Here is a 57,671-nt window from a genome sequence, read left to right on the forward strand (position 1 = left end):
TTCTCTTTCTCTATGCTGATGTCATTATATCGGTTAATTCTGTGACAATCAATCAGATTTATTTGAAGCCAGAATAAATGGGCGGCAACACAACTAATGGGTAGCCTCCTACCCGCTCGGATTTGTAGATTATATTACAGGAATATGGTCTTGTTTACAAGAATTTTTTTATATTTATATAATAAAGTAGGAAGGAATGGGTGGGATTCCGCCGCAGTCGGCATTGGGCGTAATGTGCATAACAGGCTATGGAATCATGGGCAACCCTGTTCACAGCACATGGAAAAGCTAAAGTGCAGCTTTACCACGTCCTGTAAACAGAGTTACCCACAATTCCATAAGACAGCCAGTTATACACATTACCAGCAATGCCGACTACGGCGGAATCCCACTCCCTTCTTCATATTTCTTTTTTTATATTATTTGTTTCAATTTGTCGGATATAGTACTAAATTATTATTTTAGGCAGACTTTTGTTGCTGCTTATGGGAGAAAATAACCAATAGCAACTTAAAGTTGCGGAATTGCCAGAGTTGAATGATAGACATTTTGAGCCATTATGCTACTATGGGCGAGAACAAGGAGGAAAAAATATGACATTCGGAGAAAAGCTGTATAAGCTACGGAAGTCACAAGGACTTTCACAGGAAGCACTGGCAGAAAAATTAAACACAAGCAGACAGGCAGTAAGTAAATGGGAAAATAACAATGGTTATCCCGAAACAGAAAAGATAATCTTAATCAGCAAAATATTTCAAGTGAAATTAGATGACCTATTGCTTGATGACAGAGCGATTGGTTCAGATAATGAAAAAAAATTACAGGAAGAAACGAAAGAATTTTATGTAAGCAGGGAAACAGCAAATGGCTTTCTGTTCTATTACAAAAGAAAATTTTTGCTGTTGGCTACGGCGTGTGGAATTGCGTTAGGCTGTAATTCAGTATCTTATACTTCCACGGAACATTACTTTTTTGCTTCCAGTGTTGCGCCAATACTTACAACCATATCTATTATGCTCTTACTTGCTGTTGTGATCTACATTGCGTTGAAACAAAATCCGTATAGGGTTCTTCGGAAAAAGGAACTTGTATTTGCGGAGGAAGTGCGAAAGGAAATACAGGAAGAATTTCTTAAAATGAAGAAAATGTTGGTTGGAGGTATTGCGCTTGGTCTTTTGATATTTGTAGCTGTTGGCAGCGGCCTAGGGCTTCCTGTATTTGAGAGTATGAAATATATGGATATTCTGTTTTGCATTACTTTCTCCATGATTTTAAGCGGTATTGGCAGCTTTATCACATTTTTTTGTATAGGAATTTACTGGTCTTATTCCATACTGCTCCGAAATCAGAATGAAAAAAATATCTGATTTATTAGAATCCAATATTTAAGCAGAAGAAAGGAATGGTGGGATATTATGGCGAGAAACCATTTTATTGAGGTTAAAAACCTTGTAAAGAATTATGGCACGGGAAATATAAAAGTTACCGCTGTTGACAATGTAAGTTTCTATGTAGATAAGGGGGCTTTTATTGGAATCATGGGTGCTTCCGGTTCGGGAAAAACGACCATATTAAATATTTTGTCTACCATAGACAGAATGTCCGGCGGGCAGGTTCTTTATGACATGGCTGATATTTCCCAAATGACCGAGGAGGAATTATCAGATTTCCGGCAGGAAAACCTTGGATTTGTCTTTCAAGATTATAACCTGCTGGATACATTGAGTATTGAAGAAAATATCATGCTCCCTATGGCTCTTTGTAGGCATAAAACGAGCAAAGCTCGTTTGAAAGAAGAAATTGAAAGCAGAGTAAAGAGTATATCAGAAACTTTACATATCTGCGACATTTTAAGCAAATTCCCGTATGAAGTGTCCGGCGGACAAAAACAGCGGGCGGCTTGTGCGAGGGCACTTGTCAATAATCCCAAACTGATTCTTGCTGATGAACCAACGGGGGCACTGGATTCAAACTCGTCTGCTATGCTTCTTCATACTTTACAGATTATGAACAGGGAATTAGGCGCAACGATTTTAATGGTAACGCATGATGTGTTTTCAGCCTGTTATTGTGAAAAGATTTTGTTTTTAAATGACGGTAAGATATGCTCTGAATTGGAGCGGGAAAATATGGGTAAAAAAGAGTATTTAAACCGTATTCTTGATATGCAGTCCAAAATCGGGGGTGATGATATTTATGCTGAATAAACTTGCATTACGAAATGCCCGCAGGCTGTGGAAAGATTATCTGAATTACTTTCTAACCTTGTGTATGATAACAGCCCTCACTTTTTCCTTTCATTCTTTGCTGTTTTCAAAGGATATTTACGAAATGATTCATTTTGGAAACAACGGGGAGCTTTCTACGGCAGGAACAATGTTAGTTACATTTATGGCAGTTTCCACAGTGGCAATCCTTATTATTGTTGCATGGCTGATAAACTATATGACACGTTTTATTTTAGAAAAAAGAAGCCGGGAATTTGCGATTTACTTATTATCGGGAATGAAGAAAAAGCAGATTGCAGCCCTTTACATGAAAGAAAATTTCTATCTTGGAACATCTGCTCTTTTTGCCGGATTGCTTTTGGGGAGCGGGTTACAGCAGATATTATTTTATGTTTTTTATAAAAGTATCGGGAAAAATTACAGGGTAAATATAGAAATATCAGCAGGAAGCATCTTATTGACAATTATCCTATATGGGGCGTGTTTTATGATTGCCCTTTTTCGGAATAAGAAGAAATTCTCCAATATGGAAATCATAAGTCTACTTAACATGGACAGGCAGAATGAAACAGTAAACGAGAAAAGAAATGCTATATGGAAATGGTTATTCTATCTTTCCATAGGAAATGTATTGTTTTTGTATTTTCTCATTTTTACCGGAAGGATAACAAAATGGGCGGCAGTATTTGAAATGATTGGGCTTGCCTTTACATTTTACTTTTTCTATTTAGGGCTTTCGGCTTTTTTGATGAAATATATAAAAAGCAAAGGGAGCTTGATTTATAAAAAAGACTGTTTGTTTTTAATTCGTCAGTTTTCCTCTAAAATGCGGAATACGTGTTTTGTATTGGGAACACTAAGCCTGTTATTTATGTTTGCTTTAGTAGGAAGTTCACTTGCATTTATGCTAAGTGATTATCAAAACAAGCAATTAAATGTGGAGTATCCCTTTGATATTATTTTAATCAGTGACAATACAGAAAACGATTTTGCCAAAGAAGAAACACTGATAAATGAAAATACCGTTCCACGGGCGATGCTGAAATATTGTGTCTATCAAAACGGAACAAGTGAAATGGTTGATTATCTGTATCAGAATTTAAGGTTATTTTCCGATAAGGACAGCGATCCGGCTATGGCAGAGGGAAGAAAAGCCGCCGCTTATTACGATTATGATGTATATATGGGAATCACCGATTATAACAGTTTACGGAAAATGCTTGGGCTAACACCAGTTGCCTTGCAGGATAACCAATATTTAATCCATATGCCGAACCGTGTATATCAGGAGATTAAAGACAGGAACGAAAAGCCCCAGAACAGTTTACATATAGGGCTGGATTTTGCAGGATTTATGACTGAGGGTTTTGCACAGAACGGACATAATGGAACGGATTTTTTACTGGTTGTGCCGGATAAAAAACTTGCAGGAATGAAAAAATATTTTTCACTTATGGCAGTTATGGCAAGCGGAAATGTGCCGGAAAATTTATCAGAAAGTCTGTATGAATCAGCCGGAAAAATAAGAGGGTATGATGAATTGGCTGATTATATAAAAATCGGAAGTGAGGAACTTTTTTTAATGCCTGCCACAATACAGGTTAAGAGCCGGGAAGTCTTGGAACTAAAGTTTTTAATGAGTACCTTGTCATTTCCGCTATTTTATATAGGACTGGTATTTTTATGCGTTGCGTTTACTGTCCTTTCCGTCCAGCAGTTAAGTGATTCCAATAAATACAAATTCCGCTATCAGATTTTGAACAAACTGGGAATGGGAAAGAAAAAAATCAGAAATGTAGTGGCAAAACAACTGTTTTTATACTACTTATGCCCGGTTATCCTTTCGGTTATTATCAGTGCGGTATTTATATTGTATGTTGGACGGCAATTTGTGATATACACAGGAATCCACACAGAATGGATATTATATTTTGGTATTTCATTCGTTAGTTTTCTTGGGATATATGTCTTGTATTTTGCAGTAACGTATTTCCAATTTAATAAAAACATCGAGCCATAATCTAAGGGCATTGAAAATCAAAGAAATATATTTTTAATGGTGCTTAGAGGGGCTATGGTATTTCAAAATACAATCGCCCCTTTTCAGCATAAATGTAACCGTAAACCAAGCACCGCCCCATGTGGGAGAAAGGGGGAAATATTGACGGATTAAAAAATTTTACAACAATAACACATCTATAACGAAAAAATAACACAGCACCCGTTTAGGATAGTATCTATCCTGTCCGGGTGTTTTTGTATCATATTTTATGGACAGGAAATAGTTTGGAAAAAGGTAATGGGAGGAAAGCAAATATAGAATTGTGGAAGAAAATTCTTGATAGAAAAAGAGGAAAAGGGAAATGAGGAATAAGAAATTTTTTACAGCAATGGTGGTATGTGTAATGGTCATGGGTCTGGCGGTCTGTTTGGCGCTTTGGTATTTGCAAACTTTACGATGCTGTTGTCCTTATATTGTCAGTGAGGAGCAGCTATCAAGCGGTAAAGCGCTATGAATTGTGGGACAGGGATGGGTTTGTGGCAAGCGGATGAGGAAATCAATTCATTTTTTGAGAACCGCATAAGGACGATAAAACGGAGGCTGGATGAAAGCATCAATTTTAATTATACGGAAAGTGAAAAAGAGAGGTTTATGAAGAAAGCAGAAGAACTTACCGAATTAAGGGTAGGGTTCTCGGAAGGATGGAAGAATTTGAACCGTGATATGGGCAGCTTTATACCTCTTAGTTTAATCATGATATCCATTATGATTATGCCGCTCTTTGCTGATGATGCACAGAGTAAGATGAAGGAACTTGTCCAGTCCACAAAAAATGGAAAAAAGAGACTTGATCTAGCGAGAATCACCACGGCTTTTGGAGTGGGCAGCGTACTATATTTTGCAGCAGTTATGTTCTATTTTTTTGTGAAAATGATTCCCTTTGGATTTTCAGGAGGTGGTGAGTATATATAGAGCAGCGAAGATACTTTTTTTCTGTATTCCATATCACATATGCAAAGCAGTTTGTTTGGAATTGCAGCCGTGGCTATATCGCACTTATTTTTGTGGTTTCCATGACAATCCTGATTTCGATTCTGATGGAGAGGATTATGACAGGAGTTGTAATAGTCAGCTTTTACTGGATATTGCTTCTTATCATGGAGAAGATGATCAGTTTTGAAGTCAATCATGCATTTGCTAATTTTATGCCGCTTAGACTTTCCGGCAGCAAGGATTTTTATACCCATAATGAAATATACAGGCTTGCGGGAAAATCATTTGATGCCATGGTATGGTACCCGGCAGTTGCAGTAATTCTCTCGAAGCTCTGCTTTCTAAGCGATTATACCTCCTCTTGATCCAATTCTTATGAAAAATCTGAAACAGAAAAGGCGGCACATAAGGCCGCGGTGTGTCCGGAAAACCTGTTTCCATCCGGCTAAAGGACAAAAAGAACTGCATAAGCAGTTCTTTTTTGTAGAATAATAGTATTTAGTTTTATATACAAGATAAAGACTGTAACGCGGTATTTTTAACAATCGGTTCAAAATGTTCTTCCAGATAGGCCTCTGATGCAGGCACAGATTTGATGCAGGAACCATACTCAGAAAGAATATTGCATACCTTATTAAATTCAACAGGGGTATGTGTACTTTTAGAGAGTACAAGTATATAGGTGTTGTCCTTCTGCTTATATAAGGAATTTACGCCATTGTAAAAACCGGATAGAACATGTGCAAGGTCAGTAATTTCCCGAAGGGATCTAAAGGTATAGATTCTTGTAAGCTCCATGGAAACTGCCGTATCGGAGAGCTTCTTTTGGAGGGCATTTTTAAAGGAGCGTTTCGCGTTTTCCACTTCCTGATTTGCTTGATCCGCCTGAGGAGTATTTTCTGCCGAGGCATTGGGCGCTGTTTTGCTGTTTTGAATCTTCCTGAATAAATCAAGGACATCATCCGCGCCCTCAGCTATGGTGTCAAGAACATCGTCTAAGGTACTGTCTTCCTCATGGACAGACGGGGCAAACTTTGAAAAACGGGTGTCAAGCTCATCGGGATCTTCCACTTTCGTGATAATCAGGACGATACACTCGGAATTTAAAGGAATCGCTTCTATCATCAAGGGAATGTCTTCCGCTTCAAATCCAAATTCAAAGGATGCCTGCTGCATCATATCGCGGAACAAATCTTTGGCCTTTTCGGTACCGTAAGCAAGTTCGCTGAGTTTTAACTCTCTGTCCGCTAAGTCTTCTCTGGTAAGAGTACAGCGAATCTGATGATCGTTAACTTTTTCTATTTTCATTTTTATCACATCCTCACTATTAAGATACTGTTATCCTGCCGTTTGGTGACACTCACAGTCACTTAAAATTATATTATACTTTGTGCGAATTTAAGTCAATAGGGCAAAAAAACAGTTTAAAAAAATTTAATAAACAAGCTCCATTTTTATATTTTAAACCCAAATTGTTAAAAATAAATAAAATAATTATAAAACCACTTGTAAAAATTGGTAATTAGTACTATAATTTTTCTTGTAAGATGCTTCCGGATAAATATTGTATCGGGAGGAGGCATGAAAAGTACATTTTATTTATACGAATCTAAGCAAATTAAATCAAGAAAAGTCCGGCCCATGCAGATCCCTTATGTGAGAATGCGCAGGCTGGCGCTATCTATCCCCTTCTATATTAAACTGGCTTTTATTTCCAAAGCAATGCGTAAAGACAGGGAAGCCTGAACTTTGGAAAATGCCGGAATTTGAGCTTAAGGAAGGGATGTCTAGCAGGCTTTGTGCTTGTCGCGAATATTTCTATAGATTTTCATCTGTTATAATTCACCCCTATTGGAAATTCGCAGCGGTAACCAATTTTAGATACGTATCCGGCGTCTTACCTGTTTCTATTATCGTCATTAATAAAAAAACTATAACGGTTTCAAGATTAATTTATCCCTTTGACACGACATATCACGGAGTCCTTTTGGAAATTGTCAAAAATTGTATCTTGAAATCTGTGGGAGAAAAAATGACTTCGGAAAATAAAAGTAATTCCAGCTCTCTGAAAGAACGGCTTGAAGGCATGGAAAAGAACGGTGTCAAATTGTATTTAAATGGTGTTCCGTCCACTACGGATTATATTATAAAAAATTGTGTAAATGAGGATACGATTTACATGCCGGACTATGTGACGGATGAGCATGGAAAAGTGACGGAGATTAGATATGACAGGATTTCCACGAATGATGCCCCCTATCTAAAGCGCAGGCGGGGAAGAAAAGATTAGATAACAGAAAGCCCCTTATAAAATAATTTTAGTTTTACTACCCTCCTGCAGAAGTAAAATGTTGGAAAAAGTCAAAATTGATAATGACGGTGTGGGAATAGTCTGCTATAATATAGGGCGATTGGAGGTTACAGGATGAAGAAAAAAATAGTGCCTGTTTTAATAGCAATCGTCCTTATTATAGTAATAGCAGGGATAAGTATTGGGGCGATGCTGCTAGAAAAATATTCCTATACAAAAGAACGTGCAGATTTGAATGTTTATTTTGATATGGGGGGAGATACGGATGTGGCAATTGTGCTGCAGGACGAAATCATTGAGGAGCGGGCAGCCCTTTTTGATGGTGTCTATTATTTGGATTTAAATACGATCCACACTTATTTCAACGACCGTTTTTATGAGGATAAGGGGGAGGGAATTTTACTGTATACAGTTCCTGATGCTATTATTCGCACGGCCATAGGAAGTAATGAGGTGACAGATCAAAACGGGGCGGAAACACTTCCCTATGTACCGGCAAGGTATGAGGGTGAGACTCTTTATGTGGCGTTGGATTATGTGAAGCGTTATACGAATTTTTCCTATGAAGGATTTGCAGAGCCTAACCGCCTGCAGATTTACACGGTCTGGGAAGAAAAACAGGTGGCGGATGTCAAAAAAGACACTGCTGTGAGAGTGCTTGGCGGTGTAAAGAGTGAAATCCTTGCAGATGCCCAAAAAGGCGATACGCTTATTATTCTTGAACAGATGGAGACCTGGAGCAAGGTTAAGACACGGGATGCAATCATTGGATATGTGGAGAATAAGCGGCTGGAGGAGCCTAGAAGTGAAACGCCTTTAGCGGTTACCGATTACGTGGAACCGGAATATACCAGCATAACTAGGGATTACAAAATTAACCTGGGATGGCATGTGATAGGCGGCGTGGAGGGGAATGATACGCTCGATGAAATGACGGCTGACACGAAGGGACTGAATGTGATATCGCCTACCTGGTTTATGTTGAGTGATAGTGAGGGGAACTTTACCAGCTTTGCAAGTCAGGCATATGTGGACAAGGCTCACAATAAGGGGCTCGAGGTATGGGGACTGGTGGAAAATATTGCCTATAGAGACAGTATTGATATGTATGCGCTCCTTTCCTCCACAACAAAGCGGGCTAAGCTGATTGATGGCCTGATGGATATGGTATTTACCTATGGGCTGGATGGAATTAACGTGGACTTTGAGCAGATCAGCACGGATTGCGGAGAGCATTATATTCAATTTATAAGAGAGTTATCCATACCCTGCAGGGCGAATGGCATTGTGCTTTCGGTGGACAATTATGTACCGAGAGGATATAATGACCATTATGACAGGCAGGAGCAGGGGGTGGTTGCAGATTATGTGATTATCATGGGCTATGATGAGCATTATGCAGGAAGCCCGGAGGCTGGCAGTGTAGCCTCTATTGATTTTGTGGAGGAGGGTATTGCTAAGACCGTGGAACAGGTACCTTCTAACAAGGTCATCAATGCAATTCCCTTTTATACCAGGATTTGGGAGACAAAGGATGGATCGCTCAGCAGCCAGGCGGTAGGAATGGATATGGCGGAGGAATATGTGCGTGCACATAACATTCAGACGGAATGGAACGAGGAAACCTGTCAGAATTATGGAGAGTATACGGAGGGCGGAAGCCTGTATCAGGTATGGCTGGAGGATGAGCGCTCTATAGAGGTTAAGCTGAATATTATGGATAACTATAACATTGGCGGAGTGGCAAGCTGGCGCCTTGGGTATGAGAAAGCGGAAATATGGGATGTGATTGGAGCGTATCTGAGCCGTTAACTGCCAATTGTCAGATTGCAAACCATATGGAATGTCCGTCTGATAAATGCCGTAAAGAGTTTTGGGAGATTTTTTAAAGAGATAAGGATAAGCCGTAGGGTATACCTGCGGCTTATTTTTCATACATTTTAGAGAAATCTAAGATAAATGGTGGCGTAACATGACAGACAATCAAAATAGAATCTTAAAGCTTGTGATGGTAGGAATTTTGATGGTTTCCATGTTTGTGGTGGCAAGGGAAGGAGCCGCTTATGTGGATTCCATGCAGGTGAAAAATGAAAGGAATATTTGTGTGGTAATTGATGCGGGACATGGGGGCGGTAAGTTGTGGTAACAAATAAGCTTAAACTCGGTATTCTCCATCATGGGAGATGCAATTTACCTGAGTGAAAAATTCCAAATCATTTAATGCCTGGAGTAAGAGCTCCTTTTCTTTCGTATTGATTTCAATAATAAATTCAGTCTCATTGTTCTTGGTAGATCTTGCTTTTTCCTTGTAATATTTACAATGTTTATGAATAACATCATATAGAATTGTGCCGTCAAGACCTTCCTGGGCACCTCTAAGGACCAAAAGATCTGACGCTTTTGCATTTGGAATTTTATCTATCAGGAACAAAAGGATTGTCATAATGAAGGCCAGAACGAGGGACAAGGTATAAAGACCAACACCTACAATAATTCCGCTGCTGATTGCCCAAAACAAGTAGAGCAGGTCTAAAGGGTTTTTTAATGCATTTCGGAACCTGACAATGGATAGTGCGCCTACCATTCCCAGGGAGACCAAAAGATTCGACTGCATGGCAATCATGATGGCAGCGATAAGAACGGGCATTCCTGCAATTGTGGTATTTAGATCCTTTGAATAGAAGGCTGTTTTGCTGGATAGCTTGTAAATGAGAAAAATATAGACACCTATTAAGCAGGCAAAAACCAAAATGATCATAACCGTTTGGGCAGTCATGGTGGTCCCGCCGCCTAAGGTTTCATAGACACTGTTTTTGATAACATCTTTTACTGACATATTTTTATCCTCCTCTTTTGAAATATTTACGGCATTGGTAACGGATTAAAGGTAGCTATAAAAGCAAATTTGCCCGACATAAACAATATTTGGAATAAGCGGTCTGTTGCAGAGAGTTAAGCTCTAATAACTGTAATATGAATTTGGGCATGAATTCATCATATTTTATTTCAAGCACGGAATCTTGTCCACGCACAGGCGTATAGGATAGGTTTTGCATTCCAAAATTTGATGTCTGTGAGCTGGTTCGTACATTTCGATCAAATGTAATGCGAACATTGCCGGGACCGTAAATATATGCTTTCCGTTCATAGGCAACAATTACTTTTGGGCGGAGAACCTGCGTTTGTATTGCCAGGTTAAACAAAAAGGCCGGATCATCCATAGAGAAAGAAGACGGAATGCATTGACCGCATATTAAGCTGTTCATTTCTTCCGGAGAGATATATTTGGACAGCTTAAATATTCTATTGTCCTGCTTTTCCTTGATTTCAAGTTTAATGCAGGCAAGGGAATTGTTGTAAATTCGAATGCGGTACTTACGACGGCTGCGGCAGCCATCTATAGCAGTCTTAAGGCAAGTATCCTCCAAATCATCAAAATATAAGCTGATTATATGGTAACCTTCAGCAGAATTTTCATTATCATCTACCTGGAGTACAGTGTCTAATCGTTGCTGTAACTGATACATTTCCTGAACAGTACAGCAGAATTTGTCTTCTACCCGGTACATTTTCATATTAATCCCCCATTCTTGCCAGTGCCCTCAAATTTGGGCGAAAGCACAAATTTGTTGTGTGAAAAATTTATTTTTCACACTAGCCTCCTGTATACAATAGGCAAAGCCTATTGTGGTATATCGCAAGCGATACTTGGGTATTCATTTTTTTCAAAGACAGCCTGTATGGAAACATCGCCGCCATCAAGCGTAACGGTCAGATCTTTATCTAAGCCTGAAACATCCCCTTTCCAGCCGACAAAATGCCAGCCCTCTTTAGGGTTAGCAGACACAGAAATGGGAAAATCGCTGTAATAGTAACCATCCCATACGCTGCAGTCTTCCAAAGTGGCAGTGTTGACAGTAACTGTACCTCCTTCCGGGGAAATTACGTTTATGGTTACATGGGTAAGCTCTCCTGTCAGAGAAAAAGTTTCCGCCAAATCTTCCATGGCGAAAGCGAAGCGTCCGGCAAAAAAATCATCTATCTGCGCTGCTTCTTCGTGAAATTGTTGAGAGTCATATGCAGGATCATAAAAACGTTGATGGTCCTTTACAGTTTGAGACTCATAAAGATTACTCCATTCATCCAACATGGTGTGAATACTTTTATAAGAAAAAGTAGTATTTGCAATATCCATAAAGGACATACAAAATTGTCTGCGGAAACTTTCATTATCCAAAAGACTTTTTACGACCGGTTCATTCAGCAGCGGATGGATAGCCATCTGATTCCCGATATTTTCAAGGTTGTTACTATCTGAGTGGACACATTCATCTAAATCATAAAGCATAAAGCGCCATTTCCCATCACTATAAGGCGTGCCTTCCTGAGTGGTACGCCATAAGGCAGTATTGTATCCAAAAGCCACATCCTGATTATCCAGATAAAGATTAATACAGCAATAATCAATCAGGCTTTGGATGTCCACCAGCTCACAGGCAAGAGCATAAGTGTCATCATACATAAGATCACATTCCGTTACCACACTGAGCATATATTGATAGGAAGCCATTGTTTCTTCAGGGAGAGAGATTGCGTTGCCAGCTTTGATTAACATTATATTGTCGGCATTTAAGTTATAGTGGGTGGCAAGATACTCAACGTTATACCTTTCACGAAGATTATAGATTCCCCAATATTCTCCATTTAAAAAAACCACACAGGGTTTTGAACTTTGGGTGGAAATATTTCGCTGGCTCGCGATAGTTTCTAAAAAAGCATCCAAAAATTTCAATCCGTAGGAATTTCCCCCGCCATTTCGTATTTTGATGGATGAATATTCCATGTCATTATCAAAAAAATCACATGGAAACAGTTGAATATCATCATAAATATCTCTTGCAAAAATGTTCAATGATTTTTGCGGATTGCTGCGAGTTGAATTTCCGGAAATGCGGATGCCAACGTTTTGGGTAAAGAGGCAAGAATGATTCTCATCAAAGTAAGATATGGCTGCTTCCCTTTCCCACTCTTTTCCATCATGAAAAGCATTGGAAGCCATGTAAAGATAACATTCATCCCCGTTAAAATCCGTATAGCTGTCAAGAACCTTTCCGTCTGCCATACCGCCGTTTGCCATGTATTCTTCATATGCCGCACCATTTCCGTAAATACCGGTCTGGGGATCAAATAAATCTTTTGAATCCACGGTCAGTGACAAAATAGCCATTTGCTCATATTCCGGTTTAGTATGATAGCCTATAAAATAAGTTTCCGTAACAATGTCGCTTATTTTGTTTGTAATAGGATTATAACAGGCTGCACGTACCACCACGGCTTTATCTACCGGAAAATCGGGCGTGTAATCCCTTGTAGGAGTCAAATCGGTTCGGCTGGCATATTGATTTTCCTGCGAGGTGTTGTCCGCAATCCAAAGTGGTTCTTTGTAAACAGGGGAATCTGCACAAGGTTCACTGCCATCTAGGGTATAATATATTTTCTCTCCATTTGGAGAATATAAATGAAGTGCAAAAGCTTCATCATAAAATCCACTTGTTACTTCAAAAATGGGTTCATCCAGAGAAACGGCTGGGAGAAGAAGCGCCTGTTCGTTGGTGCTGCCAAGAGTAGTATCCATGACAGACCATTTTTCTTTTCCATCGTGTATCCGTCCGTAACTGGTATCGTAAGAAAGTTGGGGAACAATCACTTGATCGAGATAGGTACCTTTGGTAGAATCTGTCAGGAAAAGCTTTTCCCCTTCTTTAGAAATGCGAAATGGAGAGTCATTGTCCAGCCAAACCAGAGCATATCCTTTTGCAGGGATTGAGATACCGTCTAAAGGATATTTTTCCGGTTCTTTTTCATCATCGGTAAGAAAACAGCCGTTTAGAGAAACACTTTTTTTACTTGGATTATATAATTCTATACAATCAGGATACTCGCCGGCTTCATTTTGCTTGGCTGCAAAATTATTGCTGCAAATTTCATTGATGACAACATGAGGTGCTATGTAGTAGCTGCAAAATCCAATTGTAGCCAGGGCAAAGGGAGTAATAAGTAGAATGATTCTCTGTAAAGTTTCTTTTTTCATGTTGATTTTCCTCAACTTGTGAATTCGGGAGTAAATTATGTGCAATTTTTTGAAATTGCGCATTTATAAAAAGTAAATCTAATAATATCATATAGTGAAATAAATGACAAGCAATGAAAAATGAATTGTAGAATCTTCGTTACTTTTACACGGTAGCCAGAGGACGCTTGGAAAAAACAAATACTCCAGCGTCACCGCGCTTTCGCTCTGTAAAAACGTAACAGACGCTAGGTTCGAAAGGACCTTACCTAAGCGCACACGCATAAATGCGTGACGTTTTTCCAAGGGTTCCTTTTGGAATATTTGTTTTTTCCAAGCTGTTTATTGGCTGGCCTTTGAAAAGTAACAAATCTTCCTTTTGTTGGAAGATTGTTTCATTCAGTTTTTAGCATAATAGCCGGACATACTGTACAAGCCGTATTTCGTATACTGTTGTGAGAAATAGATTTTGCGGGGAGATGGTTAATCTGAAAGAAAGTATCTCATTTCAGGCAGCATGGTATATTAGGCTGTCAAGGGAAGACGGGGATAAAGCGGAAAGCGATAGTATAGGAAATCAAAAGAAACTCATTACCGATTACATGAAAGAAAAAAAGGAGTTTGCACTGTACAATATCTATGTAGATGATGGCTTTACGGGAACAAACTATAATCGTCCTGCATTTGAGCGGATGATTGATGATATTGAAAGGGGAAAGATAAACTGTGTGATTGTAAAAGACTTGTCAAGGTTTGGACGTGACTATATTGATACCGGAAGATATTTGGAACGGTATTTTCCGGATAAGAATGTCCGATTTATTTCTATTACAGATCATATAGACAGTTATGAACAGGCATATGATATGCTGCTGCCGATAAAAAACATTTTTAACGAACAGTACGCGAGAGATATCTCAGGGAAAATTCATGCTGCAATTTTGACGAAGCAAAAAGCTGGTGAATTTATAGGAGCATTTGCATCCTATGGCTACCAGAAATCACCGACTGATAAAAATAAACTTGTGATTGATACATATGCGGCCAAAGTTGTAAGAAGAATTTTCGAAATGTATCTAAAGGGTTATGGAAAAAACAGCATTGCCAATATTTTAAATCATGATCAGGTCCTGTGCCCATCTGAATATAAAAACCTAAAGGGAGACAGGTACAGAAATTCTAACCGTCTTGATAGTACTTCTTACTGGACTTATTCAACGGTTAATCGCATTCTTCAAAATGAAATATATATAGGAAATATGGTTCAGGGAAGAAAAAAGCAGCAAATGCGGAGCAGGGCTAAGGCGCAGGAAAAAAAGGACTGGCTTATTGTAAAAGGGACGCATGAAGCGGTTATTGATCAGGAAACCTGGGAAAAGGTACAGAAGCTTTTAAAGTGTAGGACGCGAACCCTTGATTTAAATACGGTTCCTTCGATTTTCGCAGGCTTTTTAAAGTGTAGTGACTGTGGGAGAGCGCTGGTAAAAAAGAGTGGGAAAAACGTTCGTTATTGCTGTGGGACATATGTGCGCTGCGGTAGCAGGCATTGTACGCCGCATACGATATCACATCAGGCTTTGGAAGATATCTTATTGGAGGATTTAAAATCAATCTTCCAAAATATGGATAATTTAAAGGAATTAGTGGAAAAACAAATAGCTGAGAGAGCAGGTATAGAGAGGGAGTATGAAAAAAAGAAAGAACTGGCGAGAGCTTTATCTGAACTTGACAGAGTCCGTAAGCGAAAAAAGGCTGTCTATGAAGACTACTGCGAAGAATTGATTTCTAGGGATGAATTTATTGTTTACAGACAAGATTATATGAAGAAAGAGGAATTCTTGGAAAAACAATTGGCATATCTGAAGGAGGAAGACGAAAAGGAATGCAGGGATATTTCCGAAGCGCCTTGGATCAAGCATCTGCTGGAGACAAAAGAAGCCGGATGCCTTGACCGGAACACTGTAATGGTCATGCTGCAGGAAATTAAGGTTTATGAAGAACATAAAATTAAAATTATATATAATTTTGCTCCTGAAAGTGAAAAGCCGAAAGAATCAGAAAAAAGAGAAAAGTGAAAAGCCGCAATTAACTACTCCCACATGGGGGCGTTGATCCTGGCAAGGTAGGAGTGAATGAGCAGTTAGAAAAAGACATTAATTTAAAAATTGCACACAAATTAAAGATGTTTTTGCAGGCAGAGGGAATTGAAGTGGTGATGACCAGAGAAGGGGATGGAGGTTTATATGACGAAGGCGCTTCCAATAAAAAAGTACAGGATATGAAAAAGAGGCTGGAAATAATTGAAACAGCCGACCCGGTACTGGTAGTAAGCATTCACCAGAACAGTTATCATGAGGAATATGTAAAAGGGGCTCAGGTTTTTTATTATGAAACCAGCGATAAAAGTAAGCAGCTTGCAGAGCTTTTGCAGGAACAGCTTCGCAGCCTTTCCCCTGAAAATAAAAGGGTGGCAAAAGGAAATGACAGTTATTTCCTTTTAAAAAAAACAACCAAGCCGATTGTGATTGTAGAGTGCGGATTTCTGTCTAACAGGGAGGAAGCTGAACAGCTGGCCACAGATCTATACCAGGAAAAACTGGCGTGGAATATTTACATGGGAATTGTAAAATATTTAAACGGAGTGAAAGCCGAGGCATAAGACATTTGAGCCATTGCCCTTTGGATGGCGCCGAATATATGGTTTGGGCGAATCTGGGAATAAGTATTGACAGTCCGGTCCTTAAATGATAAATCATATAGTGGAGAGAAGAAGAACGTTAAAAGCGGGAATCTTTTACTAAGATATGGACTGCCATAAAAGGGGCAGTATGAGGACCGGAATGAAAAGATATGAAAAAAGACGCCGGAAATCCGGCTTTAAAAAGGTTATTATTTTTTTGCTTGTATTTCTGCTTGTGCTATTGGGCGGCTGGTATTACATCGTGGGCAGACTCTATGAGAAGATGAACTATCTGGAAGCGGAGGACTATAGGACCCAGCCATGGAAAAAGGATGGAGTTGTCAATATACTGCTGATTGGAAATGACTCGCGGGAAAATGGGGAGGATGGCAGATCGGATGCCATGATTTTACTTTCTCTCAGCGATAAAACAAAAAGCATTTATATGACCTCTATTTTGCGGGATATCTATGTGGACATTCCAGGACACGATGGCAACCGGCTGAATGCGGCCTACGCATTTGGAGGGCCTGAGCTGCTTATGGAAACCATTCAGCAGAATTTTGGTATAGATGTAAACCGATATGTGCTTGTGAATTTTGAGGCGTTTGCCGCCTTGGTAGATGCGGTAAACGGTGTGGAGCTGGAATTATCCGGGCAGGAAATTGAATACGTCAATGCTTATCTGGTTGAATACAATATGCTTACAAACCGGGCGGAGGGAACAGATTATATGGATACCGGTGCAAGCGGTATGGTGCATTTGAACGGTCCTCAGGCACTTGCTTATAGCAGGAATCGGTATATGGGAACGGATTTCGGGAGAACGGAAAGACAGAGGAAGGTTTTAGGAGCGGTAATTGAGAAATTACCAACGGCAGTTTTGTCCGGGCCGGAAAAAATAGTGAATGGTATTTTACCCAATTTGACCACAAACCTGACGAAGGAGGAATGCTTTCGGCTGAGCCTTCAGGCGGGGAAGTTTTTGCTGTATGACAATAACCAGGGAAGTATTCCGCTGGAGGGAACCTACACGCCGGCAGAGATTCGGGGAATGGCAGTATTAGAAATTGATTTTGAGAAAAATAAAAACTGGCTGCGGGAGCATATTTATCATGACATGGAGAACTGATTAATAAGTAGCCAAATTGAGGAAAATGTGATAAAGTAATGATGAAATGATGGTTTGTCCGATGAAACTGTCATAAAATGAAGGTGTGGGACAACACAGAACTGTCCGGAAGCTTACGTGATGAATACAGAGATTATTAAAATAGATGAAGAAAATATGGATATGCAGGCAATCGGCAGGGCCGGTGAGATTATTAAGACAGGCGGACTGGTTGCATTTCCTACGGAAACGGTATATGGGCTCGGAGGGGATGCGTTAAATGCAGCTTCCTCGGAGAAAATATATGTAGCCAAGGGAAGACCCTCTGACAATCCTTTAATCGTGCATATTGCAAAGCTGGAAGAACTTTCTTTTTTGGTAAGGGAGGTTCCCGAAGTGGCCTATAAGCTGGCAGAGAAGTTTTGGCCGGGGCCGCTTACGATGATTTTTCACAAGTCAAAGGAGGTTCCGGCCAAGACAACAGGTGGGCTTGAAACAGTAGCGGTGCGGATGCCATCTAATAAGGTGGCGAAAGCTTTTATTGAAGCGGCAGGAGGCTATGTAGCAGCGCCCAGCGCTAATCGTTCAGGGCGGCCAAGCCCTACGGTGGCGAAATATGTAATTGAGGATTTAGATGGAAGGGTAGAAATGATTCTTGATGGAGGAGAAGCGGTGATTGGGCTGGAATCCACCATTATTGATTTGACAGAAGAAAAACCTGTGATATTAAGACCTGGATATGTGACAGAGGAAATGCTTGAAAGTGTGATAAAGAATGTGGAGGTAGACAGGGCGATTATAGATGAGGCTTGTTATAAAGCGCCTAAGGCGCCCGGCATGAAATACAGGCATTATGCACCTAAGGGAGACCTGACGATTGTGGAAGGACAAGCACAGCAGGTGGAAGCGTATATCAATGAACAGCTTAAGGAATGTAAAACTGAGGGGAAAAAGACAGGTGTGATTGCCACGGATGAAACGGCCATGCACTATCAGGCGGATAGCGTAAAAAGCGCAGGAGGACGGAATGAAAAGGAGCAAATTGCCAAACACTTATTCCGCATCCTGAGAGAATTTGACGATGAAGACGTGCAGGTTATTTATGCGGAAAGCTTTGAAAAGCAAGGTGTGGGAGCAGCAATTATGAACAGGCTCCTAAAGGCAGCAGGCCACCGGATCGTTTCTTTGGATCAGGATAAAAATAAAGTTTAAGGTAAGAGGAGGAGAAAGAAATGTTGGCATTAGGTAGTGATCATGGAGGATATGATTTAAAATGTCAGGTTATGGAGCATTTGAAGGAGAGAGGAATTGCGTATAAGGATTTTGGATGCTATGATAAGCAGTCCTGTGATTATCCTGATTTTGGAAAGGCAGCTGCAAAGGCGGTTGCTGAGGGAGAATGTGACAGAGGGATTGTGGTATGCACCACAGGAATCGGAATATCGATTGCGGCAAATAAGGTGCCGGGAATACGCTGCGCGTTCTGTACGGATCCTTATCTGGCAAAGATGACAAGGCTGCACAATAATGCCAACATGCTTGCGCTTGGCGGTGCAATTACCGGGAAAAATCTGGCACTTGAAATAGTAGATACCTTTTTGGATACGGAATTTTCACAGGGAGAAAATCATATACGGAGAATAAATAAAATATAATTAACGACATAACAAATTTCTGCTTTCGGTTCTTGCCAAAGCCATATACGAAAGCCTTTGCAAGACCGAAAGTGAAATTTTTCATGTCGTTAACGATAGAAAATGAGGTGTAAGTTTGAAAGGGGCTTTCCAATCATTTATTGATACGATATTGCAGGCAGGTTTGCGACATATGGAGAAAACAAAAGTAAGAAAAACGGGAAAGAAAAGAATTGCGGCAATTATGGCGGCAGTATTTTTGGTATGCGCTTTTCCTTTGACGGTGTATGCTGACAAGATATCGGATTTGGAAAAGGAAATCAACGAACGGAAAGAGGAAAAAGAGCAAACAGAAAGTGAAATCAAATCAAAAAAGAACGAGCTGGAGGATTTAAATGAGGCTGCAGACAGGCTCAAAGGCCAGCTCAACAATTTAAATTCAGAGCTCACCGCTGTCAGCAATAATTTAGCTGAGCTAGAGGAAAAGATAGCCAGTAAGAATGCGGAGATAGAAACCACTGAAAAGGAATTGGAGGAAGCCTGGGAAAAAGAAGGCGTTCAATACGAAGCCATGAAAAAGCGAATCCAGTTTATGTATGAAAAAAGAGATTACATTATGATGGAAATGCTTTTTGGTTCAGCCAGCTTTGCAGAGCTTTTAAATCGCCAGGATTATATAGAAAAGCTCTCGGAATATGACAGGAAACAGCTTGATGCGTTTATTGCCATACGGGAGGAAATTCAGACAAAAGAAGCGCAGCTTATGCAGGAAAAAGAGGAACTGGATGAACTGAAAGTTTCTGTGGAAGCAGAGCAGAGCCGTTTCGAGGGTCTGGTGGGCCAAGTTTCCGGGGAAATAAATAGTACCCAGCAGGAAATGTCCGAGGCAGAAGCGGAGATGCTGCGGTATGAGAAGGAGCTGGAGGAACAAAAAAGCGATATAGCCAGACTGCAAGAGGAGTTAGCCGAGGAGAGAAGGCTTTCCCAGCTGGCGGCACAGTCGGCATGGAGGGATATATCAGAGATTTCTTTTGCCGGTGGAGACAGGTATCTGCTGGCCAATTTGATTTACTGCGAAGCAGGGAATCAGCCCTATGAAGGACAGGTTGCCGTGGGCGCAGTGGTTATGAACCGTGTTATGAGTTCCGTATTCCCGGATACGGTGGTGGGCGTGATTTATCAGAACAAGCAGTTTTCACCCGTTGCCAGCGGACGTTTGGCTTTAGCCCTTGCGGAAAACCGTGCCACGGATGCCTGCTACAGAGCAGCGGACGCCGCTATGACAGGAGCCACCACGGTGGGAAATTGTCTGTTCTTCAGAACGCCTATTGAGGGCCTTACGGGAACCAGAATCGGGGGACATATTTTTTATTAATTCAGTTAGCCAGCTTACAGTAGACAGAGGGGCATTGACCTTCATGCTGCCCCATAGGGGCAGCCTAAATCCGGACGAAGAACACCTGTTTCTTAAGGCATTCTTCTGAAAGTGAGACTTAGTACTTCTTAGCGAACTGCCTTCTGGCATGCGCTTTAGAAGTACTTTTCACATCATTCCGCTTTACGCTGTTTTATGTATTTTCTATGTATTTTTTCAGCGTATCAAAATTGCCGGAATAAATAATTCTTAACAGTTTGTCCAGGCGGTTAAGGCTGGACTTTAATGTGTCCAGGCTGATGGAACGGGATTCTAATGCTGTGACAAGCTCGTCTAAATCCACCACTTTAACAAATCCATCGGGATAAATGATTACATCCGCCAAAAGATCGGTTACCATCAAACAATTATCGGAAAAATGGTAATCAAAATCTACAATATCACAATACCAATAAAGAAGTTTATCATCTGCATTACAAAATTTGCTGACCTTAAACCCTTCCTTTAAAAAATAGCAGGAACTGCCGTGATGAAGGTCTTTTTTGGGGCGAAGGGCGTGCCAAGAGGTGATAATATGTGCCTCATCGCAGGAAAGGATGATGTCGTCCTTAAGGGGAATGCATTCTTCGGGGATAATGCGTCTGCGGTATAAAGTGGGAGTGGTCATAGAACCTCCTTTGCGGGAATGAATTCAACGGTTTTACTGAAAATTTTACTCTTAGTCAGGGGGAAAGTCAACGAATTTAAACTGTGATAGCTTGTAACGATTCATCTGTTACGGCAGCTGAAAATTTCCCTAATTATTTTCTAGACAGGAGAGAGAAAAATAGTTATAATTAAGGGTGAGTGTAAATGGGAATAGGCACATGGAAAGGGAGAGATATGTGAAATTTAATCGAAAAGTATATCAGGCATTGACAATGATAGGACAATTCGGAATCAACATGCTGGTCCCTGTTTTTCTTTGTTCCTTTTTGGGGATATTTCTGGATGGAAAATTAGGAACAAACTTTTTCGTGATCGTATTTTTTTTCGTAGGTGCGGTTGCGGGAGGCTATAACGTTTATCGTTTCGCCAGAGGAATTTTTGCAAGTGACAGTGAGCAGTCGGCTTACCTTCACGGGAGCAGAAAAAATACGGGCAGGGGGAATGTGGATGAAAGAAAAAATCATCAGGATAAACAGGACTCTGTTTGAACTTGAGGTAGGCATTCTGATTTTTGGAGTGGTATGCCAGCTTTTTGCATTTCTGACGAAGGATAAAGCGGGATACAGCCTGGGGCTTTGGCTGGGGATATTGACGGCGGCCGTAAGCGCATTTCATATGTGGTGGTCCTTGGACCGGGCCCTTGAATTTCCCGAAAAAGAAGCAGTTAAGTCCTTAAGTACCCATAATATACTCAGATACGGCTTCATCGTAGCTGTATTTACGTTGATTGCCATAAGCGGGCGAGCGAATCCCCTGTCTGCGTTTTTGGGGATTATGGGGCTGAAAGCGTCAGCGTATATGCATTTTCTTACCCGAAGGGTAAGCGGAAAGATTTACGGCGAGGAAAGTATTCCGATGCCGGCAGAAGAATCTGTCGAAGGACAGAAAATGTAAGGAGGTGAGGATATGGGGCAGGGAATTTTGTTGTCCGGCAGCACGGAAGTGGATTTTATGATTCATGGGGTCTTCTCCTATGAACTGTTTGGCCAGACTGTATGGATAACCACAACGCACATATGCGTGCTGATCGTTATGCTGATTATCATAGGCTTTTGCATAGCGGCAAATCGGGCGGTCAAACATGCCACGGAGGTGCCGGGGGCATTTCAGAATGTGGTGGAACTTATCGTAGAGATGCTAGATGGGATGATCACCGGCGTAATGGGCAAGCAGGCGGTCAGATTCCGGAATTACATTGGGACGATTTTTATTTTTATCCTAATCAGTAATATTTCCGGGCTTTTAGGATTGCGCCCGCCTACAGCGGATTATGGTGTGACTTTTGCGTTGGGAATTATCACATTTACATTGATCCATTTTAACAAGTTTAAGTACCAGAAGGTATCCGGCGTGCTGAAGGGGCTGTGTGAACCGTGGCCGATCTGGGCGCCGATTAACATCATAAGTGATTTGGCGGTACCTGTGTCACTGTCACTTCGTCTGTTCGCCAATATTTTATCGGGAACAGCGATTATGGCGCTCATATATGCACTGCTTAGTAAAGTGGCGATTATATGGCCGGCAGCGCTTCACGTATATTTTGACCTGTTCTCAGGTGCAATCCAGACATATGTATTCTGTATGCTGACAATGACGTATATTACAGATGCATGTAATACAGGCGATTAAGGCCTGAATGTATTTTTTAAATTGTATCCTGATGTGGCAGCGCAGGTGTTTCCTGAAGCAGAACCAAAAAGTAGAGTAAAAACAGGTCATAAATTTGTTTATGCCGCTTGACGGTAGATTTAGAAAGTCTAAAATATATTAATATTAAATGATAAGTATTTTAAGGAGGAAACAAAAATGGATTTCAATTCAAACTTTATCTTAGGTTGCTCAGCAATTGGCGCAGGTTTGGCAGTTATCGCCGGTATCGGACCTGGTGTAGGTCAGGGTATTGCGGCAGGTCATGCAGCAGCAGCAGTGGGAAGAAATCCCGGTGCAAAATCAGATGTCACTTCCACAATGTTACTTGGGCAGGCAGTTGCAGAGACAACTGGTTTGTATGGTCTGCTTGTGGCAATTCTTCTGTTATTCGTAAGACCTCTGATGGGCGCAGCACAATAAGGAGAAGGATTCTTTTGGCTGTGGCAAGCCGCCGCTTAGGAAGATTTTCCGGAGAGAACCTTTATGGGGAACCGATAGGGAGACCCTTTAGGAGGGCGGTACTGACAGTACAAATTGTGGAAAGGAGGTTTACGGATGGAACCCAGATTGTTTGACCTTGACCTGCAGCTTTTGGCTGATTCGGCGCTTATGATCATTGCAGTTATGGTGCTCTTTGGAGTGGCGTCTTATTTCCTGTTCAATCCCGTAAGAGAAATGCTGGCAAAAAGACAGGCCAAAATAAAGGGTGAGCTGGACAGCGCGGCTAAGGATAAGGAAGATGCGGCTATGCTTAAAAAGCAGTATGAAGAAAAGCTTAAGAACATCGACAGGGAAGCGGAAGAAATTTTAGGCGATGCCAGAAAACGCGCTTTGGAGAATGAGAACAAAATTGTAGCTGCGGCAAAAGACGAAGCTGCAAGAATTATTGAAAGGGCCAAAGTGGAAGCTGATCTTGAAAAGCAAAAGGCAGCGGATGATGTAAAACGCGAGATGGTAGTGCTTGCATCCATGATGGCCGGTAAGGTGGTAAAGGCATCTATTGATACGACCATACAGGAAAGCCTGATAAATGAGACATTGAAGGAAATAGGTGAGAGCACATGGCAAAGCTAGTTGGTACAACATATGGAGAAGCTTTGTTTGAACTGGCAGTGGAGGAAGGAAAGGAAGCGGAGCTTTTTGAGGAGATTGTTCAGCTGAAAAAAATGCTCCTTGAAAATCCTGATTTCGGTAAACTTATGAACCACCCTAAGATTTTAAAAGAAGAAAAACTTAAAGTTCTTGGGGAGGTTTTTGGCGGCCGTATTTCAAAAGAACTGTTGGGATTTCTGCATTTAGTAGTCAGTAAAGACAGATATGGCGAGATTTATGCCATACTGGATTACTTTATAGATGCGGTGAAACAGCTTAAGGGAGTAGGGGTTGCATACATAACCACGGCCTTTGATTTAAACGAAGCAAAAAAGAATGAAATAGAGGCAAAGCTGCTCTCAACCACGTCCTTTAAGGAGATGGAAATGCATTATCAGGTGGAGGAAGACCTGATTGGCGGCATGGTGATCCGTATTGGGGACAGGGTAGTGGACAGCAGCGTAAAAAATAAGCTGTCAGGCTTACAGCGTGAGCTGCTTAAGGTACAGCTTTAATAGTAACCAGAAAAGAAAGGTGCGTAAGAACCATGAATTTAAGACCGGAAGAAATCAGTTCTGTTATCAAAGAGCAGATTAAAAGATATGCTTCAGAGCTTGAAGTTTCAGATGTCGGTACCGTTATTCAGGTTGCCGATGGTATTGCCCGTGTACATGGTCTGGAAAACGCAATGCAGGGTGAGCTTCTGGAATTCCCTGGAGAAGTATATGGAATGGTGCTGAACCTGGAAGAGGATAATGTAGGCGCCGTACTTCTTGGAAGTCAGAAAAATATCAACGAGGGCGACACGGTAAAAACTACCAGCCGCGTTGTTGAGGTTCCTGTAGGCGATGCCATGTTGGGACGTGTAGTAAATGCCCTTGGCCAGCCCATTGATGGCAAGGGTCCCATACAGACAGATAAGTATCGTAAAATAGAAAGAGTTGCATCCGGCGTTATCACCAGAAAATCCGTTGATACACCGCTGCAGACAGGTATTAAGGCAATTGACTCCATGGTGCCCATTGGAAGGGGACAGCGTGAGCTGATCATTGGAGACAGACAGACAGGTAAGACTGCGATTGCCATTGACACCATCATTAATCAAAAAGGACAGGGCGTAAATTGTATTTATGTTGCCATTGGCCAGAAGGCTTCTACGGTGGCTTCTATTGTTAAGACATTAGAAGAATCCGGCGCTATGGCTTATACTACGGTAGTAGCGGCAACAGCCAGCGAATTAGCGCCCCTGCAGTATATAGCGCCTTATGCAGGCTGTGCAATTGGCGAGGAATGGATGGAACAGGGCGGAGACGTATTGGTTGTTTATGACGACCTTAGTAAGCATGCGGCTGCATACCGTACCCTTTCCCTGCTTCTGAAACGTCCCCCCGGACGTGAGGCATACCCTGGCGATGTATTTTATCTGCATTCAAGGCTTCTTGAGCGTGCGGCAAGGATGAGTGAAGAATACGGCGGCGGTTCCCTTACTGCGCTTCCGATTATCGAAACCCAGGCAGGGGATGTATCTGCCTATATTCCTACCAATGTTATTTCCATTACAGACGGCCAGATTTATCTGGAAACAGAAATGTTTAACTCCGGTTTCCGTCCTGCGGTTAACGCCGGTTTGTCTGTATCCCGTGTAGGTGGTGCAGCGCAGATCAAGGCTATGAAGAAAATTGCGGCTCCTATCCGTGTAGAGTTAGCTCAGTACAGGGAATTAGCGGCTTTTGCACAGTTCGGATCGGAATTAGATGCGGATACGAAGGAAAAACTGGCACAGGGCGAGAGAATCAAGGAAATCTTAAAGCAGCCTCAGTATAAGCCCATGCCGGTACAGTATCAGGTTATCATCATCTATGCGGCAACCAACAAATACCTTTTGGATGTGCCTACCGGTGATATTACAAGGTTTGAAGAAGAATTCTTTGAATTTATCAATACCAAATACCCCCAGGTACCTAGTGCGATTGCGGAAGAAAAGGTGATTTCCGAGACAATGGAAGAAACATTGAAGAAAGCAATTGAAGAGTTCAAAGCAGCGTTTTTAAAATAAATTGAAAAATCAGAGATTTTTCAATGAACAAATTTGTGCTGGCGCCCAAATTTGAGGGCGTTGGTAAGCATGGAGGATAAATTGAAAAATCGGGGATTTTTCAATTGACAAATTTGTGCTGACGCCCAAATTTGAGGGCGTTAGACAGCATGGAGGATTTAGTAAATGGCTTCAATGCGTGACATAAAAAGGCGTAAGGGCAGTATTCAAAGTACCCAGCAGATTACCAAAGCCATGAAGCTTGTTTCCACTGTTAAGCTGCAGAGAGCGAAACAAAATGCAGAGAAATCAGGGAACTATTTCCATTGCATGTTTGATACGGTAAATTCTATCCTGAAAAAGACCGGCAGTCTGGATCATAAGTATTTGAAATCCGGCCAGTCGGGCAAGAAAGCTGTGATTGTAATCACATCCAACAGAGGATTGGCAGGAGGCTACAACTCTAACGTAATCAAGCTGATTACAAGAGGAGAGCTGGCCGGTGAGGATTTGGCCATTTATGCAGTGGGTAAAAAAGGCCGGGAGGCGCTGCAAAGGCAGTATGAAATCAAGGCCGATTATTCGGACGTGATTGAGGAGCCTGCTTATGTAGATGCCATGGTAATCAGCAAGGATGTGCTTGAAGCCTTTTCCAAGGGTGAGATCAGCGAGATTTATCTTGCTTATACGGCGTTTAAAAATACGGTTGTCCATGTCCCGACTCTCTTAAAGCTTCTTCCTGTGGCAATCAGTGAAGAATCGGAGAAAATGGGGGAGGAAACAGCCGTAGGTGACGACAGAGCGCCTATGAACTTTGAGCCGGAGGATGAGGAGGCTTTAAATCTGCTCATACCCAAATATATAACCAGTCTGATTTATGGCGGTATGATCGAGGCGGTAGCCAGCGAAAACGGCGCCAGAATGCAGGCTATGGATTCCGCTACCAGCAACGCGGAAGAAATGATAGAAAATTTGACACTGCTGTACAACAGAGCGCGTCAGGGCTCCATCACACAGGAGCTGACGGAGATTATTGCAGGAGCGAATGCAATTTCTTAAAGGCGGCATGAGAGCAGTGAGAAAATAGCAGCCGTTCAGATGGCTGGAAGTGCTGCGAAAATCAGGAATAAAATTGGACCGGCTTAAGTTTGGCCGGACAGGAATGGAGGAGAAATGGCAGATATAAATACGGGCAAGAATAGCTGCTCGGGAAAAATTACACAGATTATCAGTGCCGTTCTGGATATCAAATTTACAGATGGCAGACTGCCGGAAATCAACGAAGCGATTAAGATTCCTCTGGAAAATAATGAGGAGCTTATTGTGGAAGTGGCGCAGCATCTGGGTGATGATACGGTCAGATGTATTGCCATGGGCTCTACGGACGGTCTGGTAAGGGGAATGGATGCAATTGCAACAGGCGCGCCTATCAGCGTACCGGTTGGGGAAAATACCCTTGGACGTATCTTTAACGTTCTTGGCAAGCCCATTGACAATAAGCCTGCACCCGATGGGGTGACTTTTGAACCGATTCACAGACCTGCACCTGAATTTGTGGAGCAGTCCACACAGCAGGAGCTTTTGGAGACAGGTATTAAGGTAGTAGATTTGCTCTGCCCTTATCAGAAGGGTGGTAAGATTGGCTTGTTTGGAGGCGCCGGTGTTGGTAAGACCGTCTTAATCCAGGAGCTGATTCGTAACATTGCTACGGAGCACGGCGGATATTCCGTATTTACCGGTGTTGGAGAGCGTACTAGGGAAGGAAATGACCTTTACCATGAAATGATGGAATCAGGGGTTATTGATAAGACCACCATGGTGTTTGGCCAGATGAACGAGCCCCCCGGAGCCAGAATGAGGGTTGGACTTTCAGGATTGACTATGGCGGAGTATTTCCGTGACAAGGGCGGTAAGGATGTGCTTCTTTTCATTGATAATATTTTCCGTTTTACACAGGCTGGTTCGGAGGTTTCAGCTTTGCTTGGACGTATGCCTTCTGCGGTTGGATATCAGCCTACTTTGCAGACGGAAATGGGTGCCCTTCAGGAGAGAATCACTTCCACAAGAAATGGTTCCATCACTTCCGTACAGGCCGTATATGTGCCTGCGGACGACTTGACCGACCCTGCGCCTGCGACTACATTCGCCCATCTGGATGCAACCACCGTTTTGTCCAGAGCAATTGTGGAGCTTGGTATTTATCCTGCGGTAGATCCGCTTGAATCTACGTCCAGAATTTTGGATCCCAGAATCCTTGGCGAGGAGCATTATCAGGTTGCCAGAGGCGTACAGGAAATTCTTCAGAAGTACAAGGAACTGCAGGATATCATCGCGATCCTTGGTATGGATGAGTTGTCAGAGAGCGATAAACTGGTGGTTTCCCGTGCAAGAAAGGTACAAAGATTCTTATCACAGCCTTTCTTCGTGGCAGGGCAGTTTACCGGACTTCCCGGGAAGTATGTGCCGATTAATGAGACTGTTCGCGGCTTCAAGGAAATTCTGGAAGGTAAGCATGACGATGTACCAGAAAGCTATTTCTTAAATGCCGGAGGTATTGATGACGTACTTGCCCGCATGAAATAATTACGGGGAGGAAACAGATGGCAGACAATAATTTATTTACCTTAAGAATCATCACTCCCGAACGGGTATTTTATGAGGGAGAGGTTTCTATGGTGGAGTTTAACACCACCGAAGGTGAAATTGGTATTTATAAAAAACATGTTCCCATGACAGTTATTGTAAATCCCGGTATCGTGACGATCACAGAGGCGGAAGGGACGAAAATAGCTGCCCTTCATGCCGGCTTTGCGGAAATTCTGCAGGATAAAGTGGTGATTCTGGCAGAGATTATCGAGTGGCCGGAAGAAATTGATGTGGAACGTGCCCAGGCGGCAAAGAGCCGTGCTGAGGAAAGGATTCGCAGCAAGACTCCCGAAACAGACATACTGCGTGCCGAAACAGCGCTGCAAAGGGCGCTGGCGCGTATTCATGTTATAGGGTAAATGGGCACAAGCGCCGATGCAAAGCAAGGATCCGATGCAATCGGATGGCAATCGGGCTTGCGAGTTAAAATGCAAAAGAAAAATTGGTGGCTTTGAAGGAGCAGCCATAAGGGGCAGGAGAGGAAGCGTACTGCCCCTTTTTTGCACATGAAATCCTAAAGACGCATATGATAGTCATAAAGAAGTTAAGGAAGCTATTCATATGTATGAACGCAAAATTTTGCCCTTCTATATGACATATCCGCTGCCCGTTTATTATGAGGAAGAAGATTCCATTATCAGAGATTTGGAATATTTACAGCAGATGTATCCATCGGAGGCTAGGCGGTATCAAAAAACCATAAGCAGTATTTTGGACAAATTGGATTATGAGGGCAGCATGATTTATGATGAATATCCGGATAAGTGGCAGGTATATAAGCTGTCCAAAGATATAGCAGACCGAATTAAAAGAGAAGAAGAAAAAGAAAATCCCGATCAGAAGTTTCCTGCTGAAAAATGGCAGTGGCTGGGGGATTTGGTTCAAATATTACTGTGCTATGAAATCTATAAAAGAAGACACAACACGAGGCGGGGAATTCTTAAGTTCTAATAAATTTCCGGTTGTGGTTTTGCAGTTAAATAAGTAAAATATAGTCATGACGCTAAGTTATGGCTATATTTATGTAAGGGAGAAGTAACGTGGAAGAATTAAGAGAACAACTGTCCGTGTTTTTATCGGACAGGCTGTATCAGATAATTATCAGCAATCCCAGGAAAAAAGAGGGGGCTTTTAAAATAAAAATACGCCCGGTTATGGTAAAGGGCGCTTTATGTTTCCAGGAAACGATTTCAAAGGGAACACAGGTTTTTCATGAAAATCATAAGAAGGATGAATTAATTTTAAAAATAATTTCTTATATGACATCAGACTTTAAGCAATTAGAAGCAGAAAGTATGGACGGCAAACTGCATGTATTGGTGAGTAAAAAAGGAAGAATGATGGTAAAGCGAAAAGGTAACAGCCAGGAGGGATTGCTGCAGCGCCCGGACATGTCTCATAACCGGGCTAAAAAATATATTTTAGAAGAAGGAAAGGCAGTTCCTTTTTTGGTGGATTTGGGTATTCAGACCAAAGAAGGGCGGATTGTACATGCTAAATATGATAAGTACAGGCAGATTAACCGTTATCTGGAATTTGTGGAGGATATTGTACCTGCATTTTTAGAAAAAGAGAGGGTGTACATTATTGATTTTGGGTGTGGAAAGTCTTATTTGACTTTTGCACTTTATTATTATTTGCATGAGCTAAAAGGACTTGATGTATATATAACGGGGTTGGATTTAAAAGCGGATGTGATGAAAAGATGTGGTGAGTTGGCAATAAAATATGGATATGAGAATTTGCATTTTTATCAGGGAGATATCAGCACCTTTGAAGGAGTAGAACAAGTGGATATGGTAGTTACACTTCATGCCTGCGATACGGCCACGGATTATGCAATTAAAAAGGCGGTAGACTGGCAGGCAAGGGTGATTTTTACCGTGCCCTGCTGTCAACATGAGGTGAATAAGCAGATTGAAAGCGCGGTGCTTAAGCCGGTTTTAAGATATGGGATTTTAAAGGAAAGAATAGCGGCCCTTCTCACAGATGGGATTCGGGCAAATCTGTTGGAGGAAGCAGGGTATGATACCCAGGTATTGGAATTTATTGATATGGAGCATACGCCTAAGAATATATTGATAAGAGCCGTAAAACGCCAGGGAGAAGGGGAGAATATGAAAAAGAATACGAAGGTGGAGGATATGACGAGAGAACTTCATATAGAAACCACTTTGCAGAAATTGATGGTGAAATAGGTGGTAATGCGATATGCAGGAGGATAATTATGAAAAAAGCAATTATGAAAAGCGTTATAGTTTGCATTGTGTTTATTGTCACCTTGTTTGTTGTCAGCAGCATTATGAATAAAGGGAACACAGACATGACAATTGAGATGGGAAAAGCTACCTATCCGGTCATTTCCCTTACGTATGAAGGGTTTCATATCAATGAACTGCACGGCTATGCGGATGTGATGGAGGTAAGCCAGATGCGGGAGAGCATCACGCCTCTGGAAACCGGAAGAAAGGTTGAGATGCACATTAATCCCTATGGAAGAACCATAGAGGGGATTGGGTTTGAGGTCAGAAGCCTGGATGGCAGCCGTCTGATTGAAAACACGGAGATTGGGGACATTAAACAGGAGAAAAATGAGGAGATTTCGGTATCCTTTGGGCTGAAGGACTTAATTGAAAGTAACCAAGAGTATATGCTGGTTATTCTGCTCACTTTAGATGACCGAAAAGTGGTTCGGTATTACACAAGAGTCGTGAACACAGAGGAATATCATGTAGATGAAAAGTTGGAATATATAGCAGACTTTTCCAGAAGGACTTTTAATAAAGAAGATGCCAAGGAATTAACGAAATATTTGGAATCCAATGCGGAGGGAGATAATACTACTTACGGAAGAGTTACAATTCACAGCAGTTTCAAGCAGGTGACATGGGGAGATCTTGAAGTAAAAAAGGAAAGCCGGTCAGAAATCACGATTAAGGAGTTAGGGCCCGCCACCGGCAGCTTTTTAATGGAATATTATGTGTCCATTCCGGAAACGTCATCTTCCGGAGAGAGCGATATAAGCGCATCCGTTCAGAACGAGGAAGCCTTGGAAGCGATAGAACAGGTAGAGGAAGCTTTCAGCGCGCCTAACACAGATGGGGACAATAAGAAATATTACAGGATTAAGGAATTTTACAGAGTCCGCTATACAACCGATCGAATGTATCTGCTGGATTTTGAGAGGACCATGGATCAGATGTTTGACGCTACGGAGGATGTGTATGCGAATAACAAAATTATGCTGGGTATTACCAGCGGAGAGGTACCTCTTAAGGAAAGTGATGGGGGAAATATTTTTGCTTTTGTAACAGGAAACCGTCTTTTCAGTTATAATATTGTGGACAATAAAATGGCGCTGCTGTTCGGATTTTATAACAAGGATAATCTGGACGAGAGAACCCTTTATAATGGTCATAAAATTAAAATCTTAAATGTGGACGAGGGCGGTAATGTAACATTTTTGGTATATGGATATATGAGCAGAGGACGACATGAAGGGCAGGTGGGGATCTCTGTTTATTACTATGAAAACACAGTAAATACAGTGGAGGAGCTGGTATACATTCCCTTTGAAAATTCACAGACCCTGCTCATGGAAGAAATAGATCAGCTTTCCTACATTAACAGGAACAATATGCTGTATTTAAAGTGGGGCAGCAGGATATATGGAATTAATCTTATGAGCCGGACCTGTGAGGTAGTGGTGGAGAATCTCTCCGAAGGAAGCTATAAGGTTTCCAACAGCAACAGGATGGCCGTATGGCAGAAGGGAGGGGACTCTTATGGCGGGAAAGAGCTGGTGCTTATGAACCTGACCACCGGAAAGCAAAAGAGTATGGAAGCAGGAAAGGGAGAGGTGATTGCGCCTATTGGATTCATGGGGGAGGATTTGATTTACGGTGTTGCGAGAGAGACGGACATCGTAAAGGATGCCGCCGGAAATACGGTTTTTCCCATGTACCGTGTGAGAATTGAGGATGAAACAGAAGGGGTGTTAATGTCCTACCAGCAGGATAATGTGTATATTACGGCCGGGGAAGTTATGGGGAATCAGATTGTCTTATCGCGGGTTGAGAAGACAGAGGAAGGCACTTATGTGGCGATTAAGGACGACCAGATCATGAACGCGGAGACGGAGGCGGAAAGTAAAAACTCCGTTGAAATGGCAGTTACGGAAAGATTTGAGAAGTTGACACAGATTGCGGTTAAAAATACCATAGATGAAGTGTCAATGAAACAGCTTACTCCCCGGGAAGTGCTGTTTGAGGGTGAAAGAACTATCACCCTTCCTGCATTTGACGAGCAGGAGGACCGGTATTATGTGTATGGAAAAAGCGGACTGGAAGGCATTTGCACCAATGAGGGAAGTGCGGTTAATTTCGCGGATGCTGTTTCAGGAGTGGTGATTGACGAGGGCGGTTACTATGTGTGGACCAAGGGAAACAGGGAGCTGCGGAATCAGATTATGGCAATTCAGGGAGAAACTGTAACGGAGGATAAGGATTCTCTGGCAATTTGTCTGGATACCATGCTTGCATATGAGGGCGTAGTGCGAAATTCCGAGTACATGCTAAAGAAGGGGGAAACGGTGGTTGATATCCTAAAAGACAGTCTGCCTGAGGTGCAGGTACTGGATCTTACGGGCTGTTCTCTGGATGCCGTGCTTTACTACGTGAATCAGGATATACCGGTACTTGTTATGTTAAACGATGGATCGGCAGTGCTTCTTGTAGGCTTTAATGAAAAAAATACGGTTGTTATGAATCCACAGAGCACAGATTTGGAAAACGGGATAGTTTATAAGGTTGGTATGAATGATTCCAGAGAATGGTTTGAACAAAACGGCAATTGTTTTATTACCTATATCAGGAATGAAAAGTAAAAACGGCGTATTTTGGAGGTTTGCAACCAATAGTTGCGGCAACTCAAACTAAAGTTGGTGGTAAAAGCAGAATGAGATTCATTACAATCTTTCTATCAGGCAGGTGCACGATATCGAGTTTCTAAACGGTCTATTCATAAGGTATCGCAAACATAGCCTGCAATACATGTAGGACATGATTCCCGTGAGCAAAGCTTGCGGTATGTAGGAGGTATGAAATGAATATTGAAATTGCAAACCGACTTGTAAATTTACGAAAAAGCAACAACCTTTCTCAAGAGGCCTTAGCCGGGAAACTGGGGATTAGCAGACAGGCGGTAAGTAAGTGGGAGCGGGCGGAGGCATCTCCTGATACCGATAATCTCATTCTCCTGTCCAGGCTTTATGGCGTTTCCCTGGATGAGCTTCTTAAAACAGAAGATGAAATTTCCATAGCCGGGACAGAGCCATCTGACGAGGGGCAAAAGGATGAGGAAGAAAAATTGTCAATTCAGGAGGACAAAGGAGAAAATTCATTTGAGGAGGCGCAGAAAAGTTATATAGAAGAAGATAGAGATGAGGAAAACCCCTCGAAATTGGATGAAATCTGCCACCGCATTCCTATGTTTTGGATTGTTATATTAGCTTATTTCATAACGGGATGGGTTTTTGGTGCATGGTATGTGAATTGGATTTTGTTCCTGGTGATTCCTATCTGGAATTCTCTGCTGACGGCAATTAAGAGAAAGAGCGCCTATTACTTTGCTTATCCGGTATTGGTAACGCTGATTTATTTATTTTTGGGCCTATATTGTTATGCCTGGCATCCAGGGTGGATGATTTATCTGACGATACCTGTATACTATTCAATCGCAGGGCGCATTTGAGAAGGGAGAAAGGGCAAAGACCGGCACGCTCTGCGGGCTGGCTGCTTAATAAAAGGGGCTGTCGGAAAATGATTCTGTTTCCTCAATATATATGTGACTCATATGATGTCACGGCAATATATTGAGTACAAATCTATTTTGCGGCAGCTCCTTAAAGCATAGTAAAAATATTTTTCCATTTGTTGTGGCCTGTGGATGAACAGTCTGCGCAATGCATGTACAAAAGTGTATCCGCCAAGCCTAAAATTCCGCAGGGAATAAGGTATTACGATATTTGCTAAGTGTAAATAAAAGCAGCATACCTAACACACCACAGGATATAACTTCTCCAACAGCAATCGTGATAAAGGAAAACCATAAAGGCTTTACCCCATAAGCATAAAGAAGCACGAAGGGTACGATAATAACATTGGAAAGGATTGGGGGAACCGGAGCAAGCCATTTATTTTTGCGAAGCTTGTATGTAAAAATTGCTCCGATGAGGGTAGCAAGACTGCCAAAGACAATGTCAGGTACTGCGCAGCCTGTTAAGATATTGGCAAGCAGACATCCGATAAAAAGTCCTGGTATTGCGGCCGGGGTGAAATAAGGCAGAATTGTGAGAGCCTCTGAGAAACGTACTTGAATTACCTGACTGGCAATTCCCATTGCGTTTGCAATGTAGGTGAGCACCACGTAGAGCGCGGCAATCATGGCTGCCTGGACAAGCAGCGATAGTTTGAGTGATTTTTGCATATTCATTTTATTCTCCTTTAGTTTTTTTTAACGAGTGGAAGGTCTCGAACACTCGGCGTTTTTTAGTATAGCATGGAAAGATGAAATGTCAAGGTTTCTTTTTGGGGATGGGAGGGCCTTGCAGAAGTTTGTCCTACATGATACAGTATAGATTGAAAAATCAAAGATTTTTCAATCAACAAATTTGTGTTTGCGCCTAAATTTGAGGACTATTATGCCCGAAGTATGGGCACACTCCGTTAAGCTTTAGTTGTGTGCAGCTGCAAAGCAGTGCATAGATTCGTAAAAAGTATCCGGGCGATTCGGGATTGTAATAGCAAAGGTTAAGGTAAAGGAAAGGGTTTCTGATGGGGTTATATCGTATTATGCTGGTGGACGATGAAGAAGAGGTCCGCAAAGCAATTATGCGCAAAATGGACTGGGAACAGCTTGGCTTTGTTTTGGTGGGGGACGCCGAGAATGGCGAAGATGCGCTGGAACAGCTAGAGCAGTTAGAACCGGATGTGGTTATGACGGATATCCGCATGCCTTATATGGATGGACTGACGCTTACAGAGAAGATACGTGGGAAATATCCTTCTATCAAAATACTTATTTTTTCCGGATATGATGATTTTGAATATGCCCAGCGGGCAATTAAACTGAATGCGGCCGAATATATTTTAAAGCCGGTAAATGGTGAAGAACTGGCAGCCATTTTAAGCCGGATCAGAAAAAATCTGGATGAGGAGATTGAGCAGCGCCGGAATATTGATATATTGCAGGAGCGGTATCTAAGCAGCCTGCCTATCTTGCGTGAGCTGTTTTTGAACGATTTGGTACGGATGACTGCAAATGTGGAAACCATCGTGCCAAGACTGTGCGAATATGGAATAGATATTTTAGACGCCCGTAAGTGGCTGACTGCGATGATTCATGTGGATCAGGCAGAAAGGATGGAGAATCAGGTACTTTCTGAGCATCGGGAACTGATTCTTATCTCCGTGCGGGATTTTGTGGAGGATTATCTAAGGCCTTATTGCCGTTTTGCGACTTTTAATTCTGCGGATGGAATTACGATCATTGTAGCGGTGGACGAGGACAATACACAGACAGGGCTTATGAATCTTCTAAGCGATGTCTGTAAGGAAAGCAGGCGCCTTTTAGATGTGCCGATAACCATTGGCGTAGGAAGAAGCTGTGATACACTGCAGGAGATTGGGCGTTCTTATCAAACCTGTGTGGACGCTTTGGGCTATCGGGCCATCGTAGGGGGCGGTAAAGTGATTTATATTAACGATATGGAACCGGTGAGCCGCGGGAAACTACAATTGGATGATAAAGGGGAGGCGGAGCTTACTGCGGCGATTAAGTTTGGGCCAAAGGAACAGATTGAACGTGTTATCCGGGATCTGGCAATAAGGATGGAGGATGCGAAAGTGCACGCCAGCCAATATCAGGTCTATATGCTGTCTATTGTCAACAGTATGATTCGCCTGATGCAGCAGTATGACCTGAATATAAGCGAGATGTTTGACGCCGGGAATCAATATGCGGACATGATGGAAAGAATTTATGTCAGGGAGGAGTTTGCGGAAAGAATTATACCGATTGCTTACAGGATGAATGAAGCGCTCAACCGGGAGAGAGATAATACGACTAAAAAAGTTATCAGACAGGCAAAGGAATATATCAGGGAAAATTACGCAAATCCTGACCTGTCCGTGGAAATGCTCTGCCGGCACCTTCATATGAGCCCCGCTTATTTTTCTACTGTTTTTAAGAAGGAAACGGGACAGACCTACGTGAATTATCTTACAGAGGTGCGGCTGAAAAAGGCAGTGGAGCTTTTGAATGAAACCGATGATAAAACATATATGATTGCCCAGAAAGTGGGTTATCAGGAGCAGAATTATTTCAGCTATGTATTTAAAAAGCAGTATGGGGTGTCACCGACCAAATACAGGGGGACGTAAAGAATGGCGAAAGGGAGAAAGGCTACCCAGTGGAAAAAAATCAGCATCCGATATACCATATTCATTTATTTTACGGTCAGTGCACTGGTAGCAATGCTTTTGAGCGGAATTGCACTTTATGTACAGCTCTCCCACCAGTTTGTGGCGGCCATGCAGAAAGAGAGCCAGGTGGTCTTAGGGCAGGTCAGCCAATCGGTGGATTCTTATCTGCGCACGATTATGAAGCTTTCCGACAGTCTGTATTACGGTATCATAAAAAATGCCGATTTGTCCGAGGAATCCATAAACAGCCGCATTACGCTGCTTTATGATAATAACAAAGACAGCATTGCCAATATTGCCCTTTTGTCAAAAGAGGGGGAGTTATTAGAAGCGGTTCCGGCAGCACGCTTAAAGACAGGACTGGATGTAACCAAGGAAGAATGGTTTGAGAACACGCTGGCCAGGACGGATAATCTGCATTTTAGTACGCCTCGCGTACAGTATATTTTTGATAACAATGAAAACCAGTACCGCTGGGTCATTACGCTGACAAGGGCGGTGGAGATTACCCACGGCACGTCCACGGAACAGGGAATACTGCTGATGGATATCCGCTATAGCAGTCTGCAGCAGATTTTGGAAAATATCGTGCTGGGCAATGAAGGTTATCTGTATATGGTGAACGGCGGCGGAGAGCTGATTTATCATCCGAAAATGCAGTTGATTGAAACAGGGTGGATGGCGGAAAATATTGCGGCGGCCGCGGGATACCGGGACGGAAGCTATCAGGAAGAATACGAAGGGGAAATGCGCAGTGTCAATGTAAAAATTGTGGGCTATACAGGATGGAAATTGTTGAGCGTTACGCCGGAGAAAGGCTTATCTTTAAGTAATTTGAAGATGCGGCTTTTTGTGGCCTTTGTGGTAGCTTCGTTTTTGCTGGCTTTGATTTTGATTAACGCATTCATTTCGTCCCGCATTACGGATCCAATCCAGGAATTGGAAAAGACGGTGAACGCTATCGAAGCAGGTGAACTCGATACGGAGGTATATACCGGCGGCTCTTATGAAATCCAACATCTCGGGCGTTCTATCGGAGAGATGGCAAAGAGAATCAAGACCCTGATGCAGGATATTGTAACGGAGCATGAATCAAAACGGAAAAGTGAATTTGACACATTGCAGTCACAAATCAACCCTCACTTTTTGTATAACACGCTGGACATCATTGTGTGGATGATTGAGAATGAGCAGAAGCAGGAAGCCGTGAAAGTGGTAACGGCCCTTGCACGTTTTTTCCGTATCAGTCTCAGCAAGGGAAAAAGCATTATTCCGGTCAGGGATGAACTGGAACATGTACGCAATTACCTGATGATTCAACAAATGCGGTTTAAGAATAAATTTACTTATGTGATTGAGGCAAAGGAAGATGTGATGGGGCTTGCATGCTTAAAGCTCCTTTTACAGCCTTTGGTGGAAAATGCCATTTATCACGGCATGGAGTTTATGGACGGAGATGGGGAGATTCGCGTGGAGGCATACAGGCAGGAGGACAGCCTGTGGTTTAAAATCAGCGATAATGGTTTGGGAATGACGAAGGAGCAGGCTGAGAGTCTGTTGAACGAAACCCCCAAGGTGCGTTCGGGAAAAGGTTCCGGTATTGGAGTGAAAAACGTAAATGAAAGAATCGGGTTATATTTCGGAAAACCATACGGACTTTTTATAGAATCGGAGCCGGATGAAGGGACGGTTATCCGAATCCACCTGCCGGCAGAAATCTATACCGAAATGATTGGTACGGGACCGCAAACATAGCTTGCGATATATGACAATAGTCTTTGCCTATTGTCATGCAGAGGGTATAAGGATGATAGGAAAAAAGGGAAAGCTGCTGCTGTTTTGTTATATGCTGCTTTTAGTGGTTTTATTCCTGATGTGTTCAACAGATTTGATCATACGGGAACCGGAGCAGGAAGTTTATCAGATTGCGGTGATTATCGAGGACGCCACCGATAACAATTACGGTAATTTCCGAAAAGGTATGGACCAGGCGGCGGTGGAGCTTAACGCTGATGTCCGTTTTATCACATTATATGGAAAATTAGAACCAAATCAGCAGATGGAATTTATTATGCGCGAACAGCAGGACGGCACCGATGCGGTAATTGTAGCGCCGGTTGATGAACAGAAACTTTTTGATGCACTGGCACAAAAACAAATCACGATTCCTATGGTGCTTCTAGGCTCTGAATTAGCAGAAGAAAAAATCATTGGAACGATTACGGTAGATAATAAAAAGATGGGACAAGAGCTTGCCCGGCAAATGCTGGCTCAGACGCCGGAGGAGGTCTCGGTTGTGATTTTATCACAACAGGAAAAGCACAGTATGGCGGAGAAGGATTTCCGAGAGGGAATTACGAAAGAACTAAGCGGAAGAGGGCGCGCCTATCAGACAATTTATTGCAGTGAAGATGTGAACTTAAAGGAAGTCCTGAAAGGGGTAATGGATTCGGGGGAAAGACAGATTGTCATTTTGACGGAAAGCCCGGAACTGCTCACGCTGACCGCAGCCATAGGGGCGGAGGATTCGCTTTTTTGGGAAGAAGTGCGCGGACTTTATGGGAGAGGCGATGCGATTCCAATTCTGAATTATCTGGACCGTGGATTCATCACAGGAACCTGCGCAACGGATGAATTTAGTATGGGCTATTATAGCGTTTGTATGGCAGTGAGGGAACTGGAAGGATTAGAGGGGGATGTATCTCTTAGGATGGACTATCATTATATAGAAAAGGAGGATCTGCGAAAGAAGACATATGAAAAAATGCTATTCCCGATTGAATAAGGAAGGCTTAAAAGTTGGAAGGAAACCTTCAAACAATCTATTTACGCAGTACCGCAGGCACAGCTTGCAATACATGACAATAGGCTTTGCCTGTTGTATGCAGGGGGTGTAAGGATGAGAAGAAGAATATTTTTTTTGTTGCTGGCAGTATGCATGCTGCTCACATCGTGCGGCCATAATCAGAAAGACGAGCAGAAAACATCCATTCGTATTGGAATCAGTTTGTACCGTGGAGACGATACCTTTATCAATAATATCCGAAGCGAGCTTGAAGAAAAAGCAAAAGAATACGAGAGAGAAAACGGTATTAAAGTGACGCTGGATATCCAGGACGCCAAAGGAAGTCAGAATACACAGAATAATCAGGTGGAACGGTTTATTTCCCTGGGATGTGATGTACTGTGTATCAATCCGGTAGACCGGATGGAGGCATCGGGAATGATTGAGAAGGCTATGGCAGCAAAAGTACCGGTTGTCTTTTTTAACCGCCAGCCGGTGGAGGAGGACATGAACCGGTGGGAGCAACTTTACTACATCGGGGTGGATGCAAAAGAAACGGCTATTTTGCAGGGACAGATGGTGGTGGATATGTACCAAAAGGAGCCGGAGTCAGTGGATATAAACGGCGATGGCGTGGTAAATTATGTGCTTCTTGAAGGGGAGAGCAGCCATCAGGATTCGTTGATTCGGACGGAATGGTCTATCCGGAGCCTGAAAGACGGCGGAGTGCCTATTGAGAAAATCACCGGAGGCATTGCAAACTGGGAGAGAAGCCAGGCCTCGGCATTGATGGAGCAGTGGCTTTTGCAGTATCCGGGCACCATAGAGCTGGTGGTCAGCAACAATGACGATATGGCTTTGGGAGCCATTGACGCGCTGGAACGCGGGGAAGTTACCGGCGTGAATGTGATTGGAATTGACGGAACCACGCCCGGACTGGAAGCGGTAAGGAGCGGTAAAATGCTGGGGACGGTTTCGGCCAACAAGGAGCTCTATGCCAGCGCAATACTGGAACTGGCGGCGGGATGCGCTTTAGGGAAAGAAGCGCCGAAAGAGTATCCGCTTGTGGATGGAACCTATTACTGGACACCCCAGGAAATTATCATTATGGAAAATACAGACAAATAATCAAAAAAAAATTATAACTATTCAAAGAAAATCTTATAGAATATTGATATAAAATCTTTTATAATGAGTCCGTAACTAGCCAATATACATAATGAAGTGTGTATAAAACGGCGGAAAAAAACAAATTTGCTCAATTATGAGCGGAAAAGGGAGGAATCATACATTATGAAACTAACAAAAAAATTGACCGCAATGGCAATGGCAGTCCTGATGGCAGCGTCTTTAATGGCATGCGGCGGACAAGGAGCTGCTGAACCGGCAGCAAGCGATACTGAAACGCAGGATACACAGGATGCGGCAGCAACTGATGATGGCGCGGACGCAGCGGATGCAGCAGATGCGGAAGACGCAGCAACAGACGCGGCTGAGGATGCGGCAGACCAGGTATCTGATGCAGTGGCAGCAGGCGGAAACATTGGTGTGTGTATTTACAAGTTTGACGATGCATTCATGACAACATACCGTAATGCCCTTCAGGAAATCTTAGAGGGCAAAGGCTACACAGTAACCGTTATGGATGGTAAGAATGACCAGGCTGAGCAGAACAATCAGATCAACAACTTTATCGCACAGGAGGTTGACGCTCTGATCATCAACCCGGTTATGACTTCCGCAGCAGACCAGATCATTGCTACCGTAAAAGATGCGGACATTCCTACTGTACTTATCAACCGTGAGCCTACTGCAGAGCAGATGGCTGCATATGACAAGCTGGTTTATGTCGGATGTGACGCACGTCAGTCTGGTACCATGCAGGGCGAGCTGATTCTTGATACTCCTAATAAGGGTGATATCAATGGCGATGGCAAGATTTCCTACATTATGATTCAGGGCGACCCTGAGAACATTGATGCACAGTATCGTACAGAGTACTCTGTAAAGGCACTTACAGATGCAGGCATGGAAGTGGAAGAACTTGACTTACAGCGTGGTGACTGGGATCGTAACAAGGGCCAGGAAATCGCACAGAACGACCTTGCAAAATTTGGTGATGAAATCGAAGTTGTTTTCTGTAACAATGACGATATGGCAATCGGCGCACTGCAGGCAATCCAGGCAGCAGGCCGTACTGTAAATGAAGATATTTATCTGGTAGGCGTAGATGCACTTGACGCAGCGCTCAACGAAGTAGTAAACGGTAATATGACCGGTACCGTTCTTAATGATGCAAACGGTCAGGCGGCAGGCGCTGTAGAGGCTATGGAAGCTCTTTTAGGCGGAAAGACTTATGCAGAAGGCGAACAGTCCATTTATGTTGACTATGTAAAGGTTACTCCGGATAATGCTGCTGATTTTCAGTAATAGAATGTAAAGTTCAGATAATCTGAAAAGTAAACAGCCGGGAAGTGCATGTACTTTAATGTACGCACTTCCCGCTTTATGATATGAGAGTTGGTAATGAGAAGGTAAACGGAGCCTGCGATATATGGCAACAGGCGTTGTCTGTTGTTTCGCTCGTCTCCTCAGCGCAAAGCGCTTCGGAATGGAGGAAAAAATGAATGGAGGGAGGCAGTAAAGTGTCAGAGTATCGTTTGGAAATGCATGATGTTGTAAAGACATTCCCAGGGGTTAAGGCATTAGACGGTGCACAGCTCAAATTAAGGCCCGGTACGGTTCACGCCCTTATGGGTGAAAACGGCGCCGGTAAATCGACCCTGATGAAATGCATGTTTGGTATTTATCACATGGATGAAGGGGAAGTGCTTTACGAAGGGGAGAAAGTACAGATTAAGGGGCCGTTAGATGCTTTAAACAGAGGCATCGCCATGGTTCACCAGGAGCTTCAGCCGATTCCGGAAAGAAGCATTGGCGAGAATATTTATGTGGGACGATATCCCACAAAGAAGGCAGGACCGCTGACGTTGATAGACCATGAGAAAATGTATGAGGATGCGGCAAAGGTGCTTGAGGAGGTTCATTTAAACTTTGAGCCCAAAGCGAAGCTGGGAAGCCTTTCCGTATCGCAAATGCAGCTTGTGGAGATTGCAAAGGCTGTATCCGCCGACTGTAAGGTGCTGATTTTGGATGAGCCTACTTCTTCCCTGACAGCCGCGGAAGTGGAAGCACTGTTTACGATTATAGGAGAGCTTCGGGAAAAGGGAGTTTCCATTGTATATATCAGCCACAAGATGGATGAGATACTGCGTATCAGCGATGAAGTCACGATCATGCGTGACGGACAGTATATAGGAACATGGGCATCAAAGGATTTGACCACAGATTTTATTATTACGAAGATGGTAGGACGGGCGCTTTCGGAATTGTACCCTGCCCGTGGGAACACGCCGGGGGAAGTGGTGTTTGAGGTGGAAGATTTCACATCCATCAATCCCAAAAGTTTCCGCCATGTATCTTTCCAACTGAAAAAAGGGGAGATCTTAGGGGTTGCAGGTCTGGTAGGAGCACAGAGAACGGAGCTGATGGAAGGATTATTCGGACTTCGGGCCCATACGGCAGGCAGGATAAAGTATAAAGGAAAAGAATTAAAGGTTAACCAGCCCAGGGATGCAATCAACAACAGAATTGCCATGCTCACGGAGGATCGCAGGGCCACAGGCATTCTGGGCGTGCTTTCCATAGCGGATAATGTGTCTATTGCTTCTCTTGACCAATATTTGATTGGCGGCGTGATGTTAGATGATGCGAAGATTGAAAATCTGGTTCAGGAAAATGTTGCAAAGCTGTCAATCAAGACACCATCTTCCAAAACACAAATTCAGTCTCTTTCGGGAGGCAATCAGCAGAAGGTGCTGATTAGCCGCTGGCTGGCTAACAATCCGGATATTTTTATCATGGATGAACCGACCCGTGGTATTGATGTAGGGGCAAAATACGAGATTTACTGTATTATTGCGGAGATGGCAAAACAGGGTAAAAGTATTATCATGATTTCTTCTGAAATGAGCGAGCTGATTGGTATGTCAGACCGTATTATGGTCATGTGTGACGGCCGTGTCACCGGAATTATTGACGGAAAAGAAGCAAATCAGGAAAATATTATGACGTTGGCAACCCAGTTTGAATAAGGAGGGAGAATACTATCATGCAAAAATCTTTTGATGTAAAAAAATTCATGTCCAATAATGCTATCATTTTGTTGATTTTGCTGCTGTCTGCTTTGACCGGGTTTACCACGAAGAATTTCATAACCTGGACAAATTTCGGCAATCTGGTAGTAAATGTATCACCGCGTTTTATCATTGCCTGCGGCGTATCAGGATGTCTGATTACCAAAGGCACAGACCTTTCAGCAGGACGTGCGGTAGGTCTGGCAGCCTGTCTGTCTGCTATGATGCTGCAAAGCATTGACTATGCAGCGCGTATGTTTCCGTGGATGCCGGATATTCCATGGCCGATAGCGCTTCTTATCACTATGGTGATTATGGGAGCTTTCGGTGCCATTAACGGCGTTGTGATTTCCATCCTTAAGGTTCCGCCTTTCATTGCAACATTAGGTATGCAGACAATCATCTATGGTCTTTGCTCCCTGATCACCAACAACCAGCCTATGGGCGGATACAAAAAGAGCTACCTGACCATCGCAAGCGGTTCCATAGGACCGATTCCCTATCTGATGATTTTTGCTGCAGTTGTGGGAGCATACTTCTGGTTTTTGTATAACAAGACACGGCATGGCAAATATATGTATGCAATCGGCGGTAATGAAAATGCGGCCCAGGTTGCCGGCGTTAATGTGCAGGCTTCCCTTATCCGGATTTATATTCTGGCAGGCTGTATGTATGCACTGGCAGGCTTTCTGGTAGGGGCAAAGGCAGGCGGCGCTTCAACAGCAACCGGTATGGGATATGAGCTTGAAGCCATTGCGGCATGTACCATCGGCGGTGTATCCGCAAACGGTGGTGTAGGTAAAGTCGGCGGTATCCTGATTGGCGTATTGGTATTTGAAATCCTGAAGATATGTCTTCAGTTCCTGCGTGTGGATCCGGCATATACCTACATTGCGCAGGGTCTTGTAATTGTAATTGCAGTTGCTCTTGACCTTAGAAAATATTTGCAGAAGAAATAATGGGATGGCTCCGGAATTTTGCGCTTTGCCGTAAAGTTTATGAGGACATCAAATCAGAAAGGGATGAAACAGTATGACCGAAAAGCAGGAAGACAGGATACAGGAAACAAAGGAAGACACCGTAGAGGAAAATAAAGAAAAAGACAAAAAGCCATCTTCTGGCAGCGCTTTTGAAGGCATTTATGAAAGGCTGCCCGATATTTCCGTACGGTCGGTGGACAGATTTATCATACTCTGCGTGATTGCACTGATTGTAGTTGTTCTGATCGGCGTGCTGAAGGCCAATCATTTTTTCTGATGATAAATCTTAGCGCGGCAAAGAGACAGAAGGCAAAACCGTTTGGTAGGAGCAAAAGTACGGTAGATATATATGACAAAACAATATAACTGAGAAGAAAGGACTATCGGGAAGGGAAGACTCTTTCCGGTAGTTTTTTATGCATGTTCTAATGCAGTGCACAGCCCGTGCCCATTCCTGCTTCATGAAAAATAACTGAACCGTTGTTACTTTTCACGGGTCAGGAATGCGCATTTACTACGCACTGCGTGAGAACGTGATTCAGGTGTGAGGGGCGATTTTTGCGATGCGAAACTTGGAATATCGCCCCGAATGTTACTATGAGCGGCTCCCAGGCCGTGAATAATAACGAACCGTTCCTGCTTTCCGTGTTGTGTAACTGATACTGCTTGCATTTTATAAAACCGTGTGCTATTATCATAGCGGACAGTATCCAAGGGAACTGTACCAGTACATGCAATGAAAAAGCATAGGCCGCTAGTTTGGCGAATTGCCTTTGCGTTAAATAAGAGTGGGTCCTTAAGAGTGAATGGCTGTACCGATGGACAGCACATTTTCAGATAAGGATTTTAGATTGTATGTCTGGACAGTAAGAGAACTGTTCAGATTTTTTATTTTATATAGTTTTGCGGAGGCGCTGTGATTGGCAAAGAAATAAGCTTGATGGTTTGTCAGTTTGCGGCAGGTGAAAGGCGTTGGCCTTTACGCAAGTATGAAAAGAACACTTATGTAACAGCTCTGAGCACACGTTGCGCGGCGCTTATATGCGCCATGCAGCTTGTCCGCATGGGTGCATAATGATATTTGCGCCGCGCTTTTCATAGGAATTTGTGTCCGGGAAGATATGGAGGCGCAAGTATGCTTGCAGCTAAATTTAGGTTGGCAGAGCGTGTTTGGGTGTTTGAAAAATGTGTTGGTAAAAGGGAGGATTGAGATGGAAATTACAGGAGCAGTTGATGAGGTAAGAAAACAGGTGAAGGAATGGAGAAAACAGGGTTTAAGCGTAGGGCTTGTGCCGACTATGGGTTATCTTCATGAGGGACATAAGAGCTTGATTGACAGGGCGGCAGCCGAAAATGATAAAGTAGTGGTCAGCGATTTTGTCAATCCTATCCAATTTGGGGTGAACGAGGATTTGGCCACATACCCAAGGGATATTGAAGCGGATAAAAGGCTTTGCGAACAGGCCGGGGCAGATTTGATTTTTCATCCGGAACCTGAAGAAATGTATGCACCGGATTTTTCCACTTATGTGGAAATGCAGAAGGTAAGTGAGAGATTATGTGGAAAGACCAGGCCCACTCATTTCCGTGGAGTTTGCACGGTGGTTTGCAAGCTGTTCCATATTGTGATGCCGGACAGAGCGTATTTTGGACAGAAGGATGCACAGCAGCTGGCGGTGATCCGCAGGATGGTCCGTGATTTGAATATAGATATTGAAATCGTAGGATGTCCTATTATACGGGAGAAAGACGGCCTTGCAAAAAGCTCAAGAAATACTTATTTAAACCCGAAAGAAAGGAAAGCGGCGTTGGTGCTCTCCAAAGCGGTTTTCTGCGGTGAAGATATGATGAAAAAGGGAGAACGGGATGCGGACACCATTTTAGCGGCAATGCGAAAGCTGATAGAAGCAGAGCCGCTGGCTAAAATTGATTATGTGGAGATGGTGGATGCGGACAGAATAGAACCTATCACAAAGGCAGAGGGCAGAGTTCTGACAGCATTAGCAGTTTACATCGGGAAGACCCGTTTAATTGACAACTTCATTATGGAGGTGTAAAGAAAAGCTGCAGGGTGCCAAAAGCGCAGCTTTAGAATTTTTTAACTTTACATGTACAAGAACGTCTAAGCGGCGGCATTTTATTATAATTTGTAAAAGTTAGGGGGATGGATATGATTTTGGAAATGTTAAAGAGCAAAATTCACCGGGCAACGGTAACGCAGGCGGAATTAAATTATGTGGGCAGTATTACCATTGACGAGAGTCTGATGGAAGCAGCGGGAATATATGAATATGAAAAAGTGCAGATTGCAGATGTGGATAACGGGGCAAGATTTGAGACTTATGTGATTGCAGGGGAAGCAGGGAGCGGGACAATCTGTTTAAACGGTGCGGCAGCCCGGATGGTTTCTACCGGAGATAAGATTATCATTATGTGTTACGCAGGAATGACAAGGGAGGAGCGAAAGGCCAATCCTCCCAGAGTGGTTTTTGTGGATGAACAAAATAAAATTACATCTATAGCGCGCTATGAAAAGCATGGAATGTTAGGGGACATTTCAGAAGAAATAAACATGGGATAGGGGATTGTGATGAGCCAGATTAAAAAAATATGTAATTTCATGTCTTCCAATATTGCAGTATTAATTATTATTTTTTCCGTGATTGCGTTTTTTTATCCCAGAGGCTTTGCCTGGGCAACCAAGTATACCACACTGTTTTTGGGGGCTGCCATGTTTGGGATGGGACTTACGATTAAAACGGAGGACTTTAAGGTGGTTTTTACCAGGCCCAAGGATTTATGTATCGGGTTTTTGCTCCAGTATACCGTTATGCCTGTTACTGCTTTTATGCTGGCTAAGACATTTGGACTTTCTGCGGATTTGGCGCTGGGGGTGATTCTGGTAGGGTGCTGTCCGGGCGGCACGGCAAGTAATGTAATCACTTATGTGGCAGGAGGAGATGTGCCTTTGTCTGTGGGTATGACTATTGTATCTACCATACTGGCGCCTGTATGCACACCGGTATTGGTCTATTTATTGGCAGGTTCCTGGGTGGAAGTGTCGCTGGTGACGATGATGATGTCGGTGGTAAAGGTGGTGCTGATACCGGTTCTTTTGGGAATACTGATTTACCGGATTTTCCCTAAGCAGATAAACGCTGTCAGAGAGCTGCTCCCACTGCTTTCCGTCATTGCGATTGTGATGATTATTTCAGGGATTGTGGGCAGCAATGCGGAGAAGATTTTATCTTGTGGCGCACTGGTTATGGTGGTAGTGGCGATTCATAACGTGGTTGGCCTTTGCCTGGGAACAGGGGTGGCAAAGGTGTTTCAATTAGATGAAAAGAAAGTGACTGCCATAGGAATCGAAGTGGGGATGCAAAACAGCGGCCTGGCGATTTCCCTTGCTACGGCTAATTTTGCAGCGAATCCGCTGGCTACGCTGCCGGGAGCAATTTTTTCTGTATGGCATAATATTTCAGGAACCATCTATGCAGGGATTCGCCGAAAAAAATGATGGCGGAGCCTGCCGGTATCTTAATTTGCAGAAGTGGCGGCTTGAAGGGGCTTAGTAAACAAAAGGCGATTTGCTGAACATGGCATGGATGGAGGAATGTATGATGCGTTTAATCAGTCCTTATACAAATCAGGGAATCTGGCTGCGGGGCAGTCTGCATATTCATTCAAAATTCAGTGCATGCGGGTTTCACAGTCTGCCTGAGATTGCATTGGCCTATCGGGATTATGATTTCCTTGCCATAACGGACCATGACCGCGTGACGGATAGGGAGTCGGCCTTCCCGGATAAAATCCTGTTTCGGGGTTATGAGGCCAGTGGGGCAAGGCATATGCTGCTGATTGAGCCGCCTTTTGGGGATGAGCTGCCTGCGAACAGTTTTTCCTGTGCGCACTATAATAATATGGCAGCAGAAGCTGCCGCCTGCGGCGGATTTTCTATAATCAATCATCCAACGCGGATTTCTGGACAGGCCTGGTCTTTTGAGGAAATTTTGCAAATGCCTTCTGTTCATGCAATGGAAATCTATAGCGGCGATGGAATTCACATTGAAGAGGACGTAGCTGTCCGCCTTTGGGACAAGGTACTCAGTGCAAAGCGGCAAATCTGGGGTATAGGAAATGACGATTTCCATCATTGGGGACAGGAGCGGCGGGTCTGGAATGTGGTACAGGCAGAGGAACGTACGCCCACCGCTGTTTTGAGGGCGCTGCGAAATGGAAATTTTTATGTATCTACAGGATATGGGTTTGATGCCATTGAGGTGGATGGTGCGGATATCTTGTTCCGGCTGAAGTCGGGCTCCTCCCTGTTTACGGAAGCCTATAAATACTTTACACTATTTGGCAGGGATGGAAAAGTTTTGGCGGAAAAGACAGGATATTTTCAGGAATTTCATTATCAGGCTTCTGGTGATGAGGGGTATATACGGGCAGAAGTCTATCTGTCAGGAGGATATTGTGGAATTTCCCAACCAATTTTCGTGGCGTGAAAGATGCTGTGTGTAGTGGGGCTGCAGGAAATACCGAATTTGGTGAGGGTTATTTCCAGTCTTTTACAAGGCATATGTTTTCTGTCATAACCCCTCAGAATACTTCATACAATGTAAAAAAGTATTCTGAGGGGATTTCCTTTGAAAGATTATATCGAGGAACGTGCAATCGATATTGCAAATTATATTATTGAAAATAACGCTACGGTGAGGCAGACGGCAAAACAGTTTGGGATTAGTAAAAGTACGGTACATAAAGATGTCACAGAAAGATTGATGCAGATTAATCCGACATTGGCAAAGGAAGCAAGAAAAGTATTAGATGTAAATAAACAGGAGAGGCATATCCGGGGAGGAATGGCTACTAAGGAGAAATATCAACATATGCATAAGGATTGAAGGCGACAGGCAGCAGGACAGTAGTTTGATTGAAAAATCAAAGATTTTTCAATCATCAAATTTGTGCGTGTGTCTAAATTGTGGGCTGCTGGCAAGAATAAGGAATGATTATGGGAATTGTGATTAGAGCAGTTTTATGATATAAGCTGCTCTTTTTCTGTAGGAGGTTGACGGTTTAGCGTAAGTGTCAACTTCCTATAAATATTTAATATTTTTTCCAGAGGTAATTGATGTATTTGTAATTCGTGCTATAATAAACTCGAAAATCTAATAATTATGTATTTTTGAATTAGGTCAGGCAAAATGAAATATTTACATTACTTATATCCGGTTTTCTGTGACCATGATGTAAAATGTAACATTGACAATCGGCGGAAATAGCCAAGGAGTTCAAAATGTTATACACGAATAAAGATTTAAGAAAATTAATCATACCTTTAGTGCTTGAGCAGCTCCTTGCCATATTGGTGGGCATGGTGGATACAGTGATGATAGCGGGAGTGGGAGAAGCAGCAGTTTCCGGGGTTTCTCTAGTGGATACCATCAATATTCTTATCATCAATATTACTGCGGCATTGGCCACGGGCGGCGCGGTGGTTGCCGGTCATTTCCTTGGACAGAAGGATTCTGCAAATGCCAGTAAGTCGGCGTGGCAGCTTGTGTTGTTTTCCATTTGGCTGTCCGTAATCGTGACGATTGTTTTCATGGCGGCACACAGGCCTTTGCTAAGCGCTATTTTTGGGCAGGTGGAAGCAGAGGTCATGGAAAGTGCAACGACTTATCTTGTTATAACAGCAATTTCAATTTGCCCTTTGGCCATTTATAATTCATGTGCGGCGCTGTTCAGGGCTATGAACGATTCTAAGACAACTATGCTCATTGCAATTGTCATGAATTTAATTAATTTAGTGGGGAATGCAATCCTGATTTACGGGGTAAAAATTGGCGTGGCGGGAGCGGCTATTGCAACAACCCTTTCAAGGATAGTGGCCGCAGCTATTATTTTGTTTTTGATGTTTCATATGGAAAAGGAAATTAATTTTAAAGGCCAGGCTACCTGGAGAGTAGATTTGACCCTGGTCAAAAAAATCCTTTATATTGGAATTCCCAACGGGATGGAAAATAGCTTATTTCAGTTAGGGAAAATTTTGCTTCTAAGCCTGATATCCACCTTTGGAACCTATGCGATAGCGGCTAATGCTGTCTGTAATACCCTGGCAAGCTTTAATGTACTGCCGGGGCAGGCGATTAATCTTGCGCTTCTTTCCGTGGCTTCCATGTGCATTGGCGCCGGTGACTATGAGCAGGTGAGATATTATACAAAAAAGCTGATGTGGATTGCCATAAGCTTTACTGCGGCGCTTTCAGTGGTGATAGTCGCTTTTTCACCATGGATTTTGAAAATTTACCAGCTGACACCGCAGACCGAAAGCCTGGCCATAGAAACGCTTCGGTGGCATGCTGTTCTCGCCGTATTTTTTTGGGTGCCATCCTTTACCCTGCCTAATACGCTTAGGGCAGCAGGGGACGTAATCTGGAGTATGATGATTGCTATTGTTTCCATGTGGGTTTTTAGAATTGGCTTTGCCTATATTTTTAGTTATTATTTTGCCGGAGGACTATTAGGAGTGTGGATTGCAATGACAATAGACTGGGCTTTTAGAGCGATTTGCTATGGAATTAGGTATCATGGACATAAATGGGAGCGATTTGTTTAAGATTATTTTGACAAGCTTTTGGTCTGTCTATATAATAATGAGTATATTTTAACAGCAGTTCAGCTAAACCGAGCTGTTACATAATTTTAACTAATGTTTATGTCGCTTGCATAGGGCGCCTGAAATGTCAAATACAACGGATAGGAGTATTTATGGAAAAAGAAGTGATTATCGTGCTTGATTTTGGCGGCCAGTATAATCAGCTGATTGCCAGAAGAGTCAGGGAATGTAATGTTTATTGTGAGGTACAGCCTTATACGCTGGAACTGGAAAAAATAAAAGAAATGAATCCGAGGGGAATTATTTTTACCGGAGGGCCTAACAGTGTCTATGCGGAAGAATCCCCAAGATGCACACGGGAAATCTTTGAATTGGGCATTCCAATTTTAGGAATCTGTTATGGCTTCCAGGTGATATCTTATCTGCTTGGAGGAAACGTTAAAACGGCGCCGGTTAGCGAATACGGAAAGACAGAGGTGGAGGTAGACAGAAGCTCTGTTCTTTTTTCAGATGTTTCCGAAAAAACAATCTGCTGGATGAGCCACACAGATTATGTCGAAAAAGAACCTGCAGGCTTTAAGGTTACAGCGCATACACCTGTCTGCCCGGTAGCAGCAATGGAAAATGTGGAAAAACAGCTGTATGCAGTGCAGTTCCATCCGGAGGTTATGCATACTCAGGAAGGTATGAAGATGCTTTCCAACTTTGTATATAATGTCTGTCACTGTAAGGGGAATTGGCGCATGGACTCTTTTGTGGAGACCGCTATCAGCCAGATGCGTAAGAAGGTGGGAAGCGGCAAGGTGCTTTGCGCTCTTTCGGGCGGCGTGGATTCCTCAGTAGCGGCAGTGCTTTTGGCAAAGGCTGTGGGCAAACAGCTTACCTGTGTTTTTGTAGATCACGGACTGCTCCGGAAAAATGAAGGCGATGAGGTGGAGGCCGTATTTGGTCCGGAGGGGCCTTATGACCTTAATTTTATCCGCGTAAATGCGCAGGAAAGATTTTATGCTAAGCTGGCAGACGTGGAGGAACCGGAAAAAAAGAGGAAGATTATCGGAGAAGAATTTATTCGTGTATTTGAGGAAGAAGCAAAAAAAATCGGAGCTGTTGATTTTTTGGTGCAGGGAACTATATATCCCGATGTAATCGAAAGTGGGCTTGGAAAGAGTGCGGTTATCAAATCTCATCATAATGTGGGTGGGCTTCCTGACTATGTTGATTTTAAGGAGATTATTGAGCCTTTGCGGTTGCTGTTTAAGGATGAGGTCCGCAGAGCGGGTTTAGAGCTTGGGATTCCGGAGCATCTGGTGTATAGACAGCCTTTCCCAGGACCGGGGCTTGGCATTCGTATTATAGGCGCTGTTACAGCTGAAAAGGTTCGTATTGTGCAGGACGCTGACGCGATTTATAGAGAAGAAATAGCAAAAGCCAGATTAGATAAAGGGCTTGGACAGTATTTTGCTGCGCTTACCAATATGCGGAGCGTTGGGGTAATGGGAGATGAGAGGACTTATGACTATGCGGTTGCGCTTAGGGCGGTGAATACCTCTGATTTTATGACGGCTGAGGCGGCACAGATTCCCTGGGAGGTGCTGGGGGTGGCTGCCAGCAGGATTGTGAACGAGGTGCGTGGGGTTAACCGGGTGCTGTTTGACTGCACGGGGAAACCGCCGGCCACGATTGAGTTCGAGTGATGAAATGGGATTTGAGAACCCAGTGTTTATGCGGTTTCCAAACAAATTTGTTTAGGCACTGGCAACGATTTGGCAACATTTTTATCATCATGCACTAAATAATTACATCAATGGCATAAGAAAAACCTTGCTGATTTGCGCGAGCAATGAGGAAAATGGGAATGCTTGCATTTCCATTTGACGAATGCCGCGACAACCGCACGACAGTGCGGGTTCAGATATGGAAACTGAATATCGGCAAGGTCTTTTTATGCTTATTTCTGCTTTTTCTTTTTAGCTGTTTTCTTTTCTTCTTTCTCGATTTTCTGAAATTCCTCCATAAGCATATCACTGACCGCCTGTGAGGGGACTTTTGCCCAATGCGTTGAAGTGTCCAGTTCGGGGTACTTGTACCGCCAATGGTCGTATTCCTCTCTGCTTATCTCGCCCTGTTCCAGTTTGGCGGCTTGCTCCTGCCATGCGTGGAACATATCGAACATGGACGTATAAGTGGAATAGTCGGACTTGTCAAGGCGCAGGCAGATTTCCCCGTCAATCTCCCCGATTTTCAGCCCGTACATATCTTCCAATGCAAAGAGCGTGTGCATAAGCCCGATATAGGTGTCAATATCCGGCACGGTAAGGGCGTGGGTGCTTACATCAAAGATACCCGCCATTTCTTTTACAAGGTCATGCTTTGGTGTCCTTGCTTCGGTTTCATATTGTGCCATGCGGACATCAGAGGTCTTTCCGAGAAAGCCGAGGATTTCGCCTAGCTGTTTCTGTGTCATGCCTTTTCGGTTGCGGAAAAAGCGGATACGTTTGCCGATTGCCATAATAAAACCTCCGTTGTAGTTAAGCTGATACAGTCATTTTTTGACTGTACTTAAACAAATTTGTTGAACTTAGTATAACATGGTGCAATAGAAATAGCAAGAATAACTTAAATAAAAAAAGTTAAGATTTTCTTACAAACCACTTGACTTAACGGAATTTATTTAGTACTATAACCATACAACTTAAACAAAAATAGTTAGACGTTGAAAGGAGAGGGTATCTGAATGACAGAAAAATCATTTATGACGGTGGAGGAAGTGGCAGCGGAACTGCGTGTGTCGAAGTCAAAAGCCTATCAGATTGTAAGGGAACTGAACGCAGAAATGCAGAAGCAGGGCTATCTGACGGTGGCAGGACGTGTGAACGCTACATTTTTTCATAAAAAGGTATGTTACAGCGAATAGAAAGGAGATGGTTTAGATGGCTGTATACAAAGACAATGCCACGGGAACATGGCGGGTAATTTACCGCTTTACCAACTGGAAAGGAGAGAGGAAACAGACACAAAAGAGGGGCTTTGCAACCAAAAGGGAAGCGCAGGCGTGGGAACATGAAGCAATGCTCAAACAGGGTGCAAAGCTGGATATGACTTTCGGCAGTTTCTTTGAAGTGTACGAAGCCGACAAGAAGCAGCGTGTCAAGGAAAGCACTTGGGAGTCCAAAAGCCATGTGATACGGACAAAGATTTTACCATACTTTGAAAACCGCAAAATCGCAGAGATTGAAGCAAAGGACGTGATAGCGTGGCAGAATGAGTTGATGGCGTACCGGGACGAGAAAGGCAAGCCCTATTCCGCAGATTATTTGAGGACGATACACGCACAACTGACGGCGATATTCAACCATGCGGTAAACTTTTATAACCTGCCCTACAATCCGGCAAGACGGGCAGGGACGATTGGGAGCGAAGCCGTTAAGGAAATGGACTTTTGGACGAAAGAAGAATACTTGAAATTCTCCGAAGCCATGATGGATAAGCCCCGTTCCTATTATGCGTTTGAAATGCTCTACTGGTGCGGTATGCGTTCCGGCGAACTGCTTGCGCTCACGCCTGCTGATATTGATTTTGAGAAGCAGACGGTCACAATCAGCAAGACTTTCCACCGTTCCAAAGGGCGTGACATTATCACAAGCCCTAAGACGAAAAAGAGTAACCGCACAATCAAAATGCCGCCGTTTCTCTGTGAGGAAATGCAGGAGTATATCAAAATGCTTTATGACATTAAGCCGGACGAAAGACTGTTTTCGGTCACAAAATCTTATCTTAGCCATGAAATGGAGCGTGGAGCAAAACAGGCAGGAGTAAAGAAAATAAGGGTGCATGACCTACGCCATAGTGCAGTATCGCTCTTGTTGGATATGGGATTTTCGGTACTGGCGATTGGGGAGCGCATGGGGCATGAAGCGGAAAAAATCACTTACCGTTACGCCCACCTGTTTCCTACGGTTCAGACGGAAATGGCAGAAAAATTAGAAATGGAGAGAATGACAAAGGAGGAAAATCCTCTGCTCCTGCAAGGGCAGTCGCATTTTCCTGCGGAAAACAGGGAGGATTAAAAGCATGGAAAAATCACTGGATTACAAGGGAAGATGGCGCAATCATACGGTGGCGTTTCGGATATCGGACGAAGAAGCAAAGTTATTGAATGATTTGGTGGCATTATCGGGGTTGACAAAGCAGGACTACATCACAAGGCGGCTCTTGTGCCGGGACGTGGTAGTGCAGGGCAATCCGAGGGTGTATAAAGCACTGAAAAATCAGATGGCGGCAATTTATGAGGAATTGAAACGCATGGAAAGTGTAAGCCCGGACAATGACGAACTGCTCTACACGTTACAGGTAATTGCAACCACTTTGGACGGACTGAAAGGGGAAGATGAATGACAAACAAAATAAAAACGACTGTTCCCGTATCATCTGTTGGCGCAGATGGGGAACAGCCGGACATTAAAAACATCAATGAAATTATAGCAAATGAAACAGCAAAAAACAATCTGCAAGCCACTGTTTTTCGTGGCTTTGACACAAATTGCCCGGAGAAATCCGGGCAGGGCGGCGGGCTTCAAACCGTTTCCATGACGGAATTATATGATACGGTCTACCCGCCTAGAACGCCTGTTGTGGACGGCTTTCTGTATGGCGGCACTTATCTCTTTGTGGGTGCGCCGAAAGTGGGAAAATCATTCTTTATGGGGCAGCTTGCCTATCATGTGGCAATGGGGCTTCCGCTGTGGAATTATCCAGTAAGAAAAGGGACGGTGCTATATCTTGCACTGGAAGATGATTATGCAAGGCTTCAGCGGCGGCTGTCCGTCATGTTCGGCGTGGAATGTGCAGACAATTTATTTTTTGCAACGCAGGCAAAGACGCTGAATGAGGGACTGGACGGAGAATTAGAGGGTTTCATCAAAGAGCATAAGGACGCAAGGCTGATTATCATTGACACGCTCCAAAAGGTGCGTGAGGTCGGCGGGGATAGGTACAGCTATTCCAGTGACTATGAGATTGTGACAAAGCTGAAATCATTCAGTGATAAATACGGTGTCTGCCTGTTGGTGGTTCATCATACCCGCAAGCTAGAGTCCGAGGACAGCTTTGATATGATTTCCGGCACAAACGGGCTTCTCGGTGCGGCAGACGGGGCGTTTATCATGCACAAGAAAAAGCGCACGGACAATACGGCGGTCATGGATATTGTGGGGCGTGACCAGCCCGATCAAGAACTGACGATAGAGTTTGACCGGGAACAATGTATTTGGAAATTTCAGAAAGCGGAAACGGAATTGTGGAAACAGCCGCCGAACCCGTTACTTGAAGCAATCAACGAATTTCTGACAGAGGAAATGCAGGAGTGGGAGGGGACAGCAACGGAACTTCTGAAACAGTTGCCGGATATGCAGTTATCGGCGAATGTGCTTTCCCGGAGATTAAATGTAGTGAACAGCCAGTTGCTTAATGACTACGGTATTTTCTACGACAACAAGCGGGGGCATGAGAGGAAAATCATTCTGAAACGGCTAGAGCAAAAAGAGTAAAGTGCGACGATATGCGTCGGTTGCGACGGTATTTTTGATAGCGGGGCGGTATAGAAAATATCGACGCTATCGACGCAAACCGACGCATGGGGGAGCAGTGAAACGGCGAGTAGCCGCCCACCGTCCGCAAGGACGATATGCTGTCCAACGGACAGCTTGCCCCCGGCAGGGCGCAAAGGCACTTTTGATAGAGCGTAGCCTGTCGAAAGTGCTTTTGCGTTACTTTCGGGAAAGTAACAAAGCCTTGTGCCTGTCGGCGCAGTAAAATCAGTATATAGAATATGGAGGATATGCCTATTGGAAAGGACGATTAGCGGCATGATGGGGAAAGGTTCAGTTAATCACAATACAAGAGCCTTTACAGCTAAAAATGTAGATAAGGAGCGAAGTCGGGACAACGTGGAATTTTGCCACTCGGATATAAAAGAGGTCTACCACAATCTTTTTGATGAAGCACTGGAACGCTACAATGCAAAGCAGAAACGGAGTGACAGAAAGATTGATGATTACTATGAGAAAAT

57 protein-coding genes and 1 pseudogene (1 of these 58 running past the window's edge) are annotated in these 57,671 nt (G+C 43.2%); 51 read left to right on the top strand and 7 right to left on the bottom strand.

Annotated features, from left to right (window positions below):
- The first annotated feature begins 593 nt into the window (after positions 1-593).
- The 6 genes from D5281_RS13975 to D5281_RS14000 all read left to right on the top strand — a co-directional run bounded on the left by D5281_RS13975 (position 594) and on the right by D5281_RS14000 (position 5,588).
- Positions 594-1,367 (top strand): helix-turn-helix domain-containing protein, encoded by a 774-nt coding sequence (locus D5281_RS13975; RefSeq protein WP_160560752.1) that lies wholly within the window; start codon positions 594-596, stop codon positions 1,365-1,367.
- A 48-nt stretch (positions 1,368-1,415) separates the two neighbouring features.
- Positions 1,416-2,207, top strand: a complete 792-nt coding sequence (locus D5281_RS13980) for an ABC transporter ATP-binding protein (RefSeq protein ID WP_160560753.1) — start codon at positions 1,416-1,418, stop codon at positions 2,205-2,207.
- Entirely contained in the window at positions 2,197-4,248 is a 2,052-nt protein-coding gene (locus D5281_RS13985; RefSeq protein WP_160560754.1) for an FtsX-like permease family protein, read from the top strand. The genes D5281_RS13980 and D5281_RS13985 overlap by 11 nt, the downstream gene beginning before the upstream one ends.
- A 343-nt stretch (positions 4,249-4,591) precedes the next feature.
- The gene (locus D5281_RS13990; RefSeq protein WP_160560755.1) at positions 4,592-4,744 is read left to right on the top strand and encodes a hypothetical protein; all 153 of its coding nucleotides are present in this window, start codon (positions 4,592-4,594) and stop codon (positions 4,742-4,744) included.
- A complete protein-coding gene (locus D5281_RS13995) occupies positions 4,741-5,202 on the top strand; it encodes a hypothetical protein (RefSeq protein WP_160560756.1) in 462 nt (153 codons plus the stop codon). The genes D5281_RS13990 and D5281_RS13995 overlap by 4 nt, the downstream gene beginning before the upstream one ends.
- Positions 5,203-5,339: 137 nt before the next feature.
- A complete protein-coding gene (locus D5281_RS14000; RefSeq protein WP_160560757.1) occupies positions 5,340-5,588 on the top strand; it encodes a hypothetical protein in 249 nt (82 codons plus the stop codon).
- Between the two features lie 139 nt (positions 5,589-5,727).
- Here D5281_RS14000 and D5281_RS14005 read toward each other — a convergent pair whose 3' ends face one another.
- Positions 5,728-6,531: an adaptor protein MecA gene (locus tag D5281_RS14005; RefSeq protein WP_160560758.1), complete on the bottom strand. Its 804-nt coding sequence runs from the start codon at positions 6,529-6,531 to the stop codon at positions 5,728-5,730.
- Positions 6,532-6,804: 273 nt separating this feature from the next.
- On the opposite strand from D5281_RS14005, the gene D5281_RS14010 reads away from it, so the two are divergent.
- From D5281_RS14010 to D5281_RS14025, 4 genes are all read left to right on the top strand, one after another.
- Positions 6,805-6,969 (top strand): hypothetical protein, encoded by a 165-nt coding sequence (locus tag D5281_RS14010; RefSeq protein ID WP_160560759.1) that lies wholly within the window; start codon positions 6,805-6,807, stop codon positions 6,967-6,969.
- A 241-nt stretch (positions 6,970-7,210) separates the two neighbouring features.
- Entirely contained in the window at positions 7,211-7,513 is a 303-nt protein-coding gene (locus D5281_RS14015) for a hypothetical protein (RefSeq protein ID WP_160560760.1), read from the top strand.
- Positions 7,514-7,648: 135 nt separating this feature from the next.
- Complete coding sequence (locus D5281_RS14020) at positions 7,649-9,346, top strand: glycosyl hydrolase family 18 protein (RefSeq protein WP_160560761.1); 1,698 nt, start codon at positions 7,649-7,651, stop codon at positions 9,344-9,346.
- 160 nt (positions 9,347-9,506) lie between these two features.
- Complete coding sequence (locus tag D5281_RS14025) at positions 9,507-9,680, top strand: hypothetical protein (protein ID WP_160560762.1); 174 nt, start codon at positions 9,507-9,509, stop codon at positions 9,678-9,680.
- A 9-nt stretch (positions 9,681-9,689) separates the two neighbouring features.
- On the opposite strand, the gene D5281_RS14030 is transcribed toward D5281_RS14025, so the two are convergent.
- The 3 genes from D5281_RS14030 to D5281_RS14040 form a co-directional block, all read right to left on the bottom strand.
- Positions 9,690-10,370, bottom strand: a complete 681-nt coding sequence (locus tag D5281_RS14030; RefSeq protein WP_160560763.1) for a DUF4956 domain-containing protein — start codon at positions 10,368-10,370, stop codon at positions 9,690-9,692.
- A 55-nt stretch (positions 10,371-10,425) separates the two neighbouring features.
- Positions 10,426-11,109 carry a polyphosphate polymerase domain-containing protein gene (locus D5281_RS14035; RefSeq protein ID WP_160560764.1) on the bottom strand — a complete coding sequence of 228 codons (684 nt, stop codon included), beginning with the start codon at positions 11,107-11,109 and terminating at the stop codon, positions 10,426-10,428.
- Positions 11,110-11,216: 107 nt separating this feature from the next.
- Entirely contained in the window at positions 11,217-13,625 is a 2,409-nt protein-coding gene (locus tag D5281_RS14040; protein WP_160560765.1) for a CotH kinase family protein, read from the bottom strand.
- 458 nt (positions 13,626-14,083) lie between these two features.
- Here D5281_RS14040 and D5281_RS14045 point away from each other — a divergent pair, with 458 nt between their 5' ends.
- The 6 genes and pseudogenes from D5281_RS14045 (at position 14,084) to D5281_RS14070 (ending at position 20,404) form a co-directional block, all read left to right on the top strand.
- Positions 14,084-15,679, top strand: a complete 1,596-nt coding sequence (locus tag D5281_RS14045; protein WP_160560766.1) for a recombinase family protein — start codon at positions 14,084-14,086, stop codon at positions 15,677-15,679.
- A gap of 23 nt (positions 15,680-15,702) precedes the next feature.
- Positions 15,703-16,263 (top strand): annotated as a pseudogene (locus tag D5281_RS14050) (N-acetylmuramoyl-L-alanine amidase); the annotation flags it as partial.
- Between the two features lie 181 nt (positions 16,264-16,444).
- Entirely contained in the window at positions 16,445-17,416 is a 972-nt protein-coding gene (locus D5281_RS14055; RefSeq protein ID WP_160560767.1) for an LCP family protein, read from the top strand.
- A gap of 120 nt (positions 17,417-17,536) precedes the next feature.
- A complete protein-coding gene (locus D5281_RS14060) occupies positions 17,537-18,607 on the top strand; it encodes an L-threonylcarbamoyladenylate synthase (RefSeq protein ID WP_160560768.1) in 1,071 nt (356 codons plus the stop codon).
- 20 nt (positions 18,608-18,627) lie between these two features.
- Positions 18,628-19,050: a ribose 5-phosphate isomerase B gene (gene rpiB / locus D5281_RS14065; RefSeq protein ID WP_160560769.1), complete on the top strand. Its 423-nt coding sequence runs from the start codon at positions 18,628-18,630 to the stop codon at positions 19,048-19,050.
- A 172-nt stretch (positions 19,051-19,222) separates the two neighbouring features.
- Entirely contained in the window at positions 19,223-20,404 is a 1,182-nt protein-coding gene (locus D5281_RS14070; protein ID WP_160560770.1) for a cell wall hydrolase, read from the top strand.
- 193 nt (positions 20,405-20,597) lie between these two features.
- Here the strand turns inward: D5281_RS14070 and D5281_RS14075 are convergent, their stop codons facing one another.
- Positions 20,598-21,071 (bottom strand): DUF402 domain-containing protein, encoded by a 474-nt coding sequence (locus D5281_RS14075; RefSeq protein ID WP_160560771.1) that lies wholly within the window; start codon positions 21,069-21,071, stop codon positions 20,598-20,600.
- 217 nt (positions 21,072-21,288) lie between these two features.
- Between D5281_RS14075 and D5281_RS14080 the strand changes: the two genes are divergently transcribed.
- The 14 genes from D5281_RS14080 to D5281_RS14145 all read left to right on the top strand — a co-directional run bounded on the left by D5281_RS14080 (position 21,289) and on the right by D5281_RS14145 (position 34,286).
- Complete coding sequence (locus D5281_RS14080; protein WP_330585034.1) at positions 21,289-21,600, top strand: AtpZ/AtpI family protein; 312 nt, start codon at positions 21,289-21,291, stop codon at positions 21,598-21,600.
- Positions 21,560-22,006, top strand: coding sequence for an ATP synthase subunit I (locus D5281_RS14085; protein WP_277935369.1), 447 nt, complete (start codon positions 21,560-21,562; stop codon positions 22,004-22,006). The genes D5281_RS14080 and D5281_RS14085 overlap by 41 nt, the downstream gene beginning before the upstream one ends.
- A 12-nt stretch (positions 22,007-22,018) precedes the next feature.
- Positions 22,019-22,741, top strand: coding sequence for a F0F1 ATP synthase subunit A (gene atpB, locus D5281_RS14090; protein WP_160560774.1), 723 nt, complete (start codon positions 22,019-22,021; stop codon positions 22,739-22,741).
- A 177-nt stretch (positions 22,742-22,918) separates the two neighbouring features.
- Positions 22,919-23,182, top strand: coding sequence for an ATP synthase F0 subunit C (gene atpE, locus D5281_RS14095; RefSeq protein ID WP_160560775.1), 264 nt, complete (start codon positions 22,919-22,921; stop codon positions 23,180-23,182).
- Positions 23,183-23,317: 135 nt separating this feature from the next.
- Complete coding sequence (atpF, locus tag D5281_RS14100; RefSeq protein ID WP_160560776.1) at positions 23,318-23,836, top strand: F0F1 ATP synthase subunit B; 519 nt, start codon at positions 23,318-23,320, stop codon at positions 23,834-23,836.
- Positions 23,824-24,369: an ATP synthase F1 subunit delta gene (gene atpH / locus D5281_RS14105; RefSeq protein ID WP_160560777.1), complete on the top strand. Its 546-nt coding sequence runs from the start codon at positions 23,824-23,826 to the stop codon at positions 24,367-24,369. The genes atpF and atpH overlap by 13 nt, the downstream gene beginning before the upstream one ends.
- A gap of 32 nt (positions 24,370-24,401) precedes the next feature.
- On the top strand, positions 24,402-25,910 hold the full coding sequence (gene atpA / locus D5281_RS14110; RefSeq protein WP_160560778.1) for a F0F1 ATP synthase subunit alpha: 1,509 nt from the start codon (positions 24,402-24,404) through the stop codon (positions 25,908-25,910).
- 165 nt (positions 25,911-26,075) lie between these two features.
- The gene (gene atpG / locus D5281_RS14115; protein WP_160560779.1) at positions 26,076-26,948 is read left to right on the top strand and encodes an ATP synthase F1 subunit gamma; all 873 of its coding nucleotides are present in this window, start codon (positions 26,076-26,078) and stop codon (positions 26,946-26,948) included.
- 114 nt (positions 26,949-27,062) lie between these two features.
- Complete coding sequence (gene atpD, locus D5281_RS14120; protein ID WP_160560780.1) at positions 27,063-28,472, top strand: F0F1 ATP synthase subunit beta; 1,410 nt, start codon at positions 27,063-27,065, stop codon at positions 28,470-28,472.
- A gap of 17 nt (positions 28,473-28,489) precedes the next feature.
- Complete coding sequence (atpC, locus tag D5281_RS14125; protein ID WP_160560781.1) at positions 28,490-28,894, top strand: ATP synthase F1 subunit epsilon; 405 nt, start codon at positions 28,490-28,492, stop codon at positions 28,892-28,894.
- Between the two features lie 202 nt (positions 28,895-29,096).
- Positions 29,097-29,486, top strand: coding sequence for a hypothetical protein (locus tag D5281_RS14130; RefSeq protein WP_160560782.1), 390 nt, complete (start codon positions 29,097-29,099; stop codon positions 29,484-29,486).
- Positions 29,487-29,575: 89 nt separating this feature from the next.
- The gene (locus tag D5281_RS14135; RefSeq protein ID WP_330585035.1) at positions 29,576-30,733 is read left to right on the top strand and encodes a class I SAM-dependent methyltransferase; all 1,158 of its coding nucleotides are present in this window, start codon (positions 29,576-29,578) and stop codon (positions 30,731-30,733) included.
- Positions 30,734-30,762: 29 nt separating this feature from the next.
- Positions 30,763-33,420, top strand: coding sequence for a hypothetical protein (locus D5281_RS14140; RefSeq protein WP_160560783.1), 2,658 nt, complete (start codon positions 30,763-30,765; stop codon positions 33,418-33,420).
- 218 nt (positions 33,421-33,638) lie between these two features.
- Positions 33,639-34,286 carry a helix-turn-helix domain-containing protein gene (locus D5281_RS14145; RefSeq protein ID WP_160560784.1) on the top strand — a complete coding sequence of 216 codons (648 nt, stop codon included), beginning with the start codon at positions 33,639-33,641 and terminating at the stop codon, positions 34,284-34,286.
- Between the two features lie 240 nt (positions 34,287-34,526).
- On the opposite strand, the gene D5281_RS14150 is transcribed toward D5281_RS14145, so the two are convergent.
- Positions 34,527-35,027: a QueT transporter family protein gene (locus tag D5281_RS14150; RefSeq protein WP_160560785.1), complete on the bottom strand. Its 501-nt coding sequence runs from the start codon at positions 35,025-35,027 to the stop codon at positions 34,527-34,529.
- 341 nt (positions 35,028-35,368) lie between these two features.
- Between D5281_RS14150 and D5281_RS14155 the strand changes: the two genes are divergently transcribed.
- From D5281_RS14155 to guaA, 16 genes are all read left to right on the top strand, one after another.
- The gene (locus D5281_RS14155) at positions 35,369-36,976 is read left to right on the top strand and encodes a response regulator (RefSeq protein WP_160560786.1); all 1,608 of its coding nucleotides are present in this window, start codon (positions 35,369-35,371) and stop codon (positions 36,974-36,976) included.
- Between the two features lie 3 nt (positions 36,977-36,979).
- Complete coding sequence (locus tag D5281_RS14160; protein WP_160560787.1) at positions 36,980-38,773, top strand: sensor histidine kinase; 1,794 nt, start codon at positions 36,980-36,982, stop codon at positions 38,771-38,773.
- A gap of 52 nt (positions 38,774-38,825) precedes the next feature.
- Complete coding sequence (locus tag D5281_RS14165; protein WP_160560788.1) at positions 38,826-39,803, top strand: substrate-binding domain-containing protein; 978 nt, start codon at positions 38,826-38,828, stop codon at positions 39,801-39,803.
- Positions 39,804-39,917: 114 nt separating this feature from the next.
- Positions 39,918-40,931 carry a galactose ABC transporter substrate-binding protein gene (locus D5281_RS14170; protein WP_160560789.1) on the top strand — a complete coding sequence of 338 codons (1,014 nt, stop codon included), beginning with the start codon at positions 39,918-39,920 and terminating at the stop codon, positions 40,929-40,931.
- Positions 40,932-41,096: 165 nt separating this feature from the next.
- Positions 41,097-42,233, top strand: coding sequence for a galactose ABC transporter substrate-binding protein (locus tag D5281_RS14175; protein WP_160560790.1), 1,137 nt, complete (start codon positions 41,097-41,099; stop codon positions 42,231-42,233).
- Positions 42,234-42,448: 215 nt separating this feature from the next.
- Complete coding sequence (locus D5281_RS14180; RefSeq protein WP_334296616.1) at positions 42,449-43,957, top strand: sugar ABC transporter ATP-binding protein; 1,509 nt, start codon at positions 42,449-42,451, stop codon at positions 43,955-43,957.
- A 14-nt stretch (positions 43,958-43,971) separates the two neighbouring features.
- Complete coding sequence (locus D5281_RS14185; protein WP_334295046.1) at positions 43,972-44,958, top strand: galactose/methyl galactoside ABC transporter permease MglC; 987 nt, start codon at positions 43,972-43,974, stop codon at positions 44,956-44,958.
- 73 nt (positions 44,959-45,031) lie between these two features.
- The gene (locus D5281_RS14190; protein WP_160560792.1) at positions 45,032-45,256 is read left to right on the top strand and encodes a hypothetical protein; all 225 of its coding nucleotides are present in this window, start codon (positions 45,032-45,034) and stop codon (positions 45,254-45,256) included.
- Between the two features lie 639 nt (positions 45,257-45,895).
- A complete protein-coding gene (locus tag D5281_RS14195; RefSeq protein ID WP_160560793.1) occupies positions 45,896-46,054 on the top strand; it encodes a hypothetical protein in 159 nt (52 codons plus the stop codon).
- A 136-nt stretch (positions 46,055-46,190) separates the two neighbouring features.
- Positions 46,191-47,036 carry a pantoate--beta-alanine ligase gene (gene panC / locus D5281_RS14200; RefSeq protein ID WP_160560794.1) on the top strand — a complete coding sequence of 282 codons (846 nt, stop codon included), beginning with the start codon at positions 46,191-46,193 and terminating at the stop codon, positions 47,034-47,036.
- A 113-nt stretch (positions 47,037-47,149) separates the two neighbouring features.
- Complete coding sequence (panD, locus tag D5281_RS14205; protein WP_160560795.1) at positions 47,150-47,560, top strand: aspartate 1-decarboxylase; 411 nt, start codon at positions 47,150-47,152, stop codon at positions 47,558-47,560.
- 9 nt (positions 47,561-47,569) lie between these two features.
- Positions 47,570-48,496, top strand: coding sequence for a bile acid:sodium symporter family protein (locus tag D5281_RS14210; RefSeq protein WP_160560796.1), 927 nt, complete (start codon positions 47,570-47,572; stop codon positions 48,494-48,496).
- 100 nt (positions 48,497-48,596) lie between these two features.
- Positions 48,597-49,487 carry a CehA/McbA family metallohydrolase domain-containing protein gene (locus tag D5281_RS14215; RefSeq protein ID WP_160560797.1) on the top strand — a complete coding sequence of 297 codons (891 nt, stop codon included), beginning with the start codon at positions 48,597-48,599 and terminating at the stop codon, positions 49,485-49,487.
- 141 nt (positions 49,488-49,628) lie between these two features.
- The gene (spoIIID, locus tag D5281_RS14220) at positions 49,629-49,886 is read left to right on the top strand and encodes a sporulation transcriptional regulator SpoIIID (protein ID WP_160560798.1); all 258 of its coding nucleotides are present in this window, start codon (positions 49,629-49,631) and stop codon (positions 49,884-49,886) included.
- Between the two features lie 395 nt (positions 49,887-50,281).
- Complete coding sequence (locus D5281_RS14225) at positions 50,282-51,604, top strand: MATE family efflux transporter (RefSeq protein ID WP_160560799.1); 1,323 nt, start codon at positions 50,282-50,284, stop codon at positions 51,602-51,604.
- 152 nt (positions 51,605-51,756) lie between these two features.
- Positions 51,757-53,298, top strand: a complete 1,542-nt coding sequence (gene guaA, locus D5281_RS14230) for a glutamine-hydrolyzing GMP synthase (protein ID WP_160560800.1) — start codon at positions 51,757-51,759, stop codon at positions 53,296-53,298.
- A gap of 254 nt (positions 53,299-53,552) precedes the next feature.
- On the opposite strand, the gene D5281_RS14235 is transcribed toward guaA, so the two are convergent.
- Positions 53,553-54,113 (bottom strand): helix-turn-helix domain-containing protein, encoded by a 561-nt coding sequence (locus D5281_RS14235; protein WP_160560801.1) that lies wholly within the window; start codon positions 54,111-54,113, stop codon positions 53,553-53,555.
- A gap of 225 nt (positions 54,114-54,338) precedes the next feature.
- Between D5281_RS14235 and D5281_RS14240 the strand changes: the two genes are divergently transcribed.
- The 5 genes from D5281_RS14240 to D5281_RS14260 all read left to right on the top strand — a co-directional run.
- Positions 54,339-54,518 carry a MerR family transcriptional regulator gene (locus D5281_RS14240; protein WP_016302462.1) on the top strand — a complete coding sequence of 60 codons (180 nt, stop codon included), beginning with the start codon at positions 54,339-54,341 and terminating at the stop codon, positions 54,516-54,518.
- A gap of 16 nt (positions 54,519-54,534) precedes the next feature.
- Positions 54,535-55,671: a site-specific integrase gene (locus tag D5281_RS14245; protein ID WP_160560802.1), complete on the top strand. Its 1,137-nt coding sequence runs from the start codon at positions 54,535-54,537 to the stop codon at positions 55,669-55,671.
- 4 nt (positions 55,672-55,675) lie between these two features.
- The gene (locus D5281_RS14250) at positions 55,676-55,999 is read left to right on the top strand and encodes a plasmid mobilization protein (protein WP_160560803.1); all 324 of its coding nucleotides are present in this window, start codon (positions 55,676-55,678) and stop codon (positions 55,997-55,999) included.
- Positions 55,996-57,150 carry an AAA family ATPase gene (locus D5281_RS14255; RefSeq protein WP_160560804.1) on the top strand — a complete coding sequence of 385 codons (1,155 nt, stop codon included), beginning with the start codon at positions 55,996-55,998 and terminating at the stop codon, positions 57,148-57,150. The genes D5281_RS14250 and D5281_RS14255 overlap by 4 nt, the downstream gene beginning before the upstream one ends.
- A gap of 318 nt (positions 57,151-57,468) precedes the next feature.
- Positions 57,469-57,671, top strand: partial view of a plasmid recombination protein gene (locus D5281_RS14260; RefSeq protein ID WP_160560812.1) — the 5' portion only. It continues 1,147 nt past the right edge of the window; 203 of the gene's 1,350 nt are visible here — the first part of the coding sequence; its start codon is at positions 57,469-57,471; its stop codon lies off the right edge, out of view.

It is taken from the genome of Parablautia muri, from assembly GCF_009917485.1.
Classification (GTDB): Bacteria; Bacillota; Clostridia; order Lachnospirales; family Lachnospiraceae; genus Suilimivivens; species Suilimivivens muri.

Coding starts and splice junctions, on each gene's coding strand:
- D5281_RS13975 (WP_160560752.1), top strand. CDS start 594: ATGACATTCGGAGAAAAGCTGTATAAGCTACGGAAGTCACAAGGACTT.
- D5281_RS13980 (WP_160560753.1), top strand. CDS start 1,416: ATGGCGAGAAACCATTTTATTGAGGTTAAAAACCTTGTAAAGAATTAT.
- D5281_RS13985 (WP_160560754.1), top strand. CDS start 2,197: ATGCTGAATAAACTTGCATTACGAAATGCCCGCAGGCTGTGGAAAGAT.
- D5281_RS13990 (WP_160560755.1), top strand. CDS start 4,592: ATGAGGAATAAGAAATTTTTTACAGCAATGGTGGTATGTGTAATGGTC.
- D5281_RS13995 (WP_160560756.1), top strand. CDS start 4,741: ATGAATTGTGGGACAGGGATGGGTTTGTGGCAAGCGGATGAGGAAATC.
- D5281_RS14000 (WP_160560757.1), top strand. CDS start 5,340: ATGACAGGAGTTGTAATAGTCAGCTTTTACTGGATATTGCTTCTTATC.
- D5281_RS14005 (WP_160560758.1), bottom strand. CDS start 6,531: ATGAAAATAGAAAAAGTTAACGATCATCAGATTCGCTGTACTCTTACC.
- D5281_RS14010 (WP_160560759.1), top strand. CDS start 6,805: ATGAAAAGTACATTTTATTTATACGAATCTAAGCAAATTAAATCAAGA.
- D5281_RS14020 (WP_160560761.1), top strand. CDS start 7,649: ATGAAGAAAAAAATAGTGCCTGTTTTAATAGCAATCGTCCTTATTATA.
- D5281_RS14025 (WP_160560762.1), top strand. CDS start 9,507: ATGACAGACAATCAAAATAGAATCTTAAAGCTTGTGATGGTAGGAATT.
- D5281_RS14030 (WP_160560763.1), bottom strand. CDS start 10,370: ATGTCAGTAAAAGATGTTATCAAAAACAGTGTCTATGAAACCTTAGGC.
- D5281_RS14035 (WP_160560764.1), bottom strand. CDS start 11,109: ATGAAAATGTACCGGGTAGAAGACAAATTCTGCTGTACTGTTCAGGAA.
- D5281_RS14040 (WP_160560765.1), bottom strand. CDS start 13,625: ATGAAAAAAGAAACTTTACAGAGAATCATTCTACTTATTACTCCCTTT.
- D5281_RS14045 (WP_160560766.1), top strand. CDS start 14,084: ATGGTTAATCTGAAAGAAAGTATCTCATTTCAGGCAGCATGGTATATT.
- D5281_RS14055 (WP_160560767.1), top strand. CDS start 16,445: ATGAAAAGATATGAAAAAAGACGCCGGAAATCCGGCTTTAAAAAGGTT.
- D5281_RS14060 (WP_160560768.1), top strand. CDS start 17,537: ATGAATACAGAGATTATTAAAATAGATGAAGAAAATATGGATATGCAG.
- rpiB (WP_160560769.1), top strand. CDS start 18,628: ATGTTGGCATTAGGTAGTGATCATGGAGGATATGATTTAAAATGTCAG.
- D5281_RS14070 (WP_160560770.1), top strand. CDS start 19,223: ATGGAGAAAACAAAAGTAAGAAAAACGGGAAAGAAAAGAATTGCGGCA.
- D5281_RS14075 (WP_160560771.1), bottom strand. CDS start 21,071: ATGACCACTCCCACTTTATACCGCAGACGCATTATCCCCGAAGAATGC.
- D5281_RS14085 (WP_277935369.1), top strand. CDS start 21,560: ATGAAAGAAAAAATCATCAGGATAAACAGGACTCTGTTTGAACTTGAG.
- atpB (WP_160560774.1), top strand. CDS start 22,019: ATGGGGCAGGGAATTTTGTTGTCCGGCAGCACGGAAGTGGATTTTATG.
- atpE (WP_160560775.1), top strand. CDS start 22,919: ATGGATTTCAATTCAAACTTTATCTTAGGTTGCTCAGCAATTGGCGCA.
- atpF (WP_160560776.1), top strand. CDS start 23,318: ATGGAACCCAGATTGTTTGACCTTGACCTGCAGCTTTTGGCTGATTCG.
- atpH (WP_160560777.1), top strand. CDS start 23,824: ATGGCAAAGCTAGTTGGTACAACATATGGAGAAGCTTTGTTTGAACTG.
- atpA (WP_160560778.1), top strand. CDS start 24,402: ATGAATTTAAGACCGGAAGAAATCAGTTCTGTTATCAAAGAGCAGATT.
- atpG (WP_160560779.1), top strand. CDS start 26,076: ATGGCTTCAATGCGTGACATAAAAAGGCGTAAGGGCAGTATTCAAAGT.
- atpD (WP_160560780.1), top strand. CDS start 27,063: ATGGCAGATATAAATACGGGCAAGAATAGCTGCTCGGGAAAAATTACA.
- atpC (WP_160560781.1), top strand. CDS start 28,490: ATGGCAGACAATAATTTATTTACCTTAAGAATCATCACTCCCGAACGG.
- D5281_RS14130 (WP_160560782.1), top strand. CDS start 29,097: ATGTATGAACGCAAAATTTTGCCCTTCTATATGACATATCCGCTGCCC.
- D5281_RS14140 (WP_160560783.1), top strand. CDS start 30,763: ATGAAAAAAGCAATTATGAAAAGCGTTATAGTTTGCATTGTGTTTATT.
- D5281_RS14145 (WP_160560784.1), top strand. CDS start 33,639: ATGAATATTGAAATTGCAAACCGACTTGTAAATTTACGAAAAAGCAAC.
- D5281_RS14150 (WP_160560785.1), bottom strand. CDS start 35,027: ATGAATATGCAAAAATCACTCAAACTATCGCTGCTTGTCCAGGCAGCC.
- D5281_RS14155 (WP_160560786.1), top strand. CDS start 35,369: ATGGGGTTATATCGTATTATGCTGGTGGACGATGAAGAAGAGGTCCGC.
- D5281_RS14160 (WP_160560787.1), top strand. CDS start 36,980: ATGGCGAAAGGGAGAAAGGCTACCCAGTGGAAAAAAATCAGCATCCGA.
- D5281_RS14165 (WP_160560788.1), top strand. CDS start 38,826: ATGATAGGAAAAAAGGGAAAGCTGCTGCTGTTTTGTTATATGCTGCTT.
- D5281_RS14170 (WP_160560789.1), top strand. CDS start 39,918: ATGAGAAGAAGAATATTTTTTTTGTTGCTGGCAGTATGCATGCTGCTC.
- D5281_RS14175 (WP_160560790.1), top strand. CDS start 41,097: ATGAAACTAACAAAAAAATTGACCGCAATGGCAATGGCAGTCCTGATG.
- D5281_RS14190 (WP_160560792.1), top strand. CDS start 45,032: ATGACCGAAAAGCAGGAAGACAGGATACAGGAAACAAAGGAAGACACC.
- panC (WP_160560794.1), top strand. CDS start 46,191: ATGGAAATTACAGGAGCAGTTGATGAGGTAAGAAAACAGGTGAAGGAA.
- panD (WP_160560795.1), top strand. CDS start 47,150: ATGATTTTGGAAATGTTAAAGAGCAAAATTCACCGGGCAACGGTAACG.
- D5281_RS14210 (WP_160560796.1), top strand. CDS start 47,570: ATGAGCCAGATTAAAAAAATATGTAATTTCATGTCTTCCAATATTGCA.
- D5281_RS14215 (WP_160560797.1), top strand. CDS start 48,597: ATGATGCGTTTAATCAGTCCTTATACAAATCAGGGAATCTGGCTGCGG.
- D5281_RS14225 (WP_160560799.1), top strand. CDS start 50,282: ATGTTATACACGAATAAAGATTTAAGAAAATTAATCATACCTTTAGTG.
- guaA (WP_160560800.1), top strand. CDS start 51,757: ATGGAAAAAGAAGTGATTATCGTGCTTGATTTTGGCGGCCAGTATAAT.
- D5281_RS14235 (WP_160560801.1), bottom strand. CDS start 54,113: ATGGCAATCGGCAAACGTATCCGCTTTTTCCGCAACCGAAAAGGCATG.
- D5281_RS14240 (WP_016302462.1), top strand. CDS start 54,339: ATGACAGAAAAATCATTTATGACGGTGGAGGAAGTGGCAGCGGAACTG.
- D5281_RS14245 (WP_160560802.1), top strand. CDS start 54,535: ATGGCTGTATACAAAGACAATGCCACGGGAACATGGCGGGTAATTTAC.
- D5281_RS14250 (WP_160560803.1), top strand. CDS start 55,676: ATGGAAAAATCACTGGATTACAAGGGAAGATGGCGCAATCATACGGTG.
- D5281_RS14255 (WP_160560804.1), top strand. CDS start 55,996: ATGACAAACAAAATAAAAACGACTGTTCCCGTATCATCTGTTGGCGCA.